Source organism: Streptomyces sp. NPDC056224, assembly GCF_042267665.1.
Classification (GTDB): Bacteria; Actinomycetota; Actinomycetes; order Streptomycetales; family Streptomycetaceae; genus Streptomyces.
The window spans coordinates 88,522-145,330 of sequence record NZ_JBHJTK010000015.1; the positions used below are offsets into that span (position 1 = coordinate 88,522).

At 73.4% G+C, this 56,809-nt stretch carries 47 protein-coding genes; 13 read left to right on the forward strand and 34 right to left on the reverse strand.

Annotated features, from left to right (window positions below; genetic code table 11):
* Window positions 1–122: 122 nt before the first annotated feature.
* The 3 genes from ACFCZ1_RS19595 to ACFCZ1_RS19605 all read right to left on the reverse strand — a co-directional run bounded on the left by ACFCZ1_RS19595 (window position 123) and on the right by ACFCZ1_RS19605 (window position 5,711).
* Window positions 123–983 (reverse strand): esterase/lipase family protein, encoded by an 861-nt coding sequence (locus ACFCZ1_RS19595; RefSeq protein WP_376679523.1) that lies wholly within the window; start codon window positions 981–983, stop codon window positions 123–125.
* A 166-nt stretch (window positions 984–1,149) separates the two neighbouring features.
* The gene (locus ACFCZ1_RS19600) at window positions 1,150–2,157 is read right to left on the reverse strand and encodes a hypothetical protein (protein WP_376679524.1); all 1,008 of its coding nucleotides are present in this window, start codon (window positions 2,155–2,157) and stop codon (window positions 1,150–1,152) included.
* Entirely contained in the window at window positions 2,154–5,711 is a 3,558-nt protein-coding gene (locus tag ACFCZ1_RS19605; RefSeq protein ID WP_376679525.1) for a DNA polymerase III subunit alpha, read from the reverse strand. The genes ACFCZ1_RS19600 and ACFCZ1_RS19605 overlap by 4 nt, the downstream gene beginning before the upstream one ends.
* Window positions 5,712–5,969: 258 nt before the next feature.
* On the opposite strand from ACFCZ1_RS19605, the gene ACFCZ1_RS19610 reads away from it, so the two are divergent.
* Window positions 5,970–7,103 (forward strand): DUF3533 domain-containing protein, encoded by a 1,134-nt coding sequence (locus ACFCZ1_RS19610; RefSeq protein ID WP_376679526.1) that lies wholly within the window; start codon window positions 5,970–5,972, stop codon window positions 7,101–7,103.
* A gap of 456 nt (window positions 7,104–7,559) precedes the next feature.
* Here ACFCZ1_RS19610 and fxsB read toward each other — a convergent pair whose 3' ends face one another.
* Window positions 7,560–9,896, reverse strand: a complete 2,337-nt coding sequence (gene fxsB, locus ACFCZ1_RS19615) for a radical SAM/SPASM protein FxsB, inactivated metallohydrolase extension form (protein ID WP_376679527.1) — start codon at window positions 9,894–9,896, stop codon at window positions 7,560–7,562.
* 22 nt (window positions 9,897–9,918) lie between these two features.
* Complete coding sequence (locus tag ACFCZ1_RS19620) at window positions 9,919–10,101, reverse strand: hypothetical protein (RefSeq protein ID WP_376679528.1); 183 nt, start codon at window positions 10,099–10,101, stop codon at window positions 9,919–9,921.
* A 108-nt stretch (window positions 10,102–10,209) separates the two neighbouring features.
* On the opposite strand from ACFCZ1_RS19620, the gene ACFCZ1_RS19625 reads away from it, so the two are divergent.
* Window positions 10,210–11,058 (forward strand): alpha/beta fold hydrolase, encoded by an 849-nt coding sequence (locus ACFCZ1_RS19625; protein ID WP_376679529.1) that lies wholly within the window; start codon window positions 10,210–10,212, stop codon window positions 11,056–11,058.
* Here ACFCZ1_RS19625 and ACFCZ1_RS19630 read toward each other — a convergent pair.
* The 4 genes from ACFCZ1_RS19630 to ACFCZ1_RS19645 form a co-directional block, all read right to left on the reverse strand.
* Window positions 10,991–11,788 (reverse strand): hypothetical protein, encoded by a 798-nt coding sequence (locus ACFCZ1_RS19630; protein WP_376679530.1) that lies wholly within the window; start codon window positions 11,786–11,788, stop codon window positions 10,991–10,993. The genes ACFCZ1_RS19625 and ACFCZ1_RS19630 overlap by 68 nt on opposite strands.
* A gap of 100 nt (window positions 11,789–11,888) precedes the next feature.
* Window positions 11,889–12,773: a S1 family peptidase gene (locus tag ACFCZ1_RS19635; protein ID WP_376679531.1), complete on the reverse strand. Its 885-nt coding sequence runs from the start codon at window positions 12,771–12,773 to the stop codon at window positions 11,889–11,891.
* A gap of 132 nt (window positions 12,774–12,905) precedes the next feature.
* Complete coding sequence (locus tag ACFCZ1_RS19640) at window positions 12,906–13,322, reverse strand: hypothetical protein (protein WP_376679532.1); 417 nt, start codon at window positions 13,320–13,322, stop codon at window positions 12,906–12,908.
* Between the two features lie 75 nt (window positions 13,323–13,397).
* Window positions 13,398–14,717, reverse strand: coding sequence for a DUF5685 family protein (locus tag ACFCZ1_RS19645; protein ID WP_376679583.1), 1,320 nt, complete (start codon window positions 14,715–14,717; stop codon window positions 13,398–13,400).
* Window positions 14,718–15,000: 283 nt separating this feature from the next.
* On the opposite strand from ACFCZ1_RS19645, the gene ACFCZ1_RS19650 reads away from it, so the two are divergent.
* A complete protein-coding gene (locus ACFCZ1_RS19650; protein ID WP_376679533.1) occupies window positions 15,001–15,453 on the forward strand; it encodes a cell division protein SepF in 453 nt (150 codons plus the stop codon).
* Window positions 15,454–15,462: 9 nt separating this feature from the next.
* Here the strand turns inward: ACFCZ1_RS19650 and ACFCZ1_RS19655 are convergent, their stop codons facing one another.
* Together ACFCZ1_RS19655 and ACFCZ1_RS19660 are read right to left on the reverse strand one after the other, a co-directional pair.
* Complete coding sequence (locus ACFCZ1_RS19655) at window positions 15,463–16,635, reverse strand: acyl-CoA dehydrogenase family protein (protein WP_376679534.1); 1,173 nt, start codon at window positions 16,633–16,635, stop codon at window positions 15,463–15,465.
* A gap of 117 nt (window positions 16,636–16,752) precedes the next feature.
* Window positions 16,753–18,483: an MFS transporter gene (locus ACFCZ1_RS19660; protein WP_376679535.1), complete on the reverse strand. Its 1,731-nt coding sequence runs from the start codon at window positions 18,481–18,483 to the stop codon at window positions 16,753–16,755.
* Window positions 18,484–18,759: 276 nt separating this feature from the next.
* Here ACFCZ1_RS19660 and ACFCZ1_RS19665 point away from each other — a divergent pair, with 276 nt between their 5' ends.
* Both ACFCZ1_RS19665 and ACFCZ1_RS19670 read left to right on the forward strand, forming a co-directional pair.
* The gene (locus tag ACFCZ1_RS19665; protein WP_376679536.1) at window positions 18,760–19,875 is read left to right on the forward strand and encodes a glycosyltransferase family 39 protein; all 1,116 of its coding nucleotides are present in this window, start codon (window positions 18,760–18,762) and stop codon (window positions 19,873–19,875) included.
* A gap of 226 nt (window positions 19,876–20,101) precedes the next feature.
* On the forward strand, window positions 20,102–21,178 hold the full coding sequence (locus ACFCZ1_RS19670; RefSeq protein WP_376679537.1) for a phosphatase PAP2 family protein: 1,077 nt from the start codon (window positions 20,102–20,104) through the stop codon (window positions 21,176–21,178).
* A gap of 302 nt (window positions 21,179–21,480) precedes the next feature.
* Here the strand turns inward: ACFCZ1_RS19670 and ACFCZ1_RS19675 are convergent, their stop codons facing one another.
* Window positions 21,481–22,461 (reverse strand): helix-turn-helix transcriptional regulator, encoded by a 981-nt coding sequence (locus ACFCZ1_RS19675; RefSeq protein ID WP_376679538.1) that lies wholly within the window; start codon window positions 22,459–22,461, stop codon window positions 21,481–21,483.
* 45 nt (window positions 22,462–22,506) lie between these two features.
* Entirely contained in the window at window positions 22,507–23,277 is a 771-nt protein-coding gene (locus tag ACFCZ1_RS19680; RefSeq protein ID WP_376679539.1) for a transglycosylase family protein, read from the reverse strand.
* 297 nt (window positions 23,278–23,574) lie between these two features.
* On the opposite strand from ACFCZ1_RS19680, the gene ACFCZ1_RS19685 reads away from it, so the two are divergent.
* Together ACFCZ1_RS19685 and ACFCZ1_RS19690 are read left to right on the forward strand one after the other, a co-directional pair.
* A complete protein-coding gene (locus tag ACFCZ1_RS19685) occupies window positions 23,575–24,387 on the forward strand; it encodes a hypothetical protein (RefSeq protein ID WP_376679540.1) in 813 nt (270 codons plus the stop codon).
* A 154-nt stretch (window positions 24,388–24,541) separates the two neighbouring features.
* Window positions 24,542–24,949, forward strand: a complete 408-nt coding sequence (locus ACFCZ1_RS19690; protein WP_376679541.1) for a hypothetical protein — start codon at window positions 24,542–24,544, stop codon at window positions 24,947–24,949.
* 25 nt (window positions 24,950–24,974) lie between these two features.
* Here the strand turns inward: ACFCZ1_RS19690 and der are convergent, their stop codons facing one another.
* The 5 genes from der to ACFCZ1_RS19715 form a co-directional block, all read right to left on the reverse strand.
* Window positions 24,975–26,438, reverse strand: coding sequence for a ribosome biogenesis GTPase Der (der, locus tag ACFCZ1_RS19695; protein WP_376679542.1), 1,464 nt, complete (start codon window positions 26,436–26,438; stop codon window positions 24,975–24,977).
* A 75-nt stretch (window positions 26,439–26,513) separates the two neighbouring features.
* Window positions 26,514–27,101 (reverse strand): lysophospholipid acyltransferase family protein, encoded by a 588-nt coding sequence (locus ACFCZ1_RS19700; protein WP_376679584.1) that lies wholly within the window; start codon window positions 27,099–27,101, stop codon window positions 26,514–26,516.
* 56 nt (window positions 27,102–27,157) lie between these two features.
* Window positions 27,158–27,865 (reverse strand): (d)CMP kinase, encoded by a 708-nt coding sequence (gene cmk, locus ACFCZ1_RS19705; protein ID WP_376679543.1) that lies wholly within the window; start codon window positions 27,863–27,865, stop codon window positions 27,158–27,160.
* Window positions 27,866–28,093: 228 nt separating this feature from the next.
* Window positions 28,094–29,182, reverse strand: coding sequence for a prephenate dehydrogenase (locus ACFCZ1_RS19710; protein WP_376679544.1), 1,089 nt, complete (start codon window positions 29,180–29,182; stop codon window positions 28,094–28,096).
* Window positions 29,183–29,261: 79 nt separating this feature from the next.
* Complete coding sequence (locus ACFCZ1_RS19715; RefSeq protein WP_376679545.1) at window positions 29,262–29,714, reverse strand: YidB family protein; 453 nt, start codon at window positions 29,712–29,714, stop codon at window positions 29,262–29,264.
* Window positions 29,715–29,853: 139 nt separating this feature from the next.
* Here ACFCZ1_RS19715 and ACFCZ1_RS19720 point away from each other — a divergent pair, with 139 nt between their 5' ends.
* From ACFCZ1_RS19720 to ACFCZ1_RS19730, 3 genes are all read left to right on the forward strand, one after another.
* The gene (locus ACFCZ1_RS19720; protein ID WP_376679546.1) at window positions 29,854–30,195 is read left to right on the forward strand and encodes a DUF952 domain-containing protein; all 342 of its coding nucleotides are present in this window, start codon (window positions 29,854–29,856) and stop codon (window positions 30,193–30,195) included.
* 83 nt (window positions 30,196–30,278) lie between these two features.
* Window positions 30,279–30,752 (forward strand): Rieske (2Fe-2S) protein, encoded by a 474-nt coding sequence (locus ACFCZ1_RS19725; protein ID WP_376679547.1) that lies wholly within the window; start codon window positions 30,279–30,281, stop codon window positions 30,750–30,752.
* Between the two features lie 28 nt (window positions 30,753–30,780).
* Window positions 30,781–31,467, forward strand: a complete 687-nt coding sequence (locus ACFCZ1_RS19730; protein WP_376679548.1) for a DNA polymerase beta superfamily protein — start codon at window positions 30,781–30,783, stop codon at window positions 31,465–31,467.
* A 109-nt stretch (window positions 31,468–31,576) separates the two neighbouring features.
* Here ACFCZ1_RS19730 and ACFCZ1_RS19735 read toward each other — a convergent pair whose 3' ends face one another.
* The 13 genes from ACFCZ1_RS19735 to ACFCZ1_RS19795 form a co-directional block, all read right to left on the reverse strand.
* The gene (locus ACFCZ1_RS19735; RefSeq protein ID WP_376679549.1) at window positions 31,577–32,587 is read right to left on the reverse strand and encodes an ADP-ribosylglycohydrolase family protein; all 1,011 of its coding nucleotides are present in this window, start codon (window positions 32,585–32,587) and stop codon (window positions 31,577–31,579) included.
* On the reverse strand, window positions 32,584–33,351 hold the full coding sequence (locus ACFCZ1_RS19740) for an NUDIX domain-containing protein (RefSeq protein WP_376679550.1): 768 nt from the start codon (window positions 33,349–33,351) through the stop codon (window positions 32,584–32,586). The genes ACFCZ1_RS19735 and ACFCZ1_RS19740 overlap by 4 nt, the downstream gene beginning before the upstream one ends.
* Window positions 33,348–34,427 carry an AAA family ATPase gene (locus tag ACFCZ1_RS19745; RefSeq protein ID WP_376679551.1) on the reverse strand — a complete coding sequence of 360 codons (1,080 nt, stop codon included), beginning with the start codon at window positions 34,425–34,427 and terminating at the stop codon, window positions 33,348–33,350. The genes ACFCZ1_RS19740 and ACFCZ1_RS19745 overlap by 4 nt, the downstream gene beginning before the upstream one ends.
* The gene (gene pnuC, locus ACFCZ1_RS19750; RefSeq protein ID WP_376679552.1) at window positions 34,424–35,020 is read right to left on the reverse strand and encodes a nicotinamide riboside transporter PnuC; all 597 of its coding nucleotides are present in this window, start codon (window positions 35,018–35,020) and stop codon (window positions 34,424–34,426) included. Before pnuC ends, ACFCZ1_RS19745 begins: the two co-directional genes overlap by 4 nt.
* A 156-nt stretch (window positions 35,021–35,176) precedes the next feature.
* Window positions 35,177–36,577: a pseudouridine synthase gene (locus ACFCZ1_RS19755; protein ID WP_376679553.1), complete on the reverse strand. Its 1,401-nt coding sequence runs from the start codon at window positions 36,575–36,577 to the stop codon at window positions 35,177–35,179.
* Window positions 36,577–37,149 (reverse strand): SMC-Scp complex subunit ScpB, encoded by a 573-nt coding sequence (gene scpB / locus ACFCZ1_RS19760; RefSeq protein WP_376679585.1) that lies wholly within the window; start codon window positions 37,147–37,149, stop codon window positions 36,577–36,579. The genes ACFCZ1_RS19755 and scpB overlap by 1 nt, the downstream gene beginning before the upstream one ends.
* A 59-nt stretch (window positions 37,150–37,208) precedes the next feature.
* Window positions 37,209–38,450: a segregation/condensation protein A gene (locus ACFCZ1_RS19765; RefSeq protein WP_376679586.1), complete on the reverse strand. Its 1,242-nt coding sequence runs from the start codon at window positions 38,448–38,450 to the stop codon at window positions 37,209–37,211.
* A gap of 658 nt (window positions 38,451–39,108) precedes the next feature.
* A complete protein-coding gene (locus ACFCZ1_RS19770; protein WP_376679554.1) occupies window positions 39,109–39,618 on the reverse strand; it encodes a hypothetical protein in 510 nt (169 codons plus the stop codon).
* Window positions 39,603–40,763 (reverse strand): ParA family protein, encoded by a 1,161-nt coding sequence (locus ACFCZ1_RS19775; protein ID WP_376679555.1) that lies wholly within the window; start codon window positions 40,761–40,763, stop codon window positions 39,603–39,605. The genes ACFCZ1_RS19770 and ACFCZ1_RS19775 overlap by 16 nt, the downstream gene beginning before the upstream one ends.
* Before the next feature lie 326 nt (window positions 40,764–41,089).
* Window positions 41,090–42,205 (reverse strand): alanine dehydrogenase, encoded by a 1,116-nt coding sequence (ald, locus tag ACFCZ1_RS19780; RefSeq protein ID WP_376679556.1) that lies wholly within the window; start codon window positions 42,203–42,205, stop codon window positions 41,090–41,092.
* A gap of 152 nt (window positions 42,206–42,357) precedes the next feature.
* Window positions 42,358–44,325 carry a tetratricopeptide repeat protein gene (locus ACFCZ1_RS19785; protein ID WP_376679557.1) on the reverse strand — a complete coding sequence of 656 codons (1,968 nt, stop codon included), beginning with the start codon at window positions 44,323–44,325 and terminating at the stop codon, window positions 42,358–42,360.
* A 140-nt stretch (window positions 44,326–44,465) separates the two neighbouring features.
* Window positions 44,466–45,095 (reverse strand): NUDIX domain-containing protein, encoded by a 630-nt coding sequence (locus ACFCZ1_RS19790; RefSeq protein ID WP_376679587.1) that lies wholly within the window; start codon window positions 45,093–45,095, stop codon window positions 44,466–44,468.
* An 84-nt stretch (window positions 45,096–45,179) separates the two neighbouring features.
* Window positions 45,180–46,832, reverse strand: coding sequence for a CTP synthase (locus ACFCZ1_RS19795; protein WP_376679558.1), 1,653 nt, complete (start codon window positions 46,830–46,832; stop codon window positions 45,180–45,182).
* 474 nt (window positions 46,833–47,306) lie between these two features.
* On the opposite strand from ACFCZ1_RS19795, the gene ACFCZ1_RS19800 reads away from it, so the two are divergent.
* The gene (locus ACFCZ1_RS19800; RefSeq protein WP_376679559.1) at window positions 47,307–49,112 is read left to right on the forward strand and encodes a glycoside hydrolase family 15 protein; all 1,806 of its coding nucleotides are present in this window, start codon (window positions 47,307–47,309) and stop codon (window positions 49,110–49,112) included.
* Between the two features lie 103 nt (window positions 49,113–49,215).
* Window positions 49,216–50,598, forward strand: a complete 1,383-nt coding sequence (locus tag ACFCZ1_RS19805; RefSeq protein WP_376679560.1) for an FAD-binding protein — start codon at window positions 49,216–49,218, stop codon at window positions 50,596–50,598.
* 13 nt (window positions 50,599–50,611) lie between these two features.
* Here ACFCZ1_RS19805 and ACFCZ1_RS19810 read toward each other — a convergent pair whose 3' ends face one another.
* Together ACFCZ1_RS19810 and ACFCZ1_RS19815 are read right to left on the reverse strand one after the other, a co-directional pair.
* Window positions 50,612–52,237: an FAD-dependent oxidoreductase gene (locus ACFCZ1_RS19810; RefSeq protein WP_376679561.1), complete on the reverse strand. Its 1,626-nt coding sequence runs from the start codon at window positions 52,235–52,237 to the stop codon at window positions 50,612–50,614.
* An 11-nt stretch (window positions 52,238–52,248) separates the two neighbouring features.
* Complete coding sequence (locus ACFCZ1_RS19815; RefSeq protein ID WP_376679562.1) at window positions 52,249–53,793, reverse strand: APC family permease; 1,545 nt, start codon at window positions 53,791–53,793, stop codon at window positions 52,249–52,251.
* 181 nt (window positions 53,794–53,974) lie between these two features.
* Here ACFCZ1_RS19815 and ACFCZ1_RS19820 point away from each other — a divergent pair, with 181 nt between their 5' ends.
* Window positions 53,975–55,594 (forward strand): PucR family transcriptional regulator, encoded by a 1,620-nt coding sequence (locus ACFCZ1_RS19820; RefSeq protein WP_376679563.1) that lies wholly within the window; start codon window positions 53,975–53,977, stop codon window positions 55,592–55,594.
* 25 nt (window positions 55,595–55,619) lie between these two features.
* Here the strand turns inward: ACFCZ1_RS19820 and ACFCZ1_RS19825 are convergent, their stop codons facing one another.
* Entirely contained in the window at window positions 55,620–56,729 is a 1,110-nt protein-coding gene (locus ACFCZ1_RS19825; RefSeq protein ID WP_376679564.1) for a glycosyltransferase family 4 protein, read from the reverse strand.
* Window positions 56,730–56,809 lie beyond the last annotated feature (80 nt).

Sequence of the window (56,809 nt, forward strand, 5' to 3'; positions counted from 1 at the left end):
GGGGGGGGGGGCGTTTTGTGGGGGGGGCCCCGGCCGCGGGGGGGCGGGGGGCCCCGCGCGGGGGTCCCCGCCCCACGCCCCCGCGGGCCGCTGGTCCGCGCCCCGGGCCGCTTGTGCGTCGGTCAGTCGAAGACCGACGCGCAGGTGGTCCGTTCGGCGTGTGCCGGGTCGAGGGCGTTCAGCGCCTCGTGCCAGGCGATCCGGTCCGTGAGACCGATGGCGACGTGCTCCGAGAGGTCCAGGACGCACAGGTCCTGGAGCACGACGTTCTTCACGTTCGGCCCGTCCAGGAAGGCGCTCCGGTACGGCGTGACCACCTCGTCGTACTTGGTCGCGATCACCGTGTACTTCACCCCGGGCACGGTGTCCCCGCCCTCGTTCAGCTTGGTCTGGAAGGCGGATCCGGCGATCTGGTCGGCGAGGCCCGGGGTCGCGGTGCTGATCAGGTCCTCGGCCCCGGGGAAGTACGGGAGCAGCTGGGTGAGGCCGAGCAGGGTGGTGCCGTGGTTGTCGGGGGCGAGGCCGACGAGCGCGTTGACCTTGGCGGCGCCGCCGAGGTACTTGAGGTAGTAGCGCGGCATCATGCCGCCCTGCGAGTGCCCGATGACGTCGGTCTTGGCGGAGCCGGTGGCGGCGAGCACCTTGTCGACGAAGACGTCGAGCTGGCCGGCGGACTTGTCGATGGGTCCGAGCCCGTTGAAGAGGGGCACGCCGGGCAGTTGCCCGTAGTCGAGCGAGTAGACGCAGTATCCGCGGTGCACGAGGTACGGCGCGAGGCCGAGCCAGTTGTCGATGGAGTTGCCGAAGGTGCCGTGCACGAGCACGACGGGGCGCGGGTGCGCGGCTGACGGCTTGCAGGACCAGTTGTTCCAGCCGCTGCTGGGTGCGGACGCGGCCTGCGCGGCGCCGGTGGGGGCGACGAGCGCGGCGGCGGTGAGGGCGAGGACGGCCAGCGGGCGGAGCAGGCGTCTCCAGGGCAGCATCGTGTGATCTCCTTGCGGATCGACTCAAGGGGATGGGGCGTGGGGGTGTCCCGTGATCCGGATCACAAGGGGGCGCTGCTGCCGCCAAATTACGGGTGAGTAGCAACACAGGGAAGTTACGCGTCGGTAAAAACTCGCGTGTCGTGCGATCCTCCGGCGGTATGCGTCACGCCGCGAGCGTGCCGCGGGCGATGGCGTGCGGCCCGAAGCGGGCGCGGACGCGGTCCGTGACGGCTTCCAGGCGGCGGGCCTTCTCGTCCTCGGGGTCCAGACTGAGCTGCCGCGCGGCCCGTTCGGCCGGGGTCAGGTCCTCGGCCCGCAGGGACAGCGCCCGGACCCGGGCCCGCTGCAGGCCCAGCCCGGCGTACAGGGCGTAGGCCGTGGCGGTCAGGGCGGCGGAGTGCGCGGTGGGTTCGGCCAGGGTGCGGGTCCGCGTGAGCGTGGTGCGGTCGGCGCAGCGGACGGTGAGCGAGAGGGTGCGGCAGACCTGCCCCGGGCCCTGTCCTTGTGTACGAAGGGTACGGAGCTTCGCGCCGAGCTCCTCCGTCAGCGAGAGCAGGGCCCGCCGGTGCCGTACGGGATCCAGCTCGTCCCGTTCGAAGGTCCGCTCGGCGGCGATGGCGCGGGCGGCCGCCCCCGGCCGGACGGGGGTCGGGTCGATGCCGAGGGCGCGCTCCTGCACTTCGCGGCCGAGCCGGGCGCCGAGGATCCGCCGCAGGGCGGCGGGCGGGGCGGCGGCGACCCTGCCGACGGAGTCGAGGCCGTAGGAGCACAGGGTGCGGGCGGCCTTGGGGCCGACGCCGTCGAGGGCGGCGACCGGCTTGCCGGCCAGGAACCCGGCTGCTGCGGCGGGCTCGTCGGGGATCACCAGGGTCGCCCCGGGCCGGGCCTCGCGGGCCGCGGCCCGGGCCAGCATGGGGTTGCCGGCCACGCCGATCGCGGCGTCCACGCCGTACAGGGCGAGGGCCCGGACCCGGACCACGGAGGACAGCCCGGCGGCGTCGCAGCCGAAGTACCGCAGGGCGGCCCGGACATCGGCGAGGGCCGCGTCGGGCGGCAGGGCCTGCACGGCGGGGGTGATCCCGCCGAGCAGCGCGAGCACCCCGGCGTAGGCGTCCGCCCCGAGCGGACCGCCGTCGGCGGGGTGCAGCCGCAGGCACATCACGGTGCTCATCCCGCGCTCCCCGGGCTGGAGTGCCACAGCTTGCGTCCGGTCGCGGGGCCGTCGCCCGGCGGCTGGAGGTCGGCCCAGGGGTTCATCTCGTACCCCGTGGACAGCCGGATGCGGCGGCCGCCGGCCGTCGTCGCGGTAGCGGGCGGCCCGGTAGCGGGCGCGGGTGCGGGCGCGGGCGCGGTGGGCAGCGGCTCCGCCAGCCGGGCCGCGACCGCGTCCAGCCCGCCGGCCGCCCGCAGTTCCACCAGCTCGGCCAGGTTCCAGGCCGCCGCCCCGACCACGCTCAGGCTCTGCGGGCCCCGCCGCTGCACGACGCCCCGGACCAGCAGCAGGAAGGAGTGGAAGACGGTGTGCGCGCAGGCCTCGTGGCTGTCGTCGAAGAAGGCCAGGTCGACCAGGCCCGTCCCGTCGTCCAGCGTGGTGAAGATGACCCGCTTCCCGGACCGGATCGGCGGGGTCTGGGTGGCCGCCTTGGCCCCCGCGACCAGGACCGTCTGCCCGTGCCCGGCATCCCGCAGCCGCCGGGCCGGGATCACCCCGAGCTCGGCCAGGAAGGCGTGGTGGTCCGCCATCAGGTGCCGCGAGGCGTCCATGCCGAGGACGCCCAGCTCGGCACTGAGCCGTTCCGCGTCGGTCAGGTCGGGCAGCCCGACGGAGGCCGTGGACCGGCCGCCCTCCAAGGGGAGTTGGGGACCGCGCACACCGGCCGCCCGCTGCGCCCCGTGCAGTTCGGTCAGGTGCAGCAGCAGATCGCGCCGGTTGGCGCCGAAGGCGTCCAAAGCCCCTACCTGCGCGAGGCGTTCGGCCACCGGGCGGCCCGGATGCGCCCGGTCCCAGAAGTCGCGCAGGGAGGCGTACGGCCGTCCGGTCTCGATCCGGGCCGCCTCGGCCTCACTGATGCCGTGGACGTCGGACAGCCCGAGCCGCAGCCCCCACACCCGAGGTGCATCGGACACCAGTTCGATGCGATGGGCGGCCGCCGACCGGTTCACGTCCAGCGGCAGTACCGGCACGCCCCGCCGCCGCGCGTCCGCCAGCAGCAGCCGCTTCGGGTACATCCCCGGATCGTGGGTCAGCAGCCCGGCGTAGAAGGCCGCCGGGTGGTGCGCCTTCAGCCACGCGGACTGGTAGGTGGGCACCGCGAAGGCCACCGCGTGCGCCTTGCAGAAGCCGTAGCTGCCGAAGGCCTCCACGATCTCCCAGGCCCGGCCGATCACCTCCACCGGATAGCCGCGCTCGCCCGCCTTCGCCGCGAACCAGACCTTGATCCGCCCCTGCGACTGCGGGTCGGACAGCCCGCGCCGCACCCGGTCCGCCTCGTCCCGCCCGCAGCCGGTCAGGATGTTCACGATCTCGATGATCTGCTCGTGGAAGACCACCACCCCGTACGTCTCGCGCAGCGCGTCCGCCAGGTCCGGGTGCGGGAAGCGCACCTGCGCCCGCCCGTGCCGGGCCTCGATGAACGGCCGCACCATGTCGGCGGCCACCGGTCCCGGCCGGAAGAGGGAGATGTCGACCACCAGGTCGTGGAAGGTCGACGGCTGGAGCCGTCCCACCAGGTCCCGCTGGCCCGGGGACTCGATCTGGAAGCAGCCCAGCGTCTCGGCCGAGCGGATCAGCTCGTACGTGGCCCGGTCGCCCGGCGGCACCTGCGCCGGGTCGTCCAGGTCGAGCTCCTCCCCCGTACCGCGCCGGATCTCCGCGACGGCGTGCGCCATCGCGGACTGCATCCGTACGCCCAGCACGTCGAGTTTGAGCAGCCCGAGGTCCTCCACGTCGTCCTTGTCGAACTGGGACATGGGAAAGCCCTCGCCGCTGGTGGGGACCACGGAGGTACGGGCGAGCAGGGAGGCGTCGGAGAGCAGCACCCCGCACGGGTGCATGGCGATCCCGCGCGGCAGCGCGTCGAGCGATTCGACGAGCTCCCACAGCCGCCCGTGCGACTCCCTGCGTACGTCGCGCAGTTCGGGGAGCTCCTCCAGCGCGGCGCGGGCGTCGCGGGCCCGGATGTGCGGGAAGGCCTTGGCGAGCCGGTCGACGGCGGCCGGGTCCATGGACAGGGCGGCGCCGACGTCGCGGATGGCGTGGCGGACCCGGTAGGTCTCGGGCATGGAGACGGTGGCCACGCGCTCGGCGCCGAACCGGCCGATGATCCGCCGGTAGACCTCCAGCCTGCGGGCGGACTCCACGTCGATGTCGATGTCGGGCAGGACGCGCCGGCGCTTGGACAGGAAGCGCTCCATCAGCAGGCCGTGCTCGACGGGGTCGGCGTGCGCGATCCCGAGCAGGTGGTTGACGAGGGAGCCGGCGCCGGAGCCGCGGGCGGCCACGCGGATGCCCATCTCCCGTACGTCGTCCACCACTTGGGCGACCGTCAGGAAGTACGAGGCGTAGCCGTGGTAGGCGATGATGTCGAGCTCGTGGTGCATCCGCTCCCAGTACGCGCGGTCGTCCGCGTAGCCGCGCAGCACCATGCCGGCCGCGGCGCGGGAGGCGAGGACCCGCTGGGCGCTGCGGTGGGCCGCGCCGACGAGGCGGGCCTCGGGGAAGTGGACGGATCCCATGCCGAGGTCGTCCTCGGGGTCCACCGCGCAGGCTTCGGCGGTGCGCCGGGTCTCCGCGAGGAGGCGCCGCGCGTCGGCGGGGCCCAGGCCGGCGGCCCGGGCGATGCGGTCGGCCGCCCCGGCCATGGCGCCGGGGTCCTTGAGCCAGCGTTCGCCGCTGTCGAGGGAGGCGCGGGGGTCGACGGGGACCAGGCGGCGGGCCGCGTCGAGGATGTCGGCGACCGGCCCCTGGCCGGGGTCGGCGTAGCGGACGGCGTTGGTCAGCACGGCCGGGACGCCCTGCTCGGCGGCGAAGCCGACGGTACGGGCGGCCAGCCGGAGCGAGCCGGGTCCGGTGCCGGTGCGGCCGTGGTGGACGGCCTCCAGGCGCAGGGAGTCGCCGAAGACCTCCCGCCAGGGCGCGAGCAGCCGGGCGGCCCGGTCGGGGCGGCCCGCGGCGAGCGCCCGCCCCGTCTCGGAGCCGGGCCCGAGCAGGACGAAGACGCCCTCGCCGCGCAGGGCGCTCCAGGGCAGCACCGGCTGCCGTCCCGCGTCACCGCCCCCCGCGTGGGCGGCGGTGACCATCCGGCACAGCTCGGCCCATCCGGTGGCCCCATCGCGGGCGAGGAACACCGCGCGCGGGGCGGACTCGTCGATGAAGGCCCCGCCCTTGACGGGGTTGCGCCGCCGGTACGAGGCCTCGGCGAAGCCGGCCGGCCCCGCCGAGGCCCTGGACCCGGCCGGTCCCCCCGGCCCGGCCGGGCCCGCGGCGGGCGGTCCTGCGGGCGACGCGGCAGGCGACACGGCCAGGTCCACACCGAACAGGGGCCGGATGCCGGCCTTCGCGGACGCCTTGGCGAACCGGACCGCGCCCGCCAGGGTGTCGCGGTCGGTCAGGGCGAGGGCGTCCATGCCCCGCTCGGCGGCACGCTCCGCCAGTCGTTCCGGGTGCGAGCCTCCGTAGCGCATGGAGAACCCCGAAACGGTGTGCAGATGCGTAAAACCGGGCACCCGCGGCCTCCTGCTTCGCTCGATGAACCTCCCCCCGTCATCCACCATAGAGCAATTCGAATATCCGTGCGAAACACTTGTTCGACCATTCGGTTCGTCCGGGACGCCGGTGCGGGACCTCCGTCCCGGGCATCGCGCGGACCTCGGTACGGGGCATCGCGGACCTCGGTACGGGGCATCGTCCGGGGCGTCCGTCCAGGTCATCCATTCGGCCCGCCCCTGCTGCGTACCGCCCCCGGTACGCCGAGCGTGTGAGACATGACCCAGCCCACCCAGACCACCGACGCGGACCCGTCAGGCGGCTTCCTCGCCGAGATCAAGGACGCCGTGACCACCCGGGCGGCGTTGCTGGTCCTGGGGGTGCTGGCGCTCCAGCTCGCCTTCGTCACCTCGTACATCGGCGCCTTCCACCACCCAAAGCCCAGCGAGATCCCGATCGCCGTGACCGCCCCCCTCGCCCAGGTCGCCGAACGGTCCGCGCAGCAGCTCGCCGGCCTGCCCGGCAAACCGCTCGACCCCCGTACGGCCGGGGACGAGGCCGCCGCGGTCGGCCTGATCCAGGACCGGGAGGTGGACGGCGCGCTGATCATCGACCCGGCCGGCCGGACCGACCGGCTGCTGGTCGCCTCCGGCGCCGGAGCCGCGCTCTCGCAAGCCCTCGAAGGGGTGGTCGGCGCGGCCGAAAGGGCCCAGGGGCGGACGGTCCGGGTCATCGACGTGGCCCCGGCCCACGAGGGCGACAGCCGCGGCCTGAGCTCCTTCTACCTGGTCGTCGGCTGGTGCGTGGGCGGCTACCTGTGCGCCGCGATCCTCGCGATCAGCGCGGGCGCCCGGCCCGCGAACTCCGCCCGCGCCGTCGTCCGGCTCGGCGCGCTGCTCGTGTACGCGATCGCCGCCGGGCTGCTCGGCGCGGTCATCGCCGGCCCGGTCCTGGACGCGCTGCCCGGCTCCCTCATGGGCCTGTGGGGGCTGGGGACCCTGGTCGTCTTCGCGGTCGGCGCGATCACGCTGGCCTTCCAGGGGCTGGCGGGAGTGGTCGGCATCGGTCTGGCGATCCTGCTGGTCGTGGTGCTCGGCAACCCGAGCGCGGGCGGTGCCTACCCGTACCCGCTGCTGCCGCCGTTCTGGAGGACCATCGGCCCGGCCCTGCCCCCGGGCGCCGGTACGTACGCCGCGCGCTCCATCACGTACTTCAAGGGCAACGACGTCGCCGGGCCGATGCTGGTGCTGGCGGGCTGGGCGGTGCTCGGTTCCGCGGTCACGCTGGCCTGCGCGGCGTTCCGCAGGGGCCGGCCGGGGGCGGCCGTGGGCAGCGGGCTGCCGGATGACGCGCCCTCCGTCGCGCAGTTCGCGCACACGCCCGGCGCCGACGAGGCAGCGGACCCCCGCTGAACACCCCGGAGCCCGCCGAGTCCGCCCGGGCGGCGCGATCGCCGCGCCGCATCCCGGGAGGGCGCACTGCGGTCCACGCTGCGGGCGGAACCCGACGACCGGGCCCGGGCCACCGGACGGGCCGGCCAAAGGCGTGGTCCAGCGCCGCTAGGGCCGTTTCGCGCACCTGGACGTGACCGCCCGGCCCTCGGAGCTGCTCGCCCCGCCGGCCGGGCCGAGCACCCGGGCGGCGCTGGGCCGGCGCGGCGCGGACCGCGCCCGGCCCTGGAGCGGGACCGGGCCCTGGACCGCGCCCGGCCCTGGAGCAGGACCGGGCCTGGAGCGCGCCCGCCCCTGGAGCGGCCCGCCCGGCGGCGGCACCGCTCGTCCCCCGCGCGTGACAGAGGGCCACCCGGCCGTTCCTCGCGCCGGGCCGGCCCCGTGTCCGCAACCGGCCCACCCGCCCGCCCGCGGTGGTCACTTCTCCCCGGCCGCGGCCCCCTTCGCCGTATCGCCCACGGCCCCCGACTCGAACTCCCGGCGCAGTTCGCCCACGACCGCTTTGCCGCTCACCGTCAGCTCCGCCGCACCGGACAGCCGGTCCAGGGCGCGCTTGAGCGCATCCCCGTCCCCGTCCCCGTCGCCGTCGCCGTCGCCGTACCTGCCCCCGAGCTCCTCCGCCCGCCGGTACCGCTCGGCCGCCACCCGCGCGTACACATCGGCCAGCAGCTCCGACACCGGCACCGGCCGCTCCCGCCCAGGGGATTCGTGCAACCACTCCCCGTCCAGCGCGTACAGGTCGGCCACCTCGGTCAGCTCGCGCAGCCGGGCCCGCCGCCGCCCGGTGAGGAGTGCCAGGGCGGTCCCGCGCACCCCCGCCGGGCAGGGCACGCCCAGCGCGCCGGGTCCGCACCGCCCCGCGCCCCCCGGGCCGGCACCCGCTCCGCCCGCCAGGGGTGTGAGCGTGCCCAGGCCGGCCGCGGTCTCCCGCGCCAGGGCCGGCACCGTGCGGTCCAGCAGCGCCCAGGCCGCGCGGAGCCGGCGCTGCCAGCCCTCGGCTCCGGCTTCGTCCAGCCTCGGCGCGGGCGGCCGGGAGAAACAGTCGCGGTACGGGTCGAGGTCCTCCAGCGCCATCGGTCCCACCCACGCCCCGGTTCCCGGGAAGACCCGTACGGGCTGCCAGCGCGGAGCCTCCCGGAACAGCCCGAAGCGGGTTTCGGTGCCGCCTTCCCGTACGGAGAACCCCCCGTCGGCGGCCCTGATCCCGACCCGCCGCCCCTCCTCGGCGGACGGGCCGGTGCGCAGCAGGCCGAGCGTGGGCAGGTACAGCGCGCCACCCCGGTGGACCACGGTCGCGGTCGTCTCCAGCCGTCCCCGCACCACGGCCGCCGCGGCCAGCGCGGACAACTGCCGGGCCGGCTCCGCTCCCGGGGGCCGCCCCCGGCGTACGGAAGCCAGGGCGGCGAGCACCCACGCACGGGTGTACGGATGGTCCAGTACGGCGTTCAGGGCGTCCGGCGCCGCGGTCTCCACGGCCGCGAGCAGCTCCCAGGAGTGCTGCCAGTCCTCGCCCGCGGCCTCCGCCATGTCGCTGTGCAGCCGGGCCAGCAGTACCCGGGTCAGCTCGTGCTGGGAGGCCAGGAGGGCGGCGGGCTCGGCGACCTCGGGCGCGATGACGGCGGGGGCGGTGCGCGCTTCGACCCCCTCCACCAGTTCCCGCAGGTCGGCGCAGTAGACGGAGGGGTTGTCGAACCCGTTCGCGGCCCGGTAGCGGTGCGCGTAGAGCCCCCCGCCGCACGAACGCACCACGGGGCACCGGCGGCATTCGGCGCTGACCCCCGCGAGGCCCGCCTGCCGGGCCCGGATGCCGGGGTGGGCGGCCACCTCGTCGAAGCTGTGGCGGAAGACGTCGAAACCGGTGGCGGCGGCGCCCTCGTGGGCGGTCTTGAGCGAGTCGGCCTGCTCCAGCGTGCCGTCGGTCTCGACGACGACCAGGTCCGTGGGCGCCAGGCCGAGCGACTCCGTCAGGCTCGGCCCGCCCCGCAGGGTGCTCAGGAGCGAATCGAACAGCCGGACGGGCACCGGCCTGCCCTGCGCCTCCCAGTGGTCGAAGGCGCGCAGGAGCCACCGGGCGTAGGCATCGGGCCGCCCGTCGGGACGGGCCGGGGGCGTCTCCCAAGTGGCGTGCGGCAGCAGGAAGTCGATGCGGGGCGGTTCGAGCGAGGTGAGCGCGTCGAGCACCGCGCGGGGGTCGTTGCCGACGTCCACCGTGCAGAGCAGGCCCTGGTACAGGTGACGGTAGCGCTCCTGCCTGAGCAGTTCGAGCGCCTTGAGGACCAGGGGGTGGCTGGTGCGGCCGTCCGCGAAGCGGCGGTGCCGGTCGTTGGCCGTGCGGTCGCCGTCGAGGGACACCCCGACCCTGACCCCGTACTCGGAGAAGAGGTCGAGGAAGGGGACGCCCAGCCGGAGCCCGTTGGTATGGATGCGCAGATCGAGTGCGGCCACCCCGTCGAGGGCGCGGGTGAGCGCCTCGCACAGCGTCCGCAGCCGGGCGGGGCCGGCCAGCAGGGGCTCGCCGCCGTGCAGGATGACGGTCAGCGAGGGCAGGCCGTGGGTGGCCGCGTGCTCGGCGAGTCGTGCCGCCACCCGCTGCGCCACCGGTTCGGAGAGCGCCTTGGGCTGTTGCCGCCAGCTCTGGTCCGCGTGCTCGTAGACGTAGCAGTGGTCGCACGCGAGGTCGCATCTGCTGTGCACCTTGACCACGAACTCGCGGAAGGGGACGAGGCGTACGGCGCCGTCCCCGGTGGGCTCCATCGCGACGGGTGCGCTGCCGCGCTCAGAGGGAGGAGTTGAAGGTGACCGTCCGCGCGCCGGGAGCGGTCACCTCGGGGAGCACCCGGGCGATGCGCCGGTCGGTGTCCGCGCCTCCCGTGGTGAGCGAGGACAGGCTGGGCCGGGCGGCGCGGTGCTCCTGCGGCACCATCGGGACGGCGGGCTGCTGCTTCTGGTTGGTCGTCACGGGTCCCTCTCCGGTTCGTGGCTGTGTTTCCATCAAGAGAGCTGTCGTCATGAGACTAGGGACATCGACAGGAAGCTGAAAGACCGCGGAGGTGTGGTGCGCGTCGAGGTGAAGGCAGAAGACGGCCGTCTGATCGTGGCCGAGGTCTGGGGAGCGCCGGACGGAGTGCCTGTGCTCCTGCACCACGGAATGCCGGGATGCCGGCTCGGGAGCGCGCTGCGCGACATCACGGAGATCCGTCCGGACGTCCGCTTCTTCTCCTACGACCGGCCCGGCTACGGGGACTCCGAGCGCTCCCCGGGGCGCACGGTGGCCGATGCCGCCGGGGATTCCGCGGCCGTGGCGGACGCCCTGGGCGTGGACACCTTCGCCGTCGTCGGCCGCTCCGGGGGCGGTCCGCACGCCCTCGCCTGCGCGGCGCTGCTGCCGGAGCGGGTGACGGGGACGGCCGCCCTGGTCAGCCTCGCACCGTGGGACGGAGCCGGACTCGACTGGTTCGCCGGAATGACCCCCCACAACGCGGAGCACTACGCCCTCGCGGTCAGCGATCCGGCGGCCCTGGAGCGCCGGCTCACGCCCCGGGCGGCCGCGATCAGCCGTGATCCCGGCCGGCTGCTCGAAGAGCTGCGGAAGGAACTCGCCGGCGACGACTTGCGCGTCCTCGCGGACGGCCAGGTGCGCCAGTCGATCCTGGACAGCTACCGGGAGTCGCTGCGCGTCTCCGCCCGCGGCTGGCTGGACGACAGCCTGGCCTTCTGCCGGCCCTGGGGGTTCGATCCCGCCTCGATCCCCGGACGGGTCCTGCTCTGGCGCGGCGGCGAGGACGCCTTCTCACCCCTGGGGCATTTCCGCTGGCTCAGCCGGCACATCCCGAACCGCACCGCCGTACTCAAGCCGGGGGCGGGCCACTTTGCGGCTCAGTACGCGCTGCCGGAAGCCCTGGACTGGCTTCTATGACCGGCGGTTCCTCTTCCACGGGCGCCACCACCGATTCCCGGGCGCCCTTGAGGCAGTCGATGATGCGCTCGTGCATGTCCCCGACGCCGTCCGTGACCCGGATGCGCATGTAGAGCGCCCGCACCTCGCCGATGAACCGCTTCGAGAACATCCCCACCGGGATGGCCTCGTGCGAACCGGTCGCCACCATCGGGTACCCGACTCCGAAGTACACGATCCGGAAGTCGACGGCGGCCCGCAGACCCGCGTCGGCCAACTGCTCACCGAGGGTGGTCAGGCCCACCCACTCCACTCCGGAGCCCGGTTCGTCGACCGGGTTCCTGTCCAGTACCAGGTGGTAGTCCACTTGTTCCAGGACCGCGTTGTTCTGGCCGCCGTTGAGGACGCCCACCTTCCAGGCCTTCCCGGGGCCCGGGAGGAGCCCAGGCTCGAATTCGGACCGCCACCCGAGCACCGGGCGGATCGCTCGCGCGTACTGGGCCCTTGCCAGCACGGCGCCGGCCGCGACGGCCAGCAGGCTCGCCAGCGGTTCAGCGCTCATCAGCTGGAGCCGCCAGGGCCAGTGGGTCCGGGTGGCTTCGGGTATGTTCCCGCGCACGATCTCCCATAGGAGGATGACGACCAGCACACACAGCAGCACCAGGGGTGCCGTGAAGAGCCAGCGGTTGCGCCGGATGCGCCGTTGGGCGTCGGAGAAGGGGCCTCCCCGCCCGGATGGTGCACTGGTCATGCGCGTCTCTCCCCCCAAAGACGAACCCCCGCCCGGCAGTTCGGGCGGGGGCTCACGATTGTGCCGTAGGCCGGGCGGGTCTCCTACCCGCCCTCCGGGATCAGTACACGCTGACCCCGTAGGCGTTGAGGGCCTCGACCACGGGCTGGAAGAAGGTGGTCCCGCCCGAGGAGCAGTTGCCGCTGCCGCCGGAGGTGAGGCCGACCGCTCGGGTGCCCGAGTAGAGGGGGCCGCCGCTGTCGCCGGGTTCGGCGCAGACGTTGGTCTTGATCATGCCGTAGACGATGTCGCCGCCGCCGTAGTTGACGGTGGCGTTGAGGCCGGTCACCGTGCCGCTGTGGGTACCGGTGGTGGAGCCGCGCCGGGTCACGGACATGCCGTTCGTGGCGTTGACGGCGCTGGTGATGTCCTGGCTGCCGACGGTACCGGGGTGGGCGAGCGAGGTGTTGTCGTAGCGGATGAGGCCGTAGTCGTTGGTGGGGAAGCTGGAGCCCACGGTCGCGCCGATCGTGGTGGTGTGGGAGGAGTTGGTCCACCAGGTGCCCGCCCCGTCGGTACAGTGCCCGGCGGTCAGGATGTAGTAGGTGCTCCCGCTGCGCACGTTGAAGCCGAGCGAGCAGCGCCAGCTCGACGCGTAGATCGCGTCGCCGCCGGAGATCAGCTTGGTCAGCTTGCCCGGGGTGCGCTCGATGCGCAGGGCCCCGGCGTCGGCTCCGGCCTCGCGCTTGATTCTCGCGATGTCGGCGGCGGAAACGGTGGAGTCGGCGGTGACCACGAGGGTCCCGGTGGCGGAGTCGGTGTGCCAGGCGGTGCCGGCGACGTCGGCGCGCAGGACGGAGGCGCCGGCCGAGGCCAGCCGGGCGGAGCTGAATCCGCCGTCCTGTGGTTCGGCGTTCGCCACGGTGGGGGCGGCGAGCGCTGCGACGGCGGCCAGGCCGGTGGCCACCGCGAGCAGCCTGGTACGGGTGATGCTCTTGATCCTCACTTCTCGTCCTCCGAGAGGGTCGGGGGCCCGGCGGTCGTGGGGGTGCCGGAGCCCGTGAGGCGCAGTCGGGGCACGGGTAGTGCACGCTTTTGCGCCGTGTCCCTGACAAGCACTGTCGGGAGTGTGGGGGCGTCAGTTACCGGTCGCAAGGGCGCCTTTCAGCCGCAGCTCGCAGGCGGCCGCACCCAGGGGCGGCGTGTTCACGGGCGGCGCGCCGAGCCCCTCCCGGACTCCGTGCGACAGGGCCCCCGGCGGGCGTACCGGAGGCTCCGGGGGTACGGGGCCACCGGCGAGGGGCTCGGCGCCGGGGCGAACGGGGTCCTCCGCGGCGGCGGTCGGCACCACCCCGGCACCGGTCGCGCGCCGACGCACCGGAACGGCCGGAATTCGACCTTCCGGGTCGTCGGCCGACCCGGGGGTCTCCCCGGACGGGGTCCGCGGGAGGGTGCCGGTCGGCACGAGGGGCCCGCAGGGGGCGGACTCGGCGGCCACCCGGCGGCCGCTCCCCTCCCGCCGGTGGACGGGCGGATCGTGTGCGTCGTCGCTCATCCCGCACCCCTTCCACACCGGTCCGGACGGGAATCGCGAGGTAACCCGTCCGGACCTGCGGAATCTGAAAGGGGTTCAGCAGTCGCAGCCGCAGTCACACCCGTCGCAGCAGCCACCGTCGCCGCAACAGTTGCAGCAGTCGCAATTGCAGTTGCCGCAGTCGCAGGCGTCGCACCAGGGGTCGCGCTTCTTCCGCGACCACGGACCCTCGTGGTCCGTGCAGCACAGCTGGCAGGTACAGAACAGCCCGAGGGCCACCGCGCAGCCGGCGAGCAGCCCGCGGCGCGGCTTCTGCGGGGGCAGCCCGCCGCCACCGCCACCACCACCGCCACCACCGGGGCCCATGGGCGGCGGCATGCCCGGCCCGCCCGGAGCGTGGGCGGGCGCACCCGGCCCGTAGGGGTTGCCGCCCCCGTACGGAGCGCTGCCGTACGGGTCGGCTACGCCCGGCGCGTGACCCTGCGGCGCATAGCCCTGCGGCGGCGGCCCGAAACCGCCCTGTCCCTGCCCGGCAGCGTTCGTCCCGACGTGCCCGCAGCTGCTGGTGCCGAAGGCCCGGTCCACCGACGTGCGCAGCTCGTGCACGAGCAGCCGGTGGGCGAGGCCCGCGTCGGCGAACTCGACCTCGCGCAGTGCCAGCCTGATGCCGTGCAGGGCGTCGTCGCACAGCCGCCGGGCCTCGGTGAGCGAGGTCCCGGTGGCGGTGAGCGGGTTCCAGGCGCCGGCCGCGGCGTCCGCGCTCTGGTCCTCCACCGCGTCCAGCAGGTGGGCGAGCCTGCCGAAGTACCGGCCCGCCTCGGCCAGCGCGGGGGCGTTGCCTGGCCGTCCGGCGAGCTGCGCGGTATGGGCGAAGGCCGCGGCCGTCGCCGTCTCCGTCGGCTCGGTCACCACGAGGACGGGCGTGCCGAGGCCGGCCAGCGTCTCGATGCCCGCCTGCCGGTCCACGGCGTCGACCAGGACCGCCGTGTCGAAGCCGAGCGAGGCCCCGGTGCGGGCGCCGGCCCGGTCCCAGCCGCGGGCCACCTTGCGGGCGGCCGCGGCGATGGGGGCGCGGGCCAACAGCCCGTCGCGGTCGGCCACGTGGTCCCTCACCTTCGCGGAGGCCAGGACGAGCGAGACGGCGGCGGCGAGCCGCGCGCCCTCGCCGTTGGCGACCGGGGCCGTGCGCATCCCCCGCAGGGGGCAGGGCCCCGCGGTGCGGCGGGCGCCGGGGGCGGGACCGGACTGAGCCTCCGTCAGAACGGAGACGAGCAGCCCGTCGTAATTGGTGACGATCCGGGCGAACTGGCCGTGGTCACCCCGAAGTGCCAGGCAGAGCCCGCACAGATGGGCCATCCACTCCGCCTTGAACCGCTCCCCCAGCCGGTGCGTGCAAGGTCTGACGATGCCGAACAACTGCTTCCCCCGTGTGTCGTACGCGTGCCTGCCCGGCATGGTATCGAGCCGGATTCTTCACCCGTACGTCCCCGTCGCTCACCCGTACGGAGGTGGCAGTCGTATTTTCACTCAGTCAGCAGTGGTAGCCGTCTGAATCCTTGACCGTGCAACGCATGTTCTGCACCAGTACCGTCACGAAACCCGTGCGCGGCGACTATCCACTTGGCGCGTTGTCAGCATCATGGACGACCATAGGGGCAGCGGAGAGAAGACAGACTGACCGCGATGAAAGGAGGCGTCCATGGGTTCGGTGCGCAAGGCGAGTGCCTGGCTGGGTCTCGTGGAGGACAGCGACGACGAGCGTTACTACGACGACGACTACGCGGAGGCCGCCCGGGGCGGCTCGGTGTCCGGGCCCGGTGACCAGTGGGTCACCGACCCCCGGGTCAGGGTGGCGTCGGAGTCGGCCGTCGAGCAGGGCCGCCGGATCGCGACGGTCACCCCCGACGGCTTCCGTGACGCGCGGGGGATCGGCGAGCTGTTCCGCGAGGGCGTACCGGTGATCGTCAACCTGTCCTCCATGGACCCGGGTGACGCGAAGCGCGTCGTCGACTTCGCGGCCGGACTGACCTTCGGGCTGCGCGGTTCGATCGAGCGGGTGGCGACCAGGGTCTTCCTGTTGACCCCGGCCGACACCCAGATCGTGAGCGGCGAGCCCGCCGGCCGCTCGCGCGAGTTCTTCAACCAGAGCTAGGCAGGGCTCTCACCGGAAGGCGTCGAGCCCGGTGAGCGCCTTGCCCAGCACCAGTTGGTGCATCTCGACGGTGCCCTCGTAGGTGAGGACCGATTCGAGGTTGGTGGCGTGCCGCATGACGGGGTATTCGAGCGAGATCCCGTTGGCACCGAGGATGGTCCGCGCGGTGCGACAGATCTCGATGGCCTCGCGGACGTTGTTGAGCTTGCCGAAACTGATCTGCTCCGGCCGCAGGGTGCCCGCGTCCATCCGCCGGCCCAGATGGTGGGCGAGCAGGATGCCCTTGTGGAGTTCGAGGGCCATGTCCGCGAGTTTGGCCTGGGTGAGCTGGAAGCCCCCGATCGGCTTGCCGAACTGCTCCCGCGTCTTCGCGTAGCCGAGCGCGGACTCGAAGCTGGCGCGCGCCGCGCCCATGGACCCCCAGATGATCCCGTACCGCGCGTGGCTGAGGCAGCCGAGCGGCCCCCGCAGCCCGGTGACCTCCGGCAGCACCGCGTCGGCCGGCAGCCGCACGTCGTCCATCACGAGCTCGCTGGTGACACTGGCCCGCAGGGACCACTTGTGCTTGATCTCGGGCGCGGAGAACCCCGCGCTGTCGGTGGGCACCGCGAACCCGCGGATCCCCTCGTCGGTCTGCGCCCACACCACGGCGACCGCCGCGACGGAGCCGTTGGTGATCCACATCTTGCGGCCGTTCAGCACCCAGTCGGCGCCGTCGCGCTTCGCGTACGTGCGCATGGCGGCGGGGTCGGAGCCGACGTCGGGCTCGGTCAGCCCGAAGCAGCCGATCAGCTCACCGGCCGCCATACCGGGCAGCCAGCGCTGCTTCTGCTCCTCCGAGCCGTACTTCCAGATCGCGTACATGGCGAGCGAGCCCTGGACGGAGACCAGCGAGCGGATGCCCGAGTCGGCAGCCTCCAGTTCGAGGCAGGCGAGACCGTACTGAACGGCGCTGGCACCGGCGCACCCGTATCCGGTGAGTGACATGCCCAGCGCCCCGATCGCCCCGAGCTCCCGGGCCAGCTCCCGGATCCCGGGCAGCTCGCCGCTCTCGTACCACTCGGCGATGTGCGGCAGCACGCGGTCGGCGGCCCAGCCGCGGACGGTGTCGCGGACCGCGAGGTCCTCGGGCCCGAGGAGCTCGTCGAGCCCGAGCGGATCAAGGGGCAGGAACGCGGACACGGGGCCTCCCGAAGGCCTGGGGACATGAGCCGGCAGCGCGGGTTTCGCGCTCCGCCGACGCTATGCGTCCGCGCCGGGCAAATCCAGCCCCGCCCGTGTGCGGTCGGCCCGCTGCGGTCAGCCCGCCCGCTCCACCGCGGAGGGCCGCGGCTCGCCGCTGACCTGCGCCGGCAGCCGGACCACGGCGGGTTCCGCGCGGGTCTGCGTGCGGGGCTCGGCGCAGGTCTCCGTACGGGGCTCGGTACGCGCCTGCGCCCGGGACTCCGCGTCGCTCCCGTGCCCGGCCGGCGCCCCGCACTCCATCACCCGCGGCAGCCTCAGCGCCATCACGGCTCCCGCCAGCAGCAGCCCCGCGCTCACCAGGAGCGTCACGTGCAGCCCGTGCACGAAGGAGTGCCGGGCGGCGGCGTACAGCGCCGCCCCCGCGGGCCCGCCCAGGTGCGCGGCGATCTGGTACGCCTCGCCCAGGGAATGCGCGGCGTCCGCCGAGTCCGCCTGCGAGACCCCCGGCACCCGCGCGAGCCCCGGGGCGTACGCGGCGTTCATCACGCTGCCCAGCAGCGCGATGCCCATGCCCGCGCCCAGCTGGTACGAGGTCTCGCCGATCGAGGCCGCCCCGCCCGCGGTGTCCGCGGGGGCCTCGCTCAGCATGGACTCGTACGCGGCGAACAGCGTGGTCTGGAGCCCGAAGCCGAGCAGGATGAAGCCGGCGGTGAGCAGCACGGGCCGGTCGTGCTGGCCCATGAAGGTCAGCAGCAGTACCGCGAAGGCGGTGAGCAGGAAGCCCAGGGAGACCATCGTCCGCGGCCCGATCCGCGCCAGCGTGTACGACCCGGTGGCACCCGCGGCCATGGCGGCGAAGGTGAGCGGCAGCAGCCGCAGGCCGGTCTCCAGCGGGCTGAGGTGCAGCACCAGCTGGAGGTACTGGACGGCGATCAGTTCCAGGCCGACCAGGGCCAGCATGGCGAGCACGATGCAGCCGACGGAGGTCGAGAAGGCAGCCCGGGAGAACATCCGCATGTCGATCAGCGGGTGCGCCCGCCGCTTCTGCCTGCGTACGAAGAGGACGAGGAGCGCCACCCCGAGCACCAGCGGCACGAGCGCCTGCACGTCGAGGAGCTCCCGCTCGGCGCCGAGCCGCTTGACGCCGAGCACCGAGCCGAGCACACCGGTGGCCGCCATCAGGGCGCCGGTCACGTCCCACGGCCCGTCACAGGAGCCCTTCGATTCGGGCAGCAGCCAACGCCCGAGCGGCAGGATCAGGGCCATCAGCGGGATGTTGATCAGGAAGACGGAGCCCCACCAGTAGTGCTGGACGAGGAAACCGCCGAGGACGGGTCCGCTGGCGGCGCCGATCGCGGCGACGGCGGTCCAGATGCCGATGGCGAGGGCCCGCTCGCGCCGGTCGGGGAAGACCTGGCGCAGGATCGACAGGGTGGCGGGCATGATCATCGCGCCGCCGATGCCGAGCAGGGCGCGGGCGGCGATGAGGACCTGGGCGTTGTCGGCGAGCGCGGCGACGGCGGAGGCGACGCCGAAGAGCCCGTAGCCGAGGAGGAGGACGCGGCGGCGGCCGACCCGGTCCCCGAGGGTGCCGAAGAGGATCAGCAGCGAGGCGCAGACCAGCGGGTAGGCGTCGACTATCCAGAGGAGCTCGATCGAGCCGGGGCGCAGGTCCTCGGTGACGGAGGGAACGGCGACGTGCAGGATCGTCGCGTCGAGCGCGACGAGGACCAGGCTGACGCACAGCACCGCCAGGACGACCCAGCGGTTGGCCCCGCCGGAGGCCGCGCGGAGCCGCTGCCAGGGGGAAGGGGTCCTGGCCCCGGCCGCGTTCGTCCCCGACATGCATGTACCTCCCAGGTGATCCCTCGCGCTCGGCGGACCAGCGTCTTGCGGAGCCACGGGGGGTGGTGCGCTGTGCGGCGTCCAACGGGGTCCGGCATCGACACGCGAGTGAACGGTCAGCGTACGCGAGTTCGCCTGTCCGATACGTGGTCAAGCTCTCATCCCGGCGGCGACCGCCTTGTGGCGTACGCCACTCCGCACACCCCGCCCCTCCCCCGCGTACACGCACGCTCACGGTCCGTGGTTCTCGGGCCGTCGGCGTCGCCACCGATAATCATGCCCGTGAAAGATCTTGGATTCCGCCGGGCCGCGCCCGCGCTCGCCGTCTTCGCGGCGGTCCGCCTGCTCGGGCTGGCCGTGCTCGCGGGGTGGAGCGCGGCGGCCGGCAGCAGCCCGCACACGTTGCTGTCGGCACGCTGGGACTCGCTCTGGTACGCCCGCATCGCCGCGGAGGGGTACGGGTACGAGGTGCTCCTCCCGAACGGCGACGTCCACTCGAACCTCGCGTTCTTCCCGCTGCTGCCCTGGCTGGAGCGGCTGGTGTCGGCGGCGACCGGGCTCTCCTACGGCTCCGCGGGCCTCGTGGTCTCGACGGTGGCGGGGCTCGCCGCGGCCTGGGGGATCTTCGCGGTGGCGGACCTGCTCCACGGCCGCCGGGCCGGGGTTCTCGCCGTCGCCCTGTGGGCGGCGCTGCCCGTCGGGATCGTGCAGTCGATGGCCTACAGCGAGTCGCTGTTCACGGCGCTGGCCGCCTGGGCGCTGTACGGGGCCCTGCGCGGCCGGTGGCTGACGGCGGGCCTGCTCGCGGCCGGAGCGGGGCTGACCCGCCCGGTCGGTGCCGCGGTGGTCGCCGCGGTGTGGGTGGCCGCCGTACTGGCTCGGCGGCGCGGGGAGCGTTCGTGGCGGTTGACGGCGGGAGCGGCGCTGGCTCCGCTGGGCGCGGCGGCGTACGTGCTGTGGGTCGGCGCGCACACCGGGCGCGGCCTGTTCGGGTACCTGGACGTACAGGGCGGCTGGGGCAACGGCTTCGACGGGGGCTGGGCCTTCGCCCGGTTCATCGGGGCGAAGTTGGCCTCCTCCTCCTTCGCGGCCGGGCTCGGACTGGTCGCGGGGGTCGTGCTCGTGCTCTGGCTGTACGGGCGGTGCGTCCGGCAGCGGCAGCCGGCGCCGCTCCTCGTGTACTGCGGGATCGTCGTGGCACTGGCGCTCTGCGCGTCGGGGTACTTCGGCTCCAAGCCCCGGCTTTTGCTGCCGGCCTTCCCCCTGCTGCTGCCGGTGGCGGTGGCGCTGGCCCGGTGGCGGACCCGCCGGGCGGCCCTGGTGCTGGGCGCGGCGGCGCTGGCCTCGGCGGTCTACGGGGCGCTGTGGCTGAACGGGTCGGGCCCTCCGTAACGGAATGGATCATTCCGATCCATCATTCGGTAAAAGAAAGGAGCGGCGGCGATAAAGCGCTGGTAAGTGTGCGAAATAATTGCCAGGGCAGTGGATCAAGACCGCTCCAACCATTGCCGGAATAAGGGTAATTAAGTCCCGCGTGAGACCAACTCCACATCACATGGTCATCACAAAGCCGGTGATTCGCCCGGGCTGCCCATCGGCGCGCGGTAACGTCGATTGAGTGCGTACCGACCAAATCCTGACCCGTCTGGAGCGGGTGTTCGCCCGGCTGGACCGGGAACCAGAGCGACCGGCTCATCTGCAAACCCCGCAGATGAGCCGGCATCGCGTCGTTCTCCTGGGATCGACGCTCGCCTTCTACCTCGCGATCGTGGTGGCCGTACTGACCACGTCCTGGCTCGTCCGCCTGGACTGGCAGATCATGTTCTTCCGGCCCTACGAGCAGTGGCCCCAACTGCACGCCTTCCTCGACTACCTCGTCGTGCTCGGCCAGCGCGGCCCCACCGCCGTCATGGTCGCCGCCTGGCTCGGCTGGCGCTCCTGGCGGCAGCACACCCTCCGCCCGCTGATCACCCTCGGCGTGGCGCTGCTGCTGCTCAACATCACCGTCGGGTCCGTCAAGCTCGGCCTCGGCCGGCTCGGTCCGCACTACGCCACCGAGATCGGATCGGCCGAACTCTTCGCGGGCGGCGATATATTCCCTTCCGGCCACACCGCGAACGCCGTCGTGACCTGGGGCATCCTCGCGTACCTGGCCTCCACCGTGGTCACCCGGCGGGTGCTGTCCGTGGTGTCCGCGGTCGTCTCGCTGAGCGTCGGCGCCACCACCGTCTACCTCGGCACCCACTGGGTCAGCGACGTCCTGCTCGGCTGGTCCGCGGGGCTGCTGATCCTGCTGGCGCTGCCCTGGTTCGAGCCGCTCATCGCCCGGACCGAGGCCTACGTCTTCGAGCTGCGCGAACTGCTGCGCCGCCGCGCGGAGACCGGCCGGATGCCGGCGCCGGTCGCGTCCGCGCTCACCCCGCTGCTCTCCGCGGGCGGGAAGTGGCGGCTGGTGCGCGTCGCCGACCCCACCGAGGAGCCGGCCCCCGCGCCCGCCGCCGCACAGGCCGTCGCACAGACCGCCGTACCCGTCGGGCACACCCCGGCGCCGCGGCCCGCGGCCGTGCTCTCCGGCCGGCCGCACGTCATCCGGTCCGAGCGGACCCCGCTGACCCCCGTCGGCAGCCGCCGCCCGGCGCACACCGAACGGGCCACGGCCCGGGGGGCGGCGCCCCGCCCGGTCGCCGGCGGCTGAGGCACCACGTCGCGGGACGGTACGCACCACCTCACCGCACACCGCCAAGGCGGGCCGGGTCACTGACCCGGCCCGCCTTCGTCGTTCGCCGTCCGTCAGCGCCGCGCCCGGACGTTCGTCCGTCCCGGGTCACGCTTGTGTCACAGAATATCGACAGTTGCCAATTGTTTTGCGGCCCGCGACACGCCCGTCGCGCAACCCGTTTGGAATTTCTGCCGAAACCAATCTGCGCAACCGGGGAAATTCTGCCGGAGATTGCCGCGGACCGTTGGACCGGACCAGCTGAATCCCCCTCACTTCCCCTACATTTCCTTCACCGCCGCCGACTCCACGGCCCGCCCCAGCAGATCCCTGGCGGCGCTGATCCGGTCGGTCAGCTCGGGCGGCTCGACCACTTCGAACTCACAGCCGAGCAGCATGATGTGAATCACCAGGACGTCCAGGCTCACCGCCCCGGTACGCAGGAGACAGCTCTGTGCGTCGACGGGTTCGAGGGCGCCGTCGCTCGGCCCGACGGTCCGTGCCGCCTCCTCCGCCGAAACCTTCAGCCGCACCACCGCGCGGGCCGCGTACGCGCGCTGCGACACGCCGTGGGAGACGTACGCGGCGAGGTCCTCGGCGGGCGGGCGGCGCGGCGTGAACCGCGGCCCGTGCGGCGGTCTGGGCTCGATCCGGTCGGCCCGGAAGGTGCGCCAGTCCTCCCGGTCCAGGTCCCAGGCGACCAGGTACCAGCGCCGCTCGGTGCACACCAGCCGGTGCGGCTCGACCGCGCGTCGGGTCACGGTGCCCTCGTGGTCCCGATAGCCGAACCGCAGGCGCTCGGCGTCCCGGCAGACGGCGGCGAGCTCGGTCAGCACCGAGGGGTCCACGGTGGAGCGCTGCGGCCCGCGCAGCATCGGCACGGTGAACTCGTTGAGCGCGGAGACCCGGCGCCGCAGCCTCGACGGCAGTACCTGCTCCAGCTTGGCGAGGGCCCGTACGGAGGCCTCCCCGATCCCCTCGATCCCGTTCCCGGCGGCGGTCCGCAGCCCGACCGCGACGGCGACGGCCTCGTCGTCGTCCAGCAGCAGCGGCGGCAGCTCGGCCCCCGCCCCCAGCTGGTACCCGCCGCCGGTCCCGGGACTGGCGTTCACCGGATAGCCCAGCTCCCGCAGCCGGTCCACGTCCCGCCGGACGGTCCGCGCGGTCACGCCGAGCCGCTCGGCGAGATCGGCCCCGGTCCATTCGCGGTGGGCCTGCAACAGGGACAACAGACGCAGCAGTCGCGCGGAGGTATCGAGCATGGCCGAAGTCTGCCAGCGGTGAACGGTGCGGGGACGCGCCCGCGTTCAGCGGGGACGGGTCGCGGTGGGCGACGCCGGGGCCGCGGCCGGGGCGGGCGTCGGGCGGGGAGCCGGGGCAGGTGTCGGGCGGAGAGCCGGGGCAGTTGCCGCCGGGACGGCCGGGACCGCGGGGACCGCCGGGACCGCCGGGACCGCCGGGGTCAGCGGAGGGGCCGGCGCCCGCTCGGGAACGACCAGCAGCATGCCCGCCTCGATCTCCTCGGGCCGCTCGCCGATCAGCTCCCGGTTCGCCTCGTACAGCGCCCGCCATCCGCCCGGCACCACGTGCTTGCGCGCGATCGTCACCAGCGTGTCCCCGGCCCGCACCACGTGCATCCGCCCGGCCAGCCCGTACCGCTTCGAGCACACCGGCCACGCGTCCCAGCCCTGCCGGCCGATCACGTCCTCCGCGACCCGGATCTGCTGCGCCCGGCTCGCCAGGTCCGCCCGCGGCGCGAACGCGGGCCCCCCGTACTCCACCCACGTCGGCTGCCAGAACTGCAGCCCGCCGTAGAAGCCGTTGCCGGTGTTGATCGCCCAGCGCCCGCTGCTCTCGCAGTCGGCGACACAGTCCCAGGGCCACTGCCCGCCCGGTCCGCAGTCCCCCGGCCCGCTCCCGACCAGGCCCGGCGAACCGGGGTGCGCCGCCCCCGCGGGCCCGGGAGCGGGCGGCGGCGGTGCCGCTCCGGCCGCCGCCGTACCGGAGGGGAGTACGAGGACCAGTACGGCGGCGACGGCAGCGGCACCGGCGGCCCGCCGGATCCGGAGGTGGGACATCGGGTCACGCTACGCGGCCTCCGCCGCCCTCCCGGCCCGGCGCACCGGGAGCGCCCCGCGCCCCACCCGGTCGGCCGACCGGCCGCCCTCCCCCCGAACGGCCATCCTCGGCCAGCAACTGCGCACAAGCAGAAAACAGTTGGCACGAAAAAGAAGCTCCGGTCGGACGGTTCACTCCTCCGGGGGCCCGGTTCGATTCCGTTCCCTCCAACGGCGTGACCCCGGCTGCCGCCGGGCCGTTGATCCCGGCGAGCCGGGAACCGCCCGGCCCCCGCACCTATGCCGAGGAGCCACCCCGTGCCGCGCATGCTCGACGTCAGTGATGAGGTACGTGCCGAGATCGGTGACGAAGAAGCCGACAGGCTGCTCGTCGGCGAGGACGCGCCGCGCAGTTACGACTGCACCTCCTGCCGCACCCCGGGCGACCCCGAGAACGACCGCACCAGCACGGTGCTGTTCGTCGGCGAGGAGACCGCCGTCCTCGCCTTCGCCCACGCCACCTGCATCCCCTCGCAGGTCGTCTCCGTGTCCGAGGAGCAGCTCCAGGGCGCCGTCGCCAGCATCACCGGCGACAGCCCGGCCCCCGGCGCGCCCGCAGCCGCCGGTGCCCCGCAGAACGTGCCCGGCGGCCAGGCGGTCCTCGGCATCACCAGCGGCCTGATCCTGATCGGCGGCGAGCTCCACCCCGCCCTCGTCGTCGAGCCGACCGCGCCGATCGCCCGCCCCGGCAGCGACGGCCCCGGCGACGACTTCCTCCCGCTCCTCATCGAGCAGGGCTTCATCCCGGTCACGGACACCGCCGGGCTCCCCACCGCACTGAACGGCTGGTCGGTCCTGCTCGCCGGCGGCCAGCTGCACGCCGTCCTCCAGCCGGGCGCCGAGGGCGGCCGTCCCGTCGCCTGGTGGCAGGCGCACCAGGCGCTGTCGGTCACCGACGGCTGGCGGGCCGCCGTCAACAAGACCCAGCGCGTGCTCATCTACGCAGCCCCGGTCGGCTCCATCGGCCAGCAGCCCCGTGAGGACCTGCTGCGCGACGCGCTGGACAAGGCGGCCGCCGCGGGCAAGCTCGTGGCCGCCTCGATGCCCCTGGCGGGCACGCCGGGCGCCTGATCCCAGCCGGTTCCGAACGGCCGCCCGGCCCCCCGCCGAGGGGGCCGGGCGGCGTGCGCCGGGGGTGTGTGGTCCGTCCCGCACACCCCCGGCGATCTGCGTTTTCCGGGCCGCCACCCCGCATCCGCAAGGCGCTCGTTTCGTTGGCTGATACGTGCATCCATACGACTCCTCCCGCGCCCCGTCCCGTACGAGCACCGTCTCGCACACCCCGATCTACGACGCCCTGTATTCGGAGTACCTGCGGGCCTTCCGCGCGCTGCCGGGCGACCGTACGGGCGAGGAGGACCTCGGGTTCACGGCCTTCTCGCACGGGGGCGGGTACACCGGCACGATCAGCTCCTACGGCAGCAGTTCGTACGGCAGTGGCTCGTACAGCGGCTGGAACGGTCCGTCATGGCAGGAGCCCGACGGCCGGCAGTCCCCCTACCTCCCGCAGCCTCAGCCCCAGCCGTCGTACTCGTACGCGGGCGGCTCCGGATACGCCGACGGGCGGCAGCGCCAGACCGGGATGACACACGTCCCGGCGGCCCTGCCGCCCGCTCCGCGACGGGGCTACTGACCCCGCCGGCCGCGTACCGCGCCTGCTACTTCTTCTTCTTGTACTGGGCGCCGCGCTTCTCGCGCACCCGCACCGAGATGTGGATGGGGGTGCCCTCGAAGCCGAACTCCTCGCGCAGCCGGCGCTCGATGAAGCGCCGGTAGCCGTGCTCCAGGAAGCCCGAGGCGAAGAGGACGAACCGCGGCGGCTTGCTGCCCGCCTGGGTGCCGAACAGGATGCGGGGCTGCTTGCCGCCGCGGATCGGGTGCGGGTGGGCGGCGACGACCTCACCGAGGAAGGCGTTCAGGCGGCCGGTGGGGACGCGCGTCTCCCAGCCCGCGAGGGCGGTCTCGATCGCCGGGACCAGCTTCTCCATGTGGCGGCCGGTGAGCGCCGAGACGTTCACCCGGGGCGCCCAGGCCACCTGCTGCATCTCGGTCTCGATCTCGCGCTCGAGGTAGTAGCGGCGCTCCTCGTCGAGCTCGTCCCACTTGTTGTACGCGATCACGATCGCGCGGCCCGCCTCGACGGCCATGGTGATGATGCGCTGGTCCTGGACGCTGATCGTCTCGGTGGTGTCGATCAGGATGACCGCCACCTCCGCCTTCTCCACGGCCGCGGCCGTGCGCAGCGAGGCGTAGTAGTCGGCGCCCTGCTGGAGATGGACCTTCTTGCGGATGCCCGCGGTGTCGACGAACTTCCAGGTGATGCCGCCGAGCTCGATCAGCTCGTCGACCGGGTCGCGGGTGGTGCCGGCCAGCTCGTTGACGACGACACGGTCCTCCCTGGCGACCTTGTTGAGCAGCGAGGACTTGCCGACGTTCGGGCGGCCGATCAGCGCGATGCGGCGCGGGCCGCCGAGGGCCGCGCCGCCGAAGGTCTGCTCCGGGGCCTCCGGCAGGGCTTCGAGCACCGCGTCCAGCATGTCGCCGGTGCCGCGGCCGTGCAGCGAGGAGACCGGGTGCGGCATGCCGAGGCCCAGCGACCACAGGGAGGCCGCGTCGGACTCGCCGCTCTGGCCGTCGACCTTGTTGGCGCACAGCACGACGGGCTTGCCGGCCTTGCGCAGCAGGCGGACGACGGCCTCGTCGGTGTCGGTGGCGCCGACCTTGGCGTCGACGACGAAGACCACGGCGTCGGCGGCCTCGATGGCGTACTCGGCCTGGGCGGCGACGGAGGCGTCGATGCCGAGGACGTCCTGCTCCCAGCCGCCGGTGTCGACGACCTTGAAGCGGCGGCCGGCCCATTCGGCCTCGTAGGTGACGCGGTCGCGGGTGACGCCCGGCTTGTCCTCGACGACCGCCTCACGGCGGCCGATGATGCGGTTCACCAGGGTCGACTTGCCGACATTGGGCCGGCCTACGACGGCGAGGACGGGGAGGGGGCCGGCAGCGGCCTCCTCAAGGGCACCTTCGACGTCCTCGATGTCGAAGCCCTCTTCCGCGGCGAGCTCCATGAACTCCGCGTACTCGGCATCGCCAAGTGCTCCGTGGTCGTGCTGGTCGTTCATGAAGTCCGTTCCTCGTCGATCGTGGTGGTCGGTGGTACCCGCGCAGCGCGGTCCCACTACTAGGTCAAGTCTCGCTCAGCGCCCGGTGAGGCGCTTGGCATCGGCCAGGTGGGCGGTCAGCCGGTCCTGGATGCGTACGGTGGCCTCGTCCAGCGCCGTACGGGTACGGCGGCCGGTGCCGTCCCCGGCGTCGAAGGCCGACCCGAAGACGACGTCGACCCGGCTCTTGAACGCGGGCAGGCCCTTGACGAGCCGCCCGCGGGTGTCGCCGCTGCCGAGCACGGCCACCGGCACGATGGGCGCGCCGCTGCGGACCGCGAAGTACGCGAGGCCCGCACGCAGCGAGGCGAAGTCGCCCTCGCCCCGGGTTCCCTCGGGAAATATCCCCAGGGCCCCTCCATTGTCGAGCACGCCGAGGGCGCGGCTTATCGCCTTCCGGTCGGTTCCGCTGCGGTCGACCTTGACCTGCCCGATCCCTTCGAGGAAGGGGCCGAGCGGGCCGACGTACGCTTCCTTCTTGATCAGGAAGTGCAGGGGCCGCGGCGCGGTCCCCATCACCATCGGGCCGTCGATGTTGTGCGAGTGGTTCACGGCAAGGATGACAGGGCCGGAGGCGGGCACCTTCCAGGCGCCGAGCACGCGGGGCTTCCACAGCCCGTACATGAGCCCGATGCCGATGCGCCTGCCGACCGCCGCACCCTTGAGGGAGGGCGCTTCGCTCACTTGCGGCCCGCCCGCTTCTCTTCCACCAGCGTCACGACGCACTCGATCACCTGGTCGAGGGTGAGCTCGGTGGTGTCGACCTCCACGGCGTCGCCGGCCTTGGCCAGCGGGGAGGTCTTGCGGCCGGAGTCGGCCGCGTCGCGCTTGATGAGCGCCTCCTTGGTGGCCGCGAGGTCCACGGCCTCCTTGCCGCGGAGCTCACCGCTGCGCCGGGCGGCGCGCGCCTCGGCGGAGGCGGTCAGGAAGATCTTGAGGTCTGCGTCGGGCAGGACGGTGGTGCCGATGTCCCGGCCCTCGACGACGATGCCCTCGGCCTCTTCGGCCGCCTGGGCGGCGATGGAACGCTGGAGCTCGGTGATGAGGGTGCGCACCTCGGGGACGGCGCTGACCGCGCTGACCTTGGAGGTGACCTCCTGGGTGCGGATGGGGCCGGCGGCGTCCAGACCGTCCACGGTGATGGTGGGGGCGGCCGGGTCGGTGCCGGAGACGATGGCGGGCTTGCCTGCGGCGACCGCGATGGCCTGCGGGTCGTCGGTGTCGACACCGTTGACGATCATCCACCAGGTGATGGCCCGGTACTGCGCGCCGGTGTCCAGGTAGCGCAGGCCGAGCTTGGCGGCCACGGCCTTGGAGGTGCTGGACTTGCCCGTGCCGGAGGGGCCGTCGATGGCGACGATCACGGCTGCCGGAGCTGCGGTTTCCACGGTGCGGGCACCTTCCTGGTTGCGCGTACGTGTCCGGGCGCGCCAAAGCGCCCCTCCCCAAGGTTACCGGCCCCGGGAACCCCCCGGCCCCGCGCGCCCGATCCCGGGCGCCACGCCCTGCCCGAGCCGGGCGCCACAGCGGCCCGGGCCGGTCGCAGCGCCCGGCCCGCGCCCGGCGTCGTACCCGGCGCGCGCGGTGTCGTACCCGGCCGGGATCCGGCCGGCGGCCTACTGCTGGCGCAGCGCCCAGCCCCGCTCGCGCAGCTCGGCCGTCAGGCCAGCCACCGCCCGCGGCTCCACCATCAGCTGGACCAGACCGGCCTGCTGACCCGTCGCGTGCTCGATCCGCACGTCCTCGATGTTGACCCCGGCCCGCCCCGCGTCGGCGAAGATCCGGGCCAGCTCGCCCGGCTGGTCGCTGATGAGGACGGCCACCGTCTCGTAGACCGTCGGCGCCGCGCCGTGCTTGCCCGGCACCCGGACCCGGCCCGCGTTCCCGCGCCGCAGTACGTCCTCGATGCCCGCCGCGCCGCCGCGCCGCTTCTCCACGTCGGCCGACTGGAGGCCGCGCAGCGCCTCCACGGTCTCCTCCAGGTCGGCGGCGATCCCGGCCAGGACGTCGGCCACCGGGCCCGGGTTCGCCGACAGGATCTCCACCCACATCCGCGGGTCGGAGGCCGCGATGCGGGTGACGTCGCGGATGCCCTGTCCGCACAGCCGGACCGTCGTCTCGTCGGCCTCCTCCAGCCGCGCGGCGACCATGCTCGACACGAGCTGCGGGGTGTGCGAGACGAGCGCCACGGCCCGGTCGTGCGCGTCCGCGTCCATCACCACGGGCACGGCCCGGCACAGGGACACCATCTCCAGCGCGAGGTTCAGCACCTCGTGGTCCGTGTCCCGGGTGGGGGTCAGCACCCACGGGCGGCCCTCGAAGAGGTCCGCGGTGCCGGCCAGGGGCCCGGACCGCTCCTTGCCCGCCATCGGATGCGTCCCGATGTACGCGGTCACGTCGACGCCGAGCGCCGCCAGCTCCCGGCGCGGTCCGCCCTTGACGCTGGCCACGTCCACGTACGCCCGCGCCACCCCGCGGCCGATCGCGTCGGCCAGTGTCGCGGCCACGTGGGCCGGGGGTACGGCGACGATCGCGAGGTCGACCGTGCCCTTCGGGGGCTCGTCCGTACCGGCGCCGAGCGCGGCCGCCGTATGGGCCTGGGCCGGGTCGTGGTCGACGAGGTGCACGGTGATGCCGCGGGCGGTCAGGGCGAGCGCCGCGGAGGTGCCGATCAGTCCGGTTCCGATGACGACGGCGGTTCTCACGAGGACTCCAGGGTTGCGGACGGCGCGGTGACGGGACTGCCCGGCCAGAGTAGCCAGCCGGGACCCGGGCGCCGTCGTGTCAGATCCGCTGCTGCTTGATGACGTCCTCCAACGAGCCGGACGGCAGCGCTCCCCCGGGGGTCAGCCTGTCGACCGCCGACGGCAGCTGCTGCGCGATCTCCTCGGCCGCCTTCTGCGGGTTGACGCCCGCCTGTTCGGCGACCTTGCGCAGGGTCTCGTCGGGCAGCGCCCCGGCACTCTGCTCACCGGTGACGGGCTGGTTCTCGCCGGTGCCGACCCAGGACTGCGCCTGGTCGGCGAGCCCGGCCTTGCCGAGCACGTCCAGCAGGCCGCCGAGCGGGTTGCCCCCGCTCCCTGCGGCCGGCTGTGCGGCGCCGCCGGAGCCGGAGCCGGAGCCGCCCATGAGCGCGCCGAGCAGCGATCCGAGGATGTTGCCGCCGCCACCGGAGCCGCCCTTGCCGCCTCCGCCCAGGAGGCCGCCGAGGAGGGAACCGAGGTCGCTGCTCGCCATGGTCACGCCTTCGATGAGGGACCGGGCCGCGCGACGGCGGGCGTACCCGGCTTCAGGACACGGACAATGTCACCCATGGCGGACACTGCCGCCACCTGGCGCACGCGCCGCTCCCGGCCCCTGCGGTAGAACGATCGACATGATCTTCCACCTCGTCCCGCTCGCCGACTGGACCGCCGAGCCCGAACTGCCGTACGCCCCGCCCTCGCTCGGCGCGGAGGGTTTCGTGCACTGTTCGGCGGACCGCCCCACGGCGCTCGCGATCGCCGACACGCACTACCGCGGGGTGGCGGAGACCCTGCTCGCGGTGGAACTCGACGAGGACGCCCTGACCGCCGAGGTCCGCCGCGAGGGTCAATCCGGCGGCCTGTACCCGCACGTCCACGGCCCGTTGAACCGGAGCGCCGTGATCCGCGTGTGGGAGGTGGTACGCCCACCCGGCAGTCCCGCCACACTGGCCCCATGGCCGCCGGGCCACTGAAATGGCGCGGCAGGCTTCTCCCGGGGCCCGCCGCAGGCCAGGATGCTGATCGCCATCCGGCCACGAAGCGAGGAGAGATACGCATGAGCGACCCCACGAACACGGTCCGGCGCACGGTGCTCGCGGCAGGCGCGGCCGCCCTGGCAGGGGGCGCGCTCACCGCCTGCGGCGGTGACGGCGAGAAGAAGCCCGCGAACGAGTCGGGGAGCGCGCCCGCCGTCTCCGCCCCGTCGTCCCAGCCGGACGGCTCGCAGCCGGCGGGGGGCGGGAAGGCCATCGCCAAGGCGGCGGACGTGCCGGTGGGCGGCGGCAAGGTGCTGAAGGAGGAGAAGCTGGTCGTCACCCAGCCCACCGCCGGGTCCTTCCGCTGCTTCAGCGCGGTCTGCACCCACCAGGGCTGCCTGGTGAACAAGGTGGCGGACGGCACCATCGACTGCCCCTGCCACGGCAGCAGGTTCGCGGTCGCGGACGGCGCCGTGACCAAGGGACCGGCCACCAGCCCGCTCCCGGAAAAGAAGATCACGGTCGCGGCGGACGGCAGTATCTCGCTCGCATAGCGGCAGGCCGGGAGCCTAGGCTCCGCGGATGGACGAACTGACGCTGGTACGGGACCACACGGTCTACCAGTGCGTGATGGGCTCCCGGGCCTTCGGGCTGGCGACGGAGGCGAGCGACACCGACCGGCGTGGTGTCTACCTCGCCCCGACGCCGCTGTTCTGGCGGTTCGGGAAGCCCCCCACGCATGTGGAGGGCCCTCGGGACGAGGAGTTCTCCTGGGAGCTGGAACGCTTCTGCGAACTGGCCCTGCGCGCCAACCCGAACATCCTGGAGTGCCTGCACTCCCCCCTGGTGGAACAGCTGACGCCGGTCGGCGAGGAGTTGCTCTCCCTGCGCGAGGCCTTCCTCTCCCGCCGGGCCCACACCAGCTTCAGCCGGTACGCGGTCTCCCAGCGCGGCAAACTCCTCGCGGACGTCCGCAACCACGGCGCCGCGCGCTGGAAGCACGCCATGCACCTGCTGCGCCTGCTCCTGTCCTGCCGCGACCTCCTGCGCTCGGGCCGCCTGAGCATCGACGCGGGCCCGTACCGCGACCGCCTCCTCGCCGTCCGGCGCGGCGAGTTCACGTGGGACGAGGCCGACGCCTGGATGTCCCGCCTCGTGGCGGAGACCGAGACGGCCCTCGCCACCACCCCGCTCCCCGCGGAGCCCGACCACGCCCGCGTCGAGGACTTCCTCGTCCGCACCCGCCGCGCGTCAGCCGCCGCCCGCTAGGTTCTGTCGTACAGGTGGGCGCCCGGCGCCGTGGCGAAGAGCGGCGGGCGGGGCCGCTCCGTCACGACGGGGGCCGGGTCGGGTCGGGACTCAACGCGTCCAGCGTGGGTCACGCGTCCCAGAGGGCGCCGAAGGCCAGGAGTTCGTCGCGGTACTCGATGCGGCCCTCCCAGTCGCGGGGCCAGGCTCCCGCCCCGAGGTGGGCCCCGGCGAAGGCGCCCGCGAGGCAGGCGATGGAGTCGGAGTCGCCCCTCGTGCAGGCCGCGCGGCGAAGGGCCAGGAGGGGTTCCTCCGGGAAGAGCAGGAAGCACTGCAGGGCCGTGGCGAGGGCCTCCTCCGCGATCCAGCCGTCACCCGTGGTCAGGCAGGGGTCCGTCTCCGGGGACGGGCTGCGCAGGGCGGCCGCCAGCCGGTCCAGGACCTCCAGGCACTCGTCCCAGCCGCGCGCGATGAAGGATTCCGGCGAGGCGTCGGAGGCGGTCCGCATCCACAGGTCACCCAGCCAGCGCTCGTGGTAGCGGGTGCGGTTCTCCAGCGCGTACGAACGCAGCCGCCCGACCAGGCCCGTCACCTCGGTGCCGGCCGCCAGCAGGTACACCGCCCGCGCCGTCAGGTCGGAGGCCGCGAGCGCCGTGGGGTGGCCGTGGGTGAGGGCCGACTGGAGCTGGGCGGCGCCGGCGCGCTCTTCCTCCGTCCAGCCGGGGACGAGGCCTATCGGGGCCACCCGCATGTTCGCACCGCAGCCCTTGGAGCCGATCTGGCTGGCGTCGCGCCAGTCCCGGTCGGGGGTGTTCAGCAGCCGGCAGGCCGTCATGCAGGTGCGGCCCGGGGCCCGGTTGTTCTCCGGGGAGTGGTACCAGTCCACGAACTCCTCGCGGACCGGCCGGGTCAGGCGCAGCGGGCCCACCGGGCCCCGCTCGGCGGCCGTGCGCATGCCGCGGGCCAGCGCGAGGGTCATCTGGGTGTCGTCCGAGACGATCGCCGGGCGCGGGAGGCGCATGTCGCGCCAGGGGCCGGTCTTGGCCAGGATCGTGGGTACTTCGTTGAACTCGGTCGGGAAGCCGAGGGCGTCGCCCAGGGCCAGGCCGATCAGGGCGCCCGTCGCGGCTCGCTTGGTCATCGGGTGGATCCTTCCGGTCGCAGCAGGGGTGGGTGGAGGGTGGTCGCCGGACCGGGCCGGTAGAGGGCGGCCGGTTTGCCGCGGCCGCCGGTCAGCCGGGCCGCGCCCGGCACGGCCTCGACGAATCCCGGTGTCGCGAGGACCTTGCGGCGGAAGTTGGGCCGGTCGAGGGTGGTGTTCCAGACGGTCTCGTAGACGGACTGGAGCTCGCCGAGGGTGAATTCGGGCGGGCAGAAGCCGGTGGCCAGGCAGGTGTACTCCAGCTTGGAGCCGATCCGCTCCCGCGCGTCCGCCAGGATCACCGCGTGGTCGAAGGCCAGCTCCGAGACCTCCCCGAGCGCGACCCAGCGGGCGTGGGCCGCGTCCCCGCCGCCCTCCGCCGCCGGCTCCGGCAGGTCGGGTACGAGCGCGGTGAAGGCCACCGAGACCACCCGCATCCGGGGGTCCCGGTCCGGCTCGCTGTACGTGCGCAACTGCTCCAGGTGCAGGCCGGTCACCACGGCCGCCGACAGGCCGGTCTCCTCGGCCAGTTCGCGCCGGGCGGCGGTCTCGGCGGACTCCCTCGGCAGGACGAAGCCGCCGGGCAGCGCCCAGGCCCCGGCGTACGGCTCCTGGCCGCGCCGGATCAGCAGGACGTGCAGGGCCCCGTCGCGGACCGTGAAGACGGCCAGGTCGACGGTCACCGCGAACGGCTCGAAGGCGAGCGGAGCGAGATGGGGGTCCCCCCGGCCGGAGGCTGGGGGAGGGTCATAGCCGGCGGTCATCGGTTCTCCGGGAGGGGGTCGGTGAAGTGCCAGCCCTCGGCCAGCAGTCCGTCCACGGCCCGGACGGCCGCTTCCAGCCGGGCCGCCCGGTCCCCGCGCACGACGAGGTAACGCCTCCCGGTGCGCTCCAGTTCCTCCCGGAACCGCTCCGTCATCCAGGGCCGCAGGTGCGGCCCGTCCCGCAGTCCGTCGTCCTCGAAGGGCACGTCGGCGTGGTCGGTCAGCAGGTACAGGTCCCGCCGGGTCCGGTCGGCGATCCGCTCGACCTCGGCGTTGCGGCCGTCCATGTACCGCTCGTGCCAGATCCCGGTCGCGAAGGAGTCGGTGTCGCAGAACAGCACCGGGGAGCCGAGCCGGGCGGCCTGCTCCTCGTCCGCGTCCTGGTGGCGGGCGATGAGCGGGAACTCCTCCGAGGTGAAGGAGATGTCCGCCCAGGAGGCCGCCGGGTCGGCCGCGCGGGCCGCCGCCAGTTTCTCCTCGCTGTACCGGCGGCCGTACTCGGCGACCCAGCCCGTCCCGGCCCAGACGCCGCCGCGCCGCCGGTAGTGGTCCGCCAGGGCCCGCGAGAGCGTGGTGGTGCCGGTGGACTCCGCCCCGAGGACGACGACCCGCCGGGTCAGGGCGGCCCGCACGGCCGGCCCGAGGAACTCCCAGGAGCCGACCGGGTCGCCCCGCACCGCCGTCCCCGACACCGGGAACAGCGTCCGTTCCGGGTCCACCAGGACCTCCTCGGCGCCGAAGCGCCGGGCGAGTTCGCTGCCGTACTCCTCGGAGGTGAACACGGCGTCCACCGGCCCAGGTACCGCGCCGCGGAACACCGCCATGTGCGCCTCCCAGATCGCCGGGTCGTGCAGGTCGACCGGGATGTCGTCCACCGCGCCGACGACCTCGGCCGCCGGGTGCGCCTCGCGCATCCACGCGACCCGGTCGGCGAGCGGGACGGACTCGACGGAGGCCGCGCACACCAGCACGGTCAGCCGCTCGCACTGGTCCTGGGCGGTGCGCACCAGGTGGTGGTGGCCGGCGTGCGGCGGGTAGAACTTGCCGAGGACCAGGCCGTGCCCGTGGCGCCTCATGCCGTCGCCTCCGCCGCGGTGCGGGTACCCGGCGCGGGCAGCGTGCGCCGCCAGCCGAGGAGTCCGACCACGCACAGGGCGAGGAAGCCCACGTAGAGCGCGGAGGTCAGGTAGAGCCCCTTGTGGGCGTAGAGCGGGATGTAGACGAGGTCGGCCGCGATCCACAGCCACCAGGACTCGACGAGCTTGCGGCACTGTCCGTAGGTGGCGAGGAGCGAGAGCCCGGTGGTCAGAGCGTCCCAGAACGGGACGGTGGAGTCGGTGGCCCGGCTCAGCAGCAGGGTGAGCGCGAGCACCCCCACCGCCCCCGCCGCGGCGAGCACGGCCCATTCGGTGCGCGTGGTGCGGCGCACCGGCAGGGCCTCGGCGGATCCTGGTCCACCCCCGTGGGTCCAGGACCACCAGCCGTAGGCGGCGAGGGCGATGAAGACGATCTGGAGCCCGGCGTCGGCGTAGAGGCCGGCCTGGGCGAAGAGCACGATGAAGAAGACGTTGTTGGCGATGCCGATCGGCCAGTTGGCGACGTGCTGCCGGGCGACCAGCCAGACGCACAGGGCGCCGGTGGCGAAGCCGAGCACTTCGGTCCAGCTCATGGTCCAGCTCATTGCCGACCCCCTCACTCCGTTTAATAGTCACATTGACTATAAACAGGGATCGGGGTGTCCGGCAAGCAAAAACCCGCGGCGCCCTGGGGGCACCGCGGGTTTTCGTGGTCGGACCGGCCGCCTGTGCGGCGACCGGCCTGCGTCCTAGAGGCCGACCTCGCGCATCAGCATGCCGACCTCGGTGTTGGTCAGGCGGCGCAGCCATCCGGACTTCTGGTCGCCCAGCTCGATCGGACCGAAGGAGGTCCGCACCAGCTTCTCGACCGGGAAGCCGGCCTCCGCCATCATGCGGCGGACGATGTGCTTGCGGCCCTCGTGGAGGGTGACCTCGACCAGGTAGTTCTTGCCGACCTGGTCGACGACGCGGAAGTGGTCGGCGCGGGCGTACCCGTCCTCCAGCTCGATGCCGTCCTTGAGGCGCTTGCCGATCTCGCGCGGCAGCGGGCCGGTGATCGCGGCGACGTAGGTCTTCTTCACGCCGTACTTCGGGTGCGTGAGGCGGTGGGCCAGCTCGCCGTGGTTGGTGAGCAGGATGATGCCCTCGGTCTCGGTGTCGAGCCGGCCGACGTGGAAGAGACGCGTCTCACGGTTGGTGACGTAGTCGCCCAGGCACTGCCGTCCGTCCGGGTCCTCCATGGTGGAGACGACACCGGCGGGCTTGTTCAGCGCGAAGAAGAGGTACGACTGGGTGGCGACGGTCAGGCCGTCCACCTTGATCTCGTCCTTCGGCAGGACGCGCTTGCCCTGCTCCAGCACGATCTCGCCGTTGACCTCGACGCGGGCCTGCTCGATGAGCTCCTCGCAGGCGCGGCGCGAGCCCATGCCGGCGCGGGCGAGCACCTTCTGCAGGCGCTCCCCCTCCTCCTCGGCACCCGGGAAGGTCTTCGGCGTCTTGATCACGGGCTTGTCCGCGTACCGGTCGCGCACGCGCTCCTCGATCCGCGCGTCCAGCTCACGCGGGCGGGACTGGCCGCTGCGGCTGCCGGGACCGCTGCGCGGGCCGCCGGCCCCGCCGATGCCGGGGGTCTTGGAGGTCTTGGGGCCGCCCTTGGCGCCACCGCGCGCGGCCGCGCCGCGGGCACCGCCGCCGCCGGCCTTGGGGCCGCTGCGGCGGCTGCGCTCGCCCTCGGGGCCCACGTCGTAGCGACGCTCCTCGGGGCGCGGGTTGCGGATGCGCTGGGGCGCCTGGTCGCGGTCGCGCGAGTCGGAGCCGCCACCCTGGTAGCCACCGCCGGAGGAAGAGCCGCCGCGGTAGCCACCGCCGCCGCCGGAGGAGCCGCCACGGGAGCCGCCCCCACCGGAGGAGCCGCCACCCTGGTAGCCGCCGCCGGAGGAAGAGCCGCCGCGGTAACCACCGCCGGAGGAGCCGCCACGGGAGCCGCCGCTGCCGGAGGAGCCGCCGCGGGAGCCGCCCCCACCGGAGGAGGAGCCGCCGCGGTAACCACCGCCGCCGCCGGAGGAGCTGCCGCCGCGGGAGTTGCCGCGCGCGCCACCACCCCCGCCGCCGCTGTTCCTGTTGCCGCCGCCGTTACCGTTGCTTCGCATCAAATGTCCGTCGTCTTGTCGTCGTCTTCATCGGTATCCGGTGAGTCCGGATCGAACGACGGCACACCTTCTTGCGTCTCGGCTTCGATCGCGTCCGCCTCGGGGAGGAAGGGCGCGAGCTCCGGGAGCTCGTCCAGGCCTCTGAGGCCCATCCGCTCCAAAAAGTGGTTCGTCGTCCTGTACAGGATCGCACCTGTTTCGGGTTCCGTCCCCGCCTCCTCCACCAGACCCCGCTGGAGGAGGGTCCGCATGACCCCGTCGCAGTTGACTCCGCGGACCGCCGAGACCCGCGACCGGCTCACCGGCTGGCGGTACGCGACGACCGCCAGGGTCTCCAGTGCCGCCTGGGTGAGACGGGCCTGCTGGCCGTCCAGTACGAAGCCCTCGACGGCCGGGGCGTACTCCGCCCGGGTGTAGAACCGCCAGCCGCCGGCGACCGGGCGCAGCTCGAAACCACGGCCCTGGAGGGTGTACTCGTCGGCGAGTTCGCGCAGGGCGTCCGCCACCTCGCGCGGGGTGCGCTCCAGCACCTTGGCGAGGTGCGCCTCGGTCGCGGGCTCGTCCACGACCATGAGGACGGCCTCCAGGGCCGGCTTCAGCTCCAGCGCGGCCACCGCGCTCACGTCGCTGCTCAATCCTTCGCCTCCACGATCCGGTCGAACTCGTCGGTCACGGCCGGCATGCCGTCGCCGTCCCCGCCGCTCCAGCGCACGGTCAGGGTCTGCAGGGCCTCCTCCTGGTCCAGGGCCACCGCCTTCTCGCGGTAGAGCTCCAGGAGCGCCAGGAAACGCGCGACGACGGTGAGGGTGTCCTCGGCGTCCTCGGTGAGCTCCTGGAAGGTGGCCTCGCCGCGGGTCTTCAGCATCCGTACGACGAGCCCGGCCTGCTCGCGCACGCTGACGAGCGGCGCGTGGATGTGTTCCACGTAGACCTGGGGCCTGGCCTTGGGCTGCATGGCCTTGACGGCGAGGCGGGCGAACCCCTCCGGGCCGATGCTGATGACGACCTCGGGCAGCAGGTCCGCGTGGTGCGGCTCCAGCCCCACGGTCCGCGGGTACCGCCTGCCCTCACCCTCGGCCCGCCGCTCGAAGATCTCGGCGATCTGCTTGTACGCCCGGTACTGCAGGAGGCGCGCGAAGAGCAGGTCGCGGGCCTCCAGCAGGGCGAGGTCGGCCTCGTCCTCGACCTCGGCGGCCGGCAGCAGCCGGGCGGCCTTCAGGTCCAGCAGGGTGGCGGCGACGACGAGGAACTCGGTGGTCTGGTCGAGGTCCCAGTCGGGGCCCATGGCCCGGATGTGGGCCATGAACTCGTCGGTGACCTTCGACAGCGCGACCTCGGTGACGTCGAGCTTGTGCCGTGAGATCAGCTGGAGCAGCAGGTCGAAGGGCCCCTCGAAGTTGGCGAGCCGCAACGTGAACCGCCCGTCGCCTCCGGCGGGGCCCGCCGCGTGCGGGTCCCCGGGCCCCGTCCGGGCCCGGGAACCGACCGGCGTCCCGCCGTCGGCGACGCCCGGCCCGTCGCACAGCCCGGCCGGCGCCGCGACCTCGGCCGTTGCCGGGAGGTCGGCCGGGGCCTCGGCTGTGGTGTGGGCCCCGGCTGAGGCCCTGCGCTTCGCCGGGGCCGGAAGCTCAGCCGCGGCCACGGACTCCGCCGGGGCCGGGGCCGGAGGCTCGGCCACGGTCAGAGACACAGCCGGGCCCTGGGCACGGGCCGGGAGCTCGGCCTGGGTCAGGGATTCAGCCAGAGCCGAGAGCTCGGCCGGGACCGGGGCACCCGGAGCCGGAAGCTCAGCCGCGGTCACGGACTCCGACGGGGCCGGGGCCTCGGCCGGGGCCGGGGCCGGAAACTCGGCCGGGGTCAGGTGATCAACCAGGGCCAAGGGCTCCGCCGGAGCCTGGGCCTCGGCAACGGGCTCCGCCGCGGCCGGGAGCCCGGTCGGGGCCAGCAGATCAGCCGCAGTCACGGACTCCGCCGGGGCCGGGGGCTCGGACGCGGTCGGGGGCTCCGCCGGAGGGCGGGACCCTTCGCGGGCCTCAGGGGCCCCGCCAGCGGGCCCGGGGGGCTCTGGGGGCTCCGCCCCGCCGTCGGGCCGTCCCCGCCGCGCAGCGGGCGACTCAGGGCCGTCCTGCGGCGCACCGGGCCCGCGGCCCAGGAGTCGCCTGGTCGGTCGGCCGGGTACGGCGGGGAAGGGCATGGCGGTCCAGGTGGTGCGGAACGGGGTGGCAGGCGCAGGGGCCCGCGGGGTCACCCGCTGGCCACGAGCAGCCTAAGGGCTGTCCCGCGGTCCCCGGCGGATCAGCGCACGGCGTCAGATGCGCGGCACCGCAGGACGCAGGGGCGCCCCCTACCAGGCGTATCCGGGTGTTCCGACAGCGTCGCGGCCGGCGTCGTGCGCCCGCCGGGGATGTCGCTCACCCACCGGGGACCGCGGGCCGGTCCGGGGGGCGTCCTCCCGCTCCGGCCGGACGAGCCCGCCGGGCCGAGCCGGATCGGGCCCGGCACGACAGGGAGGACGGGGCCGATGCGGCCGGTCAGCGCCCGCGCAGGCGTCGTACGAGAATGCTCGCGTCCCCGCGGGATTCGAGATCGGCGAGGACGACCGCCACCGCCTCGCGGACGATGCGGCCGCGGTCGACGGCCAGGCCGTGCTCCCCGCGCAGCACCAGCCGCGCGTGCTCCAGGTCCATGAGCTCCTCGGCGGAGACGTAGACCGTGATCTTCTCGTCGTGCCGCTCGCGCCCGCTGGGCCGCCGGTTGGCGCCCCGACCCTGTCCCTTGCCCCGCCGGTCCGGCTGGGCCGCCCCGTGGGCGGAGCTGACAGAACCTTCCTGCGGCCGCCGGGGTGCGCCCACCGCGGGCTCCGGGCCGGACTCGGCCTCCCGGCTGCGGCCCTCCCCCGCCGGGCCCTCGGCCGTGGAGGCCGAGTGCTCGGCGGCAGGCGCCTCGTCGGCGCCCCGCCTCGGCGAGGAGGACTGCAGGGCCATCCCGCCGGTCGTACGGAACAGTTCGTCGGCTCCCGGCAGACTCACTCGGCGTGACACCGGGCGAGCACCTCCCTGGCCAGCTGGCGATAGGCGGCGGCGCCGACGGAGTTGGACGCGTACGTCGTGATCGGCTCACCGGCGACCGTGGTCTCCGGGAAGCGCACCGTCCGGCCGATGACCGTGTGGTAGACGTGGTCGTCGAAGGCCTCGACGACGCGCGCCAGCACCTCACGGCTGTGCACCGTCCGGGAGTCGTACATCGTGGCGAGGATGCCGTCGAGCTCCAGCTCGGGGTTGAGCCGCTCCTGCACCTTCTCGATGGTCTCGGTCAGCAGCGCCACGCCGCGCAGCGCGAAGAACTCGCACTCCAGCGGGACGATGACCTTGTGAGCCGCCGTCAGGGCGTTCACGGTCAGCAGACCGAGCGAGGGCTGACAGTCGATCACGATGTAGTCGTAGTCGGGCAACAGGGGCTTCAGGGCCCGCTGCAGGGTGGACTCGCGGGCGACCTCGCTGACCAACTGCACTTCGGCAGCGGACAGGTCGATGTTGCTCGGCAGCAGGTCCATGTTGGGGACCGCCGTCTTGAGCAGCACTTCGTCGGCCGACATGCCCCGCTCCATGAGCAGGTTGTAGACCGTCAGGTCGAGTTCCATCGGGTTCACGCCGAGGCCCACGGACAGCGCGCCCTGCGGGTCGAAGTCGACGAGCAGCACGCGCCGCCCGTACTCGGCGAGGGCGGCACCCAGGTTGATGGTCGACGTGGTCTTGCCCACGCCGCCCTTCTGGTTGCACATCGCGATGATCTTCGCCGGACCGTGGTCGGTCAGCGGACCCGGGATGGGGAAGTACGGGAGCGGGCGTCCGGTCGGGCCGATCCTCTCCCGGCGCTGGCGGGCAGCGTCGGGGGCGAGGGTGGCCGCGTACTCGGGGTCCGGTTCGTACTCCGCGTCCGGGTCGTAGAAGTGCCCTTCGGGCACGTTGTCGTAGTCGGCGAAACCTACGGGCTTTTCGCCGCTCAGGTCGCCGGCCCTGGAGTTCACGTCTAGGCCGTCCATGCTCTTTTGGGGCGTCGTCATGTGCTGGTGGTTTGCGAAGGTGCGGACTGCGACGGAGCCGACAGCCTCGAGCCCGGCGGGGCTTTGGCCCCGCTCCGGCGTCCCTGCTCGACCACCCCCAGGAGCAATTGTCGACTCATTCACAAGTCGTCTTACCTCCTCGGACGTGACCAGGACACTTATCGATAGGTCAGCGTGGCACCATGCCGACGGTTGGCGACTCTATGGCGTGTCACCGCCCAGCGGCAACACAATCCACCGGACCCGGCACGATGTGTCGGCAACCGAACACCACTCTGTCAAGGGCGCGCGAGCTGTCGTCGCGAAATTTCGCGGGTGTGCGAAAGGGTTAAAGGGTTACGTTCGAGGCGAGTTGAGCGGCTCCGCGGCGACCTCCGCAAACGCGTCCGGCCGGACCTTGCGGGCAAGGTCCGGCCGGATACGTGAGATTGACGTCAGTCGTTGACGTTTCAGCCGAGCAGCGTGCTCAGCTCAAGGGTCTGCAGGCCGTGGGCCTCGGCGACCGGACCGTAAACGACCTGGCCGTCATGGGTGTTGAGGCCCAGCGCGAGCGCGGGGTCACGACGCAGCGCCTCGACCCAGCCGAGGTTCGCGAGCTGCACGATGTAGGGCAGCGTGGCGTTCGTCAGCGCGTAGGTGGAGGTGTTCGGCACCGCGCCCGGCATGTTGGCGACGCAGTAGAAGACCGAGTTGTGGACCTTGAAGGTCGGCTCGGCGTGGGTGGTCGGACGGGAGTCCTCGAAGCAGCCGCCCTGGTCGATCGCAATGTCGACAAGGACACTTCCGGGCTTCATCTTGGCGACGAGCTCGTTGGTGACCAGCTTCGGCGCCTTCGCACCCGGGATCAGCACCGCGCCGATGACGAGGTCGGCCTCGACGACGGCCTTCTCCAGCTCGTAGGCGTTGGAGACGATCGTCTTGATCTTCGTGCCGAAGATCTTGTCGGCCTCGCGGAGCTTGTTGATGTCGCGGTCCAGCAGGGTCACGTGGAAGCCCATGCCGATGGCGATCTGCGCGGCGTTCCAGCCGGAGACGCCGCCGCCGATGACCACGCACTCGCCGGCGTGGGTGCCGGGGACGCCGCCGGGGAGCACGCCGCGGCCGCCGGCCGAGCGCATCAGGTGGTAGGCGCCGACCTGCGGGGCCAGGCGGCCCGCGACCTCGGACATCGGGGCGAGCAGCGGCAGCGCGCGGTTGGCGAGCTCGACCGTCTCGTACGCGATGGCGGTGGTGCCGGACTCCAGCAGGGCGTCCGTGCACTCACGGGAGGCCGCGAGGTGCAGGTAGGTGAAGAGGGTCTGGTCCTTGCGGAGACGGTGGTACTCCTCCGCGATGGGCTCCTTGACCTTCAGCAGCAGGTCCGCGGTCGCCCAGACCTCGTCGGCGGTGCCGAGGATCTCGGCTCCGGCGGCGACGTACTCGGCGTCCGTGATCGAGGAGCCGACACCGGCGTTCTGCTCGATGAAGACCTGGTGGCCGTTACGGACCAGCTCATGCACGCCGGCGGGCGTGATGGCGACCCGGAACTCGTTGTTCTTGACCTCGCGGGGGATGCCGACCTTCATCGTCGATCACGGTCCTTGGCTCAGGGGATATTACGGGGTACTTCCATACATACCCGCCCACAAGTACGCGCAACGGGATGCACCACGGGATGCCGCGGTGAAGCCAGTCTAATGAAGGACGACGCGCTGTCTAGCCTTGCAAACAAATAATCTCAGTCGGAATCACTACGGATTTCGCAGGCTGCGGGATCGTCTCCCAGCAATCTGTCGGCTGCGGAGCGGTGCAGCCGGGCGGCCGCGGGGTCCCCCAGCCGGTCGAGCGTGTCGGCCAGCCGGACCTGCAGCGCGGCCTGCAGCCGCTGGTCCCCCGCGCGCCGCGCCAGCTCCACCGCCTCCCGGCAGGTGTGCAGCGACTCCTCGGGGCGGCCGGCGTACTCCTGGACCCGTGCCATCTCGCTCAAGGCCTTTGCCTGACCCGGGACATCGGCCAGGCGGCGGTAGCCCGCGGCGGCGGCCCGCCAGCTGCGCAGCGCGTCCCCGTACCGGCCGGCGTACGTGTGTACGTTTCCGAGCCGCCCATACAGCCGGGCCTCGTCCGAACGCTCCCCCCGCGCGAGGGCATGGGCCAGCGCCCGGCCGAACCAGTCGGAAGCCCGGTGCCAGTCCGCCAGCTCCTGGTAGGCGCCGCCTACGGATTCCATCGCGCGGCCCGTCGCGTACGGGTCGTTCGCGGCCCGTCCGGCCTGCAGCGCGGCCCGGTAGCGGTCGAGGGCCTCCTGGGTCCGCCCGGTCGCGGCGTCCAGGTCCGCCAGGTTCAGCAGTGCGGCGGCCCGCTCCCGGTGCAGCCCCCGCCGCTCGGCCACCCCCAGGACCAGCCGGTGCAGCCCGTACAGCTCGGGGGCGGCCTCGGCGGTGCCGCGGTGCTCCGCGAGGGCCCGCACGAGGGCGGCCACCAGCCTGCGGGCCAGGGTGTCCAGCTCGCCGTCGGCCACGGCCAGGGTGGCCGCCGCCGAGAGCGCGGGCAGCCGGGTGTCGAGCCAGGCGGCGGCGGCCCGCCGGTCGGGGAAGCGCAGGGCGCGCGGCAGCCCCTCCAGCTTCTCCCGTACGTCCAGGCCGTCGTCCTCGGCCTCGGCCATGGCCCGGCAGGAGTGCAGCAGCCGTACGGTGCGCTCCAGCATCCGGGCCCGCGCGAGCTGGACCTCGGCGGGGCGCTCCTTGGTCTCCAGCAGGGCCTGGAGCTGGGGCACGAGGCAGCCGGGCAGCAGGAACAGGCCGTCGGGGGCGTGGCGCAGCAGGCCCAGCCCGGCGAAGTCGTCGAGCGTGGACTGGGCCGCGGCGACGGAGCAGCCGGCGAGGGCGGAGGCGGTGTGCGAGTCGACGAGGCCGGCGGGGGCCAGCGGCAGCAGCCGCAGGGTCCGCTGGGCGGGCTGCGGCAGGGACTCGTAGACGAGGCGGAAGCCCCGGCCGAGCGGGCCGCCGCCGGCGGGCATGTCGTGCAGCTGCTTGGCCACGTCGGAGACGGAGGCCTTGGGCCGGGCGGCGAGCCAGCCGCCGACGAGGGCCAGTGCGGCGGGCTGGCCGCCGCACTCCTCGGCGAGGGTCTCGGCGGCGCGGGGGTCGGCGGTGACGCGGGTGTCGCCGATGCGCTGCGCGAGCATCTCCACGGCGGAGGGGGTGTCCAGTCCGCCGAGGGTGCACGGACGGACATCCGGAATCCCGGTGAGCGGCCCCTCCGCGGTGACCACGACGAGGCACTCGGGGGTGTCCGGCAGCAGGGCGTCGACCTGGTGCGGGTCGGCGGCGTCGTCGACGAGGATGACCACCCGGCGCCCGTCGAGCGCGGTGCGCAGGGCGGAGCTGAGCTCGTCCTCGCCGGCCCCGGGCGGGGTGGACTGTCCCAGCCCCTCCAGAAGGCCCCTCACGGCCCGCTCGGTTTCGACGGTCTCCCCGCCGGGTTCGGTGAGGCGGGTCCGGAGCACCCCGTCGGGGTACTGCCCGGCGACCTCGCGCACGAACTCCTCGGCGAGAGCGGTCCGCCCGGATCCCGGCCGGCCGGCGACCAGCAGCACGCGGGCGCGGGGTGCCTTGGCCTTGCGGCCCGAGAGGGTGTCGAGCCCGGTCCGTGCGATGTCCTCGCGCAGCTCCTTGAGCTCACGCCGCCGCCCGACGAAATCCGCCACGGATCCGCTCCTCTCCCTGCCTTCGGATTGCGAGCGTAGTTCACGCAGAGCGACGGCCCGGGTGGAGCGCGGCGGACAAATCCCCCAATCGGATCAGCCGATGGTCACACCACTGGGCCGGCCGGCTCAGCGGCCCGCCGTCACGCCTCGTAGGGGCGGGCCGGCCACGGGGAGCGGGCCGGGCGGAGGGCGTCGAGGCCGCCCGGGGCGGCCAGGGCCGCGGACAGCGCCAGCACCCCCGTCACCAGGCCCGGATTGCCCAGCCGGCCGTCGAGGACGCCCCGGACCAGGTCCGCGAGCGGAATGCGGGCGACCTCCATGTCCGCTTCCTCGTCCGACATCTTGTACCGCTCCCCCTCCGCCTCGGAGAGGCCCCGCGCGAGGAAGATCCGGATCGCCTCGTCCGATCCGCCGGGGGACGCGAAGAAGTCGGCGAGCACCCACCAGTCCTCCGCCGTGAGGTGCGCCTCCTCGTACAGCTCCCGCTGGGCCGCGTGCAGCGGGTTCTCCCCGGGTACGTCGAGCAGCCCGGCCGGGAGCTCCCACAGCCGGTGCCGTACGGGGTGCCGGTACTGGCGCAGCACGAGCACGCTCCCGTCCCCGTCCAGCGCCAGCACGCACACCGATCCCGGGTGCACCTGGTAGTCCCGGCGCACCACCGCCTGGTCCGGCATGCGTACCTGCTCGGACCGGACCGCCGTCTTCGCGCCCTCGAACGGCGTCCGGGAGGCGACGACCTCCCACGACTCGGCGGTGTCTGCAATGCCCATGGTCATGCCGGGTACCTTTCCGAAAAACGTCGGCAGCCGGGGCAAGATCCTTGCCCCGGCTGCCTACGTTATGCGGTCAGAACCTCACTTGGCCGACTGCTGGCGCTCCACCGCCGCCTTGATCAGGCCCGCGAACAGCGGGTGCGGGCGCGTCGGGCGCGAGCGCAGCTCCGGGTGGGCCTGGGTGGCCACCAGGTAGGGGTGCACCTCGCGCGGGTACTCGACGTACTCGACCAGCTTGTTGTCCGGGGAGGTGCCGGAGAAGACGAGGCCCGCCTTCTTCTCCAGCTCGCCGCGGTAGGCGTTGTTGACCTCGTAGCGGTGCCGGTGGCGCTCGTCCACGTACGCCTGGTCGCCGTAGACCTCGCGCACGATGGATCCCTCGGCGAGCTTCGCCGGGTACATGCCCAGGCGCATGGTGCCGCCCAGGTCGCCCGCGCCCTCGACGAAGGCCAGCTGCTCCTCCATGGTCGAGATGACCGGGTGGGGGGTGGAGGCGTCGAACTCGGTGGAGTTCGCGTCCTCGATGCCCGCCAGGTTGCGCGCGGCCTCGATGACCACGCACTGCAGGCCCAGGCACAGGCCGAGCAGCGGGATCTTGTTCTCGCGGGCGTAGGTGATCGCACCGACCTTGCCGTTGACACCGCGGTCGCCGAAGCCGCCGGGCACGCAGATCGCGTCCACGTCGGCCAGCTGCGCCTCGGCGCCCGCCGGGGTCTTGCAGTCGTCGGAGGTGACCCACTTGATCTGGACGCGGGCCTTGTTGGCGAAACCGCCGGCGCGCAGCGCCTCGGTCACCGACAGGTAGGCGTCGGGCAGGTCGATGTACTTGCCGACGAGCGCGACCTTGACCTCGTGGTCCGGGTTGTGGACGCGGTCCAGCAGGTCCTCCCAGACCGTCCAGTCCACGTCGCGGAACGGCAGGTCCAACTTGCGGACGACGTACGCGTCGAGGCCCTCGGTGTGCAGCACCTTCGGGATGTCGTAGATCGACTTGGCGTCGATCGCCGCGACCACGGCCGCCTCGTCCACGTCGCACATGAGCGAGATCTTGCGCTTGATGGAGGTGGGGACCTCGCGGTCGGCGCGCAGCACGATCGCGTCGGGCTGGATGCCGATGTTGCGCAGCGCCGCGACCGAGTGCTGGGTCGGCTTGGTCTTCAGCTCGCCGGAGGGGCCGATGTAGGGCAGCAGCGAGATGTGCACGACGAAGACGTTGTCGCGGCCGACCTCGTGGCGGACCTGGCGGACGGTCTCCAGGAACGGCAGCGACTCGATGTCGCCGACGGTGCCGCCGACCTCGGTGATGACGACGTCGACGTCCTCGGTCGCCATGCGGCGGATGCGGTGCTTGATCTCGTTGGTGATGTGCGGGATGACCTGCACGGTGTCACCGAGGTACTCGCCGCGCCGCTCCTTGGCGATGACCGTCGAGTAGACCTGGCCCGTCGTGACGTTGGCCGAGCCGTCGAGGTCGACGTCGAGGAAGCGCTCGTAGTGGCCGATGTCCAGGTCGGTCTCGGCGCCGTCGTTGGTGACGAACACCTCGCCGTGCTGGAACGGGTTCATCGTGCCCGGGTCGACGTTCAGGTACGGGTCGAGCTTCTGCATCGTGACCCGCAGGCCGCGCGCCTTCAGCAGCGCACCCAGGCTGGAGGCCGTCAGGCCCTTGCCGAGGGACGAAGCGACACCCCCGGTGACGAAGATGTGCTTGGTCGTCATGGATTTGGGCGGCATCGCCAAGAGGGGGCTCCCGTGGTCGCGAGGTGAGGTGCGTCCGGCGCCGGCCACCGTCGATCCGGAGGGTCTCAGGGGGCGCCGAAGCTGCGGTTTCGGGGCTCCTGATTCGCACAGGCAGACCACCGGTCCACGGGGTACCAGCCTATCAGCGCCCGGGGGCGTCCGCCTCCGGCCACGCTGCGCGCGGGGTCCGTACCAGGGCGCCGAGGGGCCGCCCGGGCGACATCGCCGCAGCTCACCCGTTTGGAGGAGCCGCGTTCTTCAGGCGCTTAAGGGGATCACTAGGGTGCCGTCATATCCTGCTCGGATATTGCACACATCACCGCCGGGCAGTCCGTCGCACGGCTCTCACCGGGCCGACATACGGAATCATGGGCTCGACGCGGGGATCCCCACACACAGGAGACCGCGCAACCAGCGCAATGCAAGCGCCCTTCGGGGTGGACGTGACCGTTCGACTGGAGATGCAACGTGTCCGGGCGCATCGAGGATTACGCACTGATCGGGGACATGCAGACCGCCGCTCTGGTCTGCCGGGACGGGGCGGTGGACTGGCTGTGTCTGCCCCGTTTCGACTCCCATGCCGTTTTCGCGAGCATTCTCGGCACCGAGGATCACGGTTTCTGGCGGATCGGCCCGGCGTTCGCGGCCGGTTCCGAGGCCCCGCGCGCCAGCCGCCGCCGCTACCGCGGCGATTCACTGGTGCTCGAATCGGAGTGGGACACCCCGCGCGGGACGGTGCGCGTGATCGACTTCATGCCGCCCCGCGAGGACCACGCGCCGCAGCTCATCCGCATCGTCGAGGGCGTCAGCGGGCGCGTGAAGATGCGCTCCGCACTGCGCATGCGGTTCAGCTACGGGCGGGTCGTGCCCTGGGTGCACAAGGTCGACGGGCGCACCGTCGCCGTCGCCGGCCCCGACTCCGTGTGGCTGGACACCGACGCGCAGACGTACGGCAAGGACCTCACCACCTACTCCGACTTCACCGTCGGGCCGGGCGACCGGATGGCCTTCAGCATCAGCTGGGAGCGCTCGCACCGCGGCGCGCCCGAGGCCCCGGACGCCGAGGCGGCCCTCGACTCGACCACCGAGTTCTGGCGCGAGTGGGTCGAGCAGTGCACCTACCACGGGCCCTACCGGGAGGCCGTGGTCCGCTCCCTGATCACCCTCAAGGCCCTCACCTACGGCCCGACCGGCGGGATCGTCGCCGCGCCGACCACCTCCCTGCCGGAGGAGATCGGCGGGGTCCGCAACTGGGACTACCGCTACACGTGGCTCCGCGACGCCGCCATCACCCTGTCCTCGCTGCTGCGCACCGGCTACCGCGAGGAGGCCCGCGCCTGGCGCGAGTGGCTGCTGCGCGCGGTGGCCGGGGACCCCGAGAACCTGCAGATCATGTACGGGATCGCGGGCGAACGGGAACTCGGCGAGACCGAGCTGGACTGGCTGCCGGGTTACGAGAACTCCCGCCCGGTCCGCGTCGGCAACGGCGCCGCCGGGCAGCTCCAGCTCGACGTGTACGGCGAGGTCACCGAGGCCCTGCACCTGGGCCACATGACCGGACTGGCCCGCAGCGACTACGCCTCGCTGCTCCAGCTCAAGCTGATCCGCTACCTGGAGGCCCACTGGGACCAGCCCGACGAGGGCATCTGGGAGGTGCGCGGCCCGCGCCGCCACTTCGTGCACTCGAAGGTGATGGCTTGGGTGGCCGTGGACCGCACGATCAAGCTGATCGAGAGCGGGGACGCGGACGGCCCGCTGGACCGGTGGCGCGAGCTGCGCGACGAGATCCACCAGGACGTGTGCGAGAAGGGCTACGACAAGGAACGCAACACCTTCACCCAGTCGTACGGGTCGCAGGAACTGGACGCCTCCCTGCTGCTGATTCCGCAGATGGGCTTCCTGCCGCCGGACGACAAGCGGGTCATCGGGACCATCGAGGCGATCCAGCGCGAGCTGTCCACGCCCGACGGTTTCATCCTGCGCTACCCGACGGCGGGCGAGGAGGCCGGGGTGGACGGCCTGGAGGGCGACGAGGGCGCCTTCCTCGCCTGCTCGTTCTGGATGGCCGACGACCTGGCGATGATCGGGCGGGTGGACGAGGCGCGGCGGCTCTTCGAGAGGCTCCTCTCGCTCCGCAACGACCTCGGGCTGCTGGCCGAGGAGTGGGACCCGCGGCTGCAGCGCCAGGTCGGGAACTTCCCGCAGGCCTTCAGTCACGTTCCGCTGATCGACACCGCGCTGCGGCTCACCGCGAGCGGGGCCTACGGGGGGTAGCGCCGGACCGGGGCACGGTCACGGAACTCCGCCGCCGCGCCCCGGTGATCGCCTCCGCCTACGCTGGAAGGGTTTCCCACGCCCTTCTCGGAAGGGGGAGGCCATGTCGCCCCTCTCGAAGGCGGGCACGGCACTCGCCGCGCTCCGCGAGGATCTGGCCGGTGACGTCTTCGCCCCGGACGATCCGGGCTACGACGAGGCCCGGACGCTCTTCAACGCGATGATCGACCGCAGGCCCGCCGTCATCGCCCAGTGCGAGAGCACGGCGGACGTGGTCACCGCCGTCCGGTTCGCGAGGGACCTGGACCTGAAGATCGCGGTGCGCGGCGGCGGGCACAGCGTCGCCGGGATGTCCCTCAACGACGGCGGCCTCGTCGTGGACCTGCGGCGGATGCACGAGGTGACGGTCCATCCCGCGGCCATGGCGGCCCACATCGGGGGCGGGGCGACGATGAGCCACCTGGACCGGGCCTGCGAGCCGTACGGGCTGGCGACCACCGGCGGCCGGGCCTCCACGACGGGCGTCGGCGGCTTCGTCCTGGGCGGTGGCACCGGCTGGCTGGACCGGAAGTTCGGCCTGGCGGTGGACAATCTGCTGGGCGTGGACCTGGTCACGTCGGAGGGCGAGCTGCTCCAGGTGACGGCGGAGGACCATCCGGACCTGTTCTGGGGGCTGCACGGCGGCGGCGGGAACTTCGGCATCGCCACCTCGCTGACCCTGCGGCTGCACGAACTGCCCGCCATGTCGATCGCGTTCGTGCTGTACCTGCCGGAGCGCGGGCCCGAGGTGGTGCGCACCTACCGGGACGTCATCGAGGCGGGACCGCCCGAGGCGGGCGGCGGCGCCATCTACCTGACCGGCCCGCCGGAGGAGTTCGTCCCGCCGCACCTGGTCGGCCGGCTGCTGGCCGCGGTGCTGCTGACGTACGCGGGTCCCGAGGAGGAGATGCGCCGGCTCGCCGCACCGCTGCTGGCGATTCCGCACGAGGCCGAGATCGTCACGGCCCTCCCGTACGCCGACCTGCAGTGCATGATCGACGACCCGCCGGGCATGCGGAACTACTGGTCGGCGGAGTACCTCACGGGAGTCCCGGACGACTTCGTCGACGTCTTCTGCGCCCGCGCCGAGACGATGCCGGTGCCGACCGGCACCCAGCACGTGGTCTGGCCGCAGGGCGGCGCCGTCGCCTCCGGCCCGGCCGACTACCCGGTGCCGTTCCGTGACGCGCCCTGGGCGGTGCACCCGTTCGGGGTCTGGGAGGCTCCCGAGGACGACGAGCGGGTGCGGCAGTGGGTCAAGGACGTCCGCGCCGACGTCCAGCCGTGGAGCACCGGCGCGGTCTACCTCAACTTCACCGGGGAGGAGGGCCGCGACCGGGTGGTCTCGGGCCTCGGCCCGGAGAACATGCGGCGGCTGGGCGAGCTGAAGCGGCGGTACGACCCGGACAACGTCTTCCGCTTCAACCACAACATCCTGCCGACGTGACTGGGGGCCGGGGTCAGACCAGGGCGGCGATCACCTCGCGCGCCGCGCGCTCCCCCTCGGTGGCGCCGCCCTCCATGAAGCCCTGGAAGTCGTAGCTGCAGTGTTCGCCGCCGATGTGGATGTTGCCCTGCGCGGTGCCCTCGTACTTGGCGTAGCGGTGGAGGTAGCCGGTGGGCCAGTACGAGTAGGCGCCCAGGGAGTACGGGTTGCGGTGCCACGCGGAGAGCTGGGCCCGCCCGTTCCAGACCGCCTTGGTGCCCGGGAAGAAGGAGTCGACGCCGGTCAGCACACGGCCCGCGAGGTCGCGCACGTACGGATCGGTCTCGGTCGCGAAGGGGGTCGCGGGGGTGAGCGCCCCGGCCAGGGTGCCGCCGCCGTACTGGAGCAGGATCCCGCCGGTGCCGGGCTGCACCTTGGTGGTGTCCCAGGTCTGCTGGACGGCCGAGTCGGTGAAGCAGTCGCCCGCGGAGACGCCCGGCCAGGGTCCCGTGCCGCGCCAGGGGCGGGCGGTGAACTGCATGTTGAGCTTGGTGCAGTGGCCCATCCTGGCGTCCCTGAGCAGGTTGCGCATGAGGGGGTCGAAGCCGGCCCCGGAGGTGTCGACGCGCTGGAGGACCGGCAGCGGCAGGCACAGGACGGTGTGGTCGGCGACGACGGTCCGGGTCGCGCCGGAGTCGTTGAAGGTGAGGGTCTGGGTGCCGTCGGCGTCGGCGCGCACGGCGACCAGCTCGCGGCCCATCACCAGGGTGCCGGCGGGCAGCGCGGCGGCGATGGCGTTCGGCAGCCGGTCGTTGCCGCCGGTGATGTGGTAGCGCTCGTTGGACAGGCCCCAGACGTTGAAGTTGCCGGGGTTCGGCTGATAACCCATCAGGAGGACCAGGGCGAGGGCGGACTGCTGGTCGGTGTCGGCGCCGTACTCGACGTTGTAGGCCACGTCGAGGAAGCGGCCGAGCTGCGAGTGGTGGCCGCCGGGTACCCGCGTCTCGATCCACTCGTACAGGGTCATGTTGTCCAGAGCGGTGCCGGTGGGGGTGGTGGTGTTCCACGAAACCTCCCCGGCCTCCGAGAGGTCCCGGTGCAGGGCCTGGTAGACGGCCTTGAAGTCCTCGTCGGCCTGGGTACGGGAGTAGTACTGACCGTTGAACCAGAGCACTTCCTCGGCCCCGTTGGGACCACCGCCGAGGAAGTCCTCGGTGGGCAGGCCGAAGCGGCGGCAGAGCTCCAGGATCTTCTTGTGGCTGGTGTCGATCAGCTCGCCGCCGATCTCGGAGGTCTGCCCGTACGCCCAGTGGTCGCGCTGGGTCCACATGCGGCCGCCGACGCGGGCGGGGTCGGCCTCGTACAGGGTGCAGGGGACCCCGGCGTCCCTCAGGGTGAGGGCGGCGGTCAGGCCGGAGATGCCCGCGCCGACCACGGCGACGCGGGCGGGGCCCACGGGCTTCTTGGCGGGGACGGGCCCGGCGGCGTACGCGGCCCGGGAGGAGGCGAGGACGGTACCGAGGCCGAGGGCGGCGGCGCGGCCGAGGAGTTCGCGGCGGGTGGAGCCGCGGACCTCGGCGACGGGCAGGCCGAGGCGGCGGGCGGCGGCGTGTTCGGCGGCGAGCCGCCGCAGTGCGTGCATCAGGGGCGTACGGGCCATGGCGGGGCTCCTCAGGCGTTCGCGGCGGCGGTGGACGGGGACGGGGACGGGGCGTCCTGGCGCTCGGCGGCGTCCTCCAGGACGATCCGGCCGATGATCTCGTAGCGCGCGGGGGCCTTGGCCTTGAGCCAGAGGCCGAGGCCGAGGCCCCCGAGGAAGACGGCGCCGACGATCCACGGGATCAGCTTGAAGAACAGCGAGCCGGCCGCGGCGCCCGCGGCGGTCTCCATGTTGAGCACGAGCAGCACGACGACGGCGGTCATGCCGACCCCGCCGAGCAGCGGCGCGGTCATGGTCTTGAACCAGTGCCGGTCCTCCGGGTGGTTCTTGCGGAAGTACCCGATGACGGCGAAGGAACAGAGTGTCTGGACGATCAGGATCGCCATGGTGCCGAGGATCGCGAGCAGGGTGTACAGGTGCAGGTACGGGTCCTGCCCGGTGAGCCAGAATCCGGCGACGAGGGCGGTGGCGATGGCCGTCTGCACGACGGAGGCCAGGTGGGGCGAGCCGTGCCTGGGGTGGGTGCGGCCGAGCTTCGGGGAGAGGAAGCCTTCTCGGCCGATGGCGTAGAGGTAGCGGGCGGCGCACTGGTGGAAGGCCATCCCGCAGGCGAACGAGCCGGTGAGCAGCAGCCATTGGAAGGCGTCGACGGCCCATGCACCGATGAAGGTCTGGGTGGGGGCGAAGAACAGGTCGAGCGGGCTGGTGGAGGCTGACAGCTCCACGGACTTGGCCAGGCCGTTGCCCGCGATGGTCATCCAGGACACGTAGATGTAGAAGAGGCCGACGCCGACCACGGAGATGAGGGTGGCCTTGGGGATGACCCGCTTGGGGTCGCGGGACTCCTCCCCGTACATGGCGGTGGACTCGAAGCCGACCCAGGACCAGAACGCGAAGAAGAGCCCGAGTCCGGCGGAGGTGCCGGTGAAGGCGTTCTTCGGGTTGACGGGCTCGACCGGGATCCCGTCCGGGCCGCCGCCGGCGACCAGGACCGCGGTGGCGACGGCGAACAGCACGGCGATCTCGGCGACCAGCATGACGCCGAGGGCCTTGGCGGTGAGGTTGATGTCGAAGTGGGCGAGGGCGGCGGTGACGGCGAGCATCCCGGCCGCGTACAGCACCCAGGGCAGGTCGACGCCGAGCTGGTCGTGGACGGTGGTCTTGGCGAAGTACGAGAAGACGCCGACGATCGAGGCCTCGAAGACGATGTAGGCGAGGACGGCGAGCATCCCGGACGCCATGCCGGCGATGCGGCCGAGGCCGTGCGAGATGTACCCGTAGAAGGCGCCGGCGGCCGTGATCCGCTTGGCCATCGCCACGTAGCCGACCGCGAAGACCGTGAGCACGAGCGTCGCGAAGAGGTATCCGGCCGGGGCTCCGACGCCGTTCCCGAACCCGACCGCGATGGGCAGGTTGCCGGTCATGGCGGTGATCGGTGCGGCGGTGGCGACGGCCATGAACACGACGCCGACCAGCCCGACCGAGTTGGCCTTCAGGCGATGGACCTGCGGGGGTGCGGGCGTCTGCGGCGACCCGCCGGTGATGTCTCTGCTCATGGCGTCCTCTTCCGTGTGGAGGGCGCCCACTCTCGCCCCGCGTGACGCACACCACAATCGGCACGTGGTCCGATAATCTCCTTGCAGGCGCGACGAGTTGTCGGGCCGGATGGGGGCAAACGGCTGCCTGTGACCGGGAGGTGATGTGCTCGCAACGGGCCTGCCGGTAGCGTCCCGCGCTATGGACGACCAGGGCGGGATCACGGTTCAGCGGGCACTGGAGCTGCCGGGGCTGCGCAGCGGGCTGCCGGAGGTGATGGCCTGCGCCGACCGCCTGGGCCGGACCGTCCGCTGGGTGCACGCGGGCGAGGTCCCGAACATCGCCTCGCTGCTCAAGGGCGGCGAGCTGCTGCTGACCACGGGTCTCGGCCTCGGCACCCGGCCCGCCGAGCAGCGCGCCTTCGTACGCCGGCTCGCGGACCGGGGGATCGCCGCGCTGGTGGTCGAACTGGGCCCGCGCTTCACCCGGCTTCCGGCGACGATCGTGGAGACCGCGCGCACGGCGGGCCTGCCGCTGGTCCAGCTCCACCGGGAGGTCCCCTTCGTCACCGTCACGGAGGAGGTCCACACCGAGATCGTCAACCACCACTACGCGCTGCTCCAGCGGGCGGAGGAGGTCCACCGCCGTTGCACGGAGGCCCTGTTGGGCGGCGGCGGCATCCCGCAGGTGCTGCGGATCCTGGCCGACTTCACGGGCAATCCGGTCTTCCTGGAGACGCCCGACGGGCAGTTGCTGTACGCGGCCGGCAGCTCTGGCGGGGACGCGGGCGCCGACCCGCTCCAGGTGTGGGAGGGCCTGCGGGGCCAGCGCGAGGCCGAGCCGTCCGCGAACACCGTGGTGGTCGACGTGCCGGGCGGGGGCCACGGCACGGGCTCGGTCCGGGCCCGGGTGGTCCTGGTCGGGGTCTCGGCGCCGCTGCTCCCGGTGCACCGGATGGCGGCCGAACGCACGGCGGGCGTGCTGGCCGTCGTCCTGATGCAGGCGCGGCAGGAGGAGGAGCTGGCGGCGCGCGGCCGCGGCGACTTCCTGACGGACCTCGCCGAGGGCCGCATCCCGGCGGAGGACGCCCCGGCGCAGGCCCGCGTACTGGGCTTCAAGCCGGGCGCCGGCCCGCTGCTGCCGGTCGTCATGCGGCTGTCCTCGGAACTGGGCCCGTCGGGCAACTGGGCGGTCCTGGCCCGCGCGGTGCTGGAGGAGCTGTCGTCCGTCGGGGTCCCGGTCCTGCTGGGCGTCCGCCCGGTGGAGGGCCGCGTCCCCCTCCTGGTGTCCCTGCGCGCCGAATCGGAGCGTACGGCGGTGGCGGACCGGGTCTCGGCCGCGCTGCGGGCGGGGGTGGAGCGGGCCGGGCTGGACCGGGCCGCCGCCCCGCCGGCCGTGGTCGTCGGGGTCGCGGGCGGCTGGGCGGCCGCCTCCGCGGGCCTGCGCCACGCGGCGGAGACCGCCACGGCGGCCCACGGCCTGCCGGCCCGCCCCTGGTACGACGCCCGCCGCCTGGACATCGACCTGCTGCTGTGGCGGCTGCGCGAACACCCCGACCTGGCCGCGTTCGTGGACCGCGCGATCGGCCCGCTCCGCACCCACGACACGACCTCCCGCCCGCCGCTCCTGCCCACCCTGGAGACGTACCTGGCCCACGCGGGCCGCAAGGCGGAGACGGCCCGCGAGCTCCACCTGAACCGCCAGACCCTGTACAACCGCCTGGCCCGCATCGCGGAACTCCTGGGCACGGACCTGGACGACCCGGAAACGGTCCTCTCCCTGAGCCTGGCCCTGCGCGCCCGCCGCCACGTTCCTTCCTGACGCGCCGCCCGCACGGCCGCTCCGGCTACCGCCGCCCGCGCTCCATCAGCTCGTCGTAGACGGACAGCACCTGCGCCACCGTGTCGTCCTCCGACGGCCACGTCGCGGCCTGGGCCCGGCCGGCGGCGGCCAGCTCCGCCCGCCGCTCCGGGTCCGCCAGCAGCCCGCGCACGGCCGCCGCCAGCGCCCCGGGGTCCCCGTCGGGAACCAGCACCGCGCCCTCCCCCACCAGCTCCGGGACACCGCCCACCGCCGTGGCGACCAGCGGGACCCCCACCCGCAGCGCCTCCTGCGCCGGCAGGGCCCGTTCCTCCCACCGGCTGGGCAGCACCGCCACGTCCGCCGCCGCCAGCAGCTGCGCCGCGTCCCGGCGCCTGCCCAGCAGGCGTACCGGGAGTCCCTCGGCCTCGATCCGCCGGGACAGCTCGGCCCGCAGCGGCCCCTCGCCCGCGATCACCAGCAACGGCAGGGGCTCCAGCGTCCGCCACTCCCGCGCCGCGTCGAGCAGTACGGAGTACCCGCGGTGCGGCACCAGGCTCCCGACCGCGATCACCAACGGCCGCTCCACCACCCCGAGTTCCGCCTGCACCTTGCCGGGATCGCTCTCCGCCCCGGCCACCGGCACGGCCACCGGCGCCAGTCGCGCGTCCCGGGCGCCCCGCAGCCGCGCGAGGTCCACCTGGTCCGAGGAGGCCCCGAGCACCACCGCCGCGGCCCGCGCCACGTGCCGTTCCAGGATCCGGCCCAGCCTCCCGAGCGCACCGGCGACCGGGCCGTCGCCGTGCCAGCTCACCACCAGCGGCACCCGGCGCCCCCGCAGGGCCAGTGCGGCCCGCATGCCCGCCCGTACCCCGTGCGCGTGCACGACGTCGGCTCCGGCGCAGGCGGCCCGCAGCGCGCTCCCCGCGTCGGGCGCGAACTGCGCGCCCGCGCCGGTGAAGTCGTACTCCCCCTCCGCCTCGGCGGACGCGCACACCGTGACCCGTACGCCGCGCGCGGCGAGCCCGGTCGCGAGCGACCGCACGTGCGCGCCGCTGCCCGCCCCCGCGGCGCCGCCGAGCACGTGGACGGTACGCAGGGGCGGCCGCCCGTAGGGCTGTGCCGGGACGGACGTGGAGACCGGGGAGCTGCTCACGGGCCGAAGCTCCAGGGTGAGGGGAAGTCAGAGACGTCGCCCAGGATGCCAGCCCGCACGCACGTTCCGGGACCATATGG

Excerpts from the sequence above, each read along its gene's own strand:
- ACFCZ1_RS19595 (WP_376679523.1), bottom strand. The coding sequence starts at position 983 with ATGCTGCCCTGGAGACGCCTGCTCCGCCCGCTGGCCGTCCTCGCCCTC.
- ACFCZ1_RS19600 (WP_376679524.1), bottom strand. The coding sequence starts at position 2,157 with ATGAGCACCGTGATGTGCCTGCGGCTGCACCCCGCCGACGGCGGTCCG.
- ACFCZ1_RS19610 (WP_376679526.1), top strand. The coding sequence starts at position 5,970 with ATGACCCAGCCCACCCAGACCACCGACGCGGACCCGTCAGGCGGCTTC.
- fxsB (WP_376679527.1), bottom strand. The coding sequence starts at position 9,896 with ATGGAGCCCACCGGGGACGGCGCCGTACGCCTCGTCCCCTTCCGCGAG.
- ACFCZ1_RS19630 (WP_376679530.1), bottom strand. The coding sequence starts at position 11,788 with ATGACCAGTGCACCATCCGGGCGGGGAGGCCCCTTCTCCGACGCCCAA.
- ACFCZ1_RS19640 (WP_376679532.1), bottom strand. The coding sequence starts at position 13,322 with ATGAGCGACGACGCACACGATCCGCCCGTCCACCGGCGGGAGGGGAGC.
- ACFCZ1_RS19650 (WP_376679533.1), top strand. The coding sequence starts at position 15,001 with ATGGGTTCGGTGCGCAAGGCGAGTGCCTGGCTGGGTCTCGTGGAGGAC.
- ACFCZ1_RS19660 (WP_376679535.1), bottom strand. The coding sequence starts at position 18,483 with ATGTCGGGGACGAACGCGGCCGGGGCCAGGACCCCTTCCCCCTGGCAG.
- ACFCZ1_RS19665 (WP_376679536.1), top strand. The coding sequence starts at position 18,760 with ATGCCCGTGAAAGATCTTGGATTCCGCCGGGCCGCGCCCGCGCTCGCC.
- ACFCZ1_RS19675 (WP_376679538.1), bottom strand. The coding sequence starts at position 22,461 with ATGCTCGATACCTCCGCGCGACTGCTGCGTCTGTTGTCCCTGTTGCAG.
- ACFCZ1_RS19680 (WP_376679539.1), bottom strand. The coding sequence starts at position 23,277 with ATGTCCCACCTCCGGATCCGGCGGGCCGCCGGTGCCGCTGCCGTCGCC.
- der (WP_376679542.1), bottom strand. The coding sequence starts at position 26,438 with ATGAACGACCAGCACGACCACGGAGCACTTGGCGATGCCGAGTACGCG.
- ACFCZ1_RS19700 (WP_376679584.1), bottom strand. The coding sequence starts at position 27,101 with ATGTACGGGCTGTGGAAGCCCCGCGTGCTCGGCGCCTGGAAGGTGCCC.
- ACFCZ1_RS19715 (WP_376679545.1), bottom strand. The coding sequence starts at position 29,714 with ATGGCGAGCAGCGACCTCGGTTCCCTCCTCGGCGGCCTCCTGGGCGGA.
- ACFCZ1_RS19720 (WP_376679546.1), top strand. The coding sequence starts at position 29,854 with ATGATCTTCCACCTCGTCCCGCTCGCCGACTGGACCGCCGAGCCCGAA.
- ACFCZ1_RS19725 (WP_376679547.1), top strand. The coding sequence starts at position 30,279 with ATGAGCGACCCCACGAACACGGTCCGGCGCACGGTGCTCGCGGCAGGC.
- ACFCZ1_RS19730 (WP_376679548.1), top strand. The coding sequence starts at position 30,781 with ATGGACGAACTGACGCTGGTACGGGACCACACGGTCTACCAGTGCGTG.
- ACFCZ1_RS19735 (WP_376679549.1), bottom strand. The coding sequence starts at position 32,587 with ATGACCAAGCGAGCCGCGACGGGCGCCCTGATCGGCCTGGCCCTGGGC.
- ACFCZ1_RS19740 (WP_376679550.1), bottom strand. The coding sequence starts at position 33,351 with ATGACCGCCGGCTATGACCCTCCCCCAGCCTCCGGCCGGGGGGACCCC.
- ACFCZ1_RS19745 (WP_376679551.1), bottom strand. The coding sequence starts at position 34,427 with ATGAGGCGCCACGGGCACGGCCTGGTCCTCGGCAAGTTCTACCCGCCG.
- pnuC (WP_376679552.1), bottom strand. The coding sequence starts at position 35,020 with ATGAGCTGGACCGAAGTGCTCGGCTTCGCCACCGGCGCCCTGTGCGTC.
- ACFCZ1_RS19755 (WP_376679553.1), bottom strand. The coding sequence starts at position 36,577 with ATGCGAAGCAACGGTAACGGCGGCGGCAACAGGAACAGCGGCGGCGGG.
- scpB (WP_376679585.1), bottom strand. The coding sequence starts at position 37,149 with ATGGTCGTGGACGAGCCCGCGACCGAGGCGCACCTCGCCAAGGTGCTG.
- ald (WP_376679556.1), bottom strand. The coding sequence starts at position 42,205 with ATGAAGGTCGGCATCCCCCGCGAGGTCAAGAACAACGAGTTCCGGGTC.
- ACFCZ1_RS19790 (WP_376679587.1), bottom strand. The coding sequence starts at position 45,095 with ATGGGCATTGCAGACACCGCCGAGTCGTGGGAGGTCGTCGCCTCCCGG.
- ACFCZ1_RS19795 (WP_376679558.1), bottom strand. The coding sequence starts at position 46,832 with ATGCCGCCCAAATCCATGACGACCAAGCACATCTTCGTCACCGGGGGT.
- ACFCZ1_RS19805 (WP_376679560.1), top strand. The coding sequence starts at position 49,216 with ATGTCGCCCCTCTCGAAGGCGGGCACGGCACTCGCCGCGCTCCGCGAG.
- ACFCZ1_RS19810 (WP_376679561.1), bottom strand. The coding sequence starts at position 52,237 with ATGGCCCGTACGCCCCTGATGCACGCACTGCGGCGGCTCGCCGCCGAA.
- ACFCZ1_RS19815 (WP_376679562.1), bottom strand. The coding sequence starts at position 53,793 with ATGAGCAGAGACATCACCGGCGGGTCGCCGCAGACGCCCGCACCCCCG.
- ACFCZ1_RS19820 (WP_376679563.1), top strand. The coding sequence starts at position 53,975 with ATGGACGACCAGGGCGGGATCACGGTTCAGCGGGCACTGGAGCTGCCG.